This is a genomic window from Nocardia sp. NPDC041819, assembly GCF_055590505.1.
The window spans coordinates 1-57,381 of record NZ_JBVJAP010000024.1 but is presented as its reverse complement, the minus strand read 5'-3'; the positions used below and the strand labels follow the sequence as shown (position 1 = coordinate 57,381).

At 67.2% G+C, this 57,381-nt stretch carries 48 protein-coding genes and 1 tRNA gene (1 of these 49 only partly in view); 26 read left to right on the top strand and 23 right to left on the bottom strand.

The window, feature by feature from the left end; genetic code table 11:
• Window positions 1-467, bottom strand: the 5' portion of a protein-coding gene (locus ACZ6DL_RS35645) for a SixA phosphatase family protein (RefSeq protein ID WP_391472015.1). Its footprint begins 25 nt before the window's first position; only the first 467 of its 492 coding nucleotides appear in the window; it begins with the start codon at window positions 465-467; the stop codon falls past the left edge of the window.
• Between the two features lie 182 nt (window positions 468-649).
• On the opposite strand from ACZ6DL_RS35645, the gene ACZ6DL_RS35640 reads away from it, so the two are divergent.
• A complete protein-coding gene (locus ACZ6DL_RS35640; protein ID WP_466057863.1) occupies window positions 650-2,320 on the top strand; it encodes an FAD-dependent oxidoreductase in 1,671 nt (556 codons plus the stop codon).
• A 257-nt stretch (window positions 2,321-2,577) separates the two neighbouring features.
• Here the strand turns inward: ACZ6DL_RS35640 and ACZ6DL_RS35635 are convergent, their stop codons facing one another.
• From ACZ6DL_RS35635 to ACZ6DL_RS35625, 3 genes are all read right to left on the bottom strand, one after another.
• The gene (locus ACZ6DL_RS35635; protein ID WP_466057861.1) at window positions 2,578-3,372 is read right to left on the bottom strand and encodes an acyl-[acyl-carrier-protein] thioesterase; all 795 of its coding nucleotides are present in this window, start codon (window positions 3,370-3,372) and stop codon (window positions 2,578-2,580) included.
• Window positions 3,373-3,595: 223 nt separating this feature from the next.
• Window positions 3,596-4,729 carry a transglycosylase SLT domain-containing protein gene (locus ACZ6DL_RS35630; protein WP_466057859.1) on the bottom strand — a complete coding sequence of 378 codons (1,134 nt, stop codon included), beginning with the start codon at window positions 4,727-4,729 and terminating at the stop codon, window positions 3,596-3,598.
• Window positions 4,726-5,022: a type VII secretion target gene (locus ACZ6DL_RS35625; RefSeq protein WP_466057857.1), complete on the bottom strand. Its 297-nt coding sequence runs from the start codon at window positions 5,020-5,022 to the stop codon at window positions 4,726-4,728. The genes ACZ6DL_RS35630 and ACZ6DL_RS35625 overlap by 4 nt, the downstream gene beginning before the upstream one ends.
• Window positions 5,023-5,199: 177 nt before the next feature.
• Between ACZ6DL_RS35625 and ACZ6DL_RS35620 the strand changes: the two genes are divergently transcribed.
• Both ACZ6DL_RS35620 and ACZ6DL_RS35615 read left to right on the top strand, forming a co-directional pair.
• A complete protein-coding gene (locus ACZ6DL_RS35620; protein ID WP_466057855.1) occupies window positions 5,200-6,174 on the top strand; it encodes an NADPH:quinone oxidoreductase family protein in 975 nt (324 codons plus the stop codon).
• A 20-nt stretch (window positions 6,175-6,194) separates the two neighbouring features.
• On the top strand, window positions 6,195-7,307 hold the full coding sequence (locus tag ACZ6DL_RS35615; RefSeq protein ID WP_466057854.1) for a winged helix DNA-binding domain-containing protein: 1,113 nt from the start codon (window positions 6,195-6,197) through the stop codon (window positions 7,305-7,307).
• A 10-nt stretch (window positions 7,308-7,317) separates the two neighbouring features.
• On the opposite strand, the gene ACZ6DL_RS35610 is transcribed toward ACZ6DL_RS35615, so the two are convergent.
• The gene (locus ACZ6DL_RS35610; RefSeq protein ID WP_466057852.1) at window positions 7,318-7,842 is read right to left on the bottom strand and encodes an Lrp/AsnC family transcriptional regulator; all 525 of its coding nucleotides are present in this window, start codon (window positions 7,840-7,842) and stop codon (window positions 7,318-7,320) included.
• A 161-nt stretch (window positions 7,843-8,003) separates the two neighbouring features.
• On the opposite strand from ACZ6DL_RS35610, the gene hppD reads away from it, so the two are divergent.
• From hppD to tuf, 7 genes are all read left to right on the top strand, one after another.
• Window positions 8,004-9,206, top strand: a complete 1,203-nt coding sequence (hppD, locus tag ACZ6DL_RS35605; protein ID WP_466057851.1) for a 4-hydroxyphenylpyruvate dioxygenase — start codon at window positions 8,004-8,006, stop codon at window positions 9,204-9,206.
• A gap of 57 nt (window positions 9,207-9,263) precedes the next feature.
• Window positions 9,264-9,791, top strand: coding sequence for a DUF3558 domain-containing protein (locus ACZ6DL_RS35600; protein WP_466057849.1), 528 nt, complete (start codon window positions 9,264-9,266; stop codon window positions 9,789-9,791).
• 10 nt (window positions 9,792-9,801) lie between these two features.
• Window positions 9,802-10,359 (top strand): DUF3558 domain-containing protein, encoded by a 558-nt coding sequence (locus ACZ6DL_RS35595; protein ID WP_062975512.1) that lies wholly within the window; start codon window positions 9,802-9,804, stop codon window positions 10,357-10,359.
• A gap of 341 nt (window positions 10,360-10,700) precedes the next feature.
• Complete coding sequence (gene rpsL / locus ACZ6DL_RS35590; protein WP_039801925.1) at window positions 10,701-11,075, top strand: 30S ribosomal protein S12; 375 nt, start codon at window positions 10,701-10,703, stop codon at window positions 11,073-11,075.
• Window position 11,076: 1 nt separating this feature from the next.
• Window positions 11,077-11,547, top strand: a complete 471-nt coding sequence (gene rpsG, locus ACZ6DL_RS35585; RefSeq protein ID WP_014353063.1) for a 30S ribosomal protein S7 — start codon at window positions 11,077-11,079, stop codon at window positions 11,545-11,547.
• A gap of 137 nt (window positions 11,548-11,684) precedes the next feature.
• Window positions 11,685-13,787 (top strand): elongation factor G, encoded by a 2,103-nt coding sequence (gene fusA / locus ACZ6DL_RS35580; protein ID WP_393241538.1) that lies wholly within the window; start codon window positions 11,685-11,687, stop codon window positions 13,785-13,787.
• 99 nt (window positions 13,788-13,886) lie between these two features.
• Entirely contained in the window at window positions 13,887-15,077 is a 1,191-nt protein-coding gene (gene tuf, locus ACZ6DL_RS35575) for an elongation factor Tu (protein ID WP_043698828.1), read from the top strand.
• 120 nt (window positions 15,078-15,197) lie between these two features.
• On the opposite strand, the gene ACZ6DL_RS35570 is transcribed toward tuf, so the two are convergent.
• Both ACZ6DL_RS35570 and ACZ6DL_RS35565 read right to left on the bottom strand, forming a co-directional pair.
• On the bottom strand, window positions 15,198-15,839 hold the full coding sequence (locus ACZ6DL_RS35570; protein ID WP_466057845.1) for a hypothetical protein: 642 nt from the start codon (window positions 15,837-15,839) through the stop codon (window positions 15,198-15,200).
• Between the two features lie 86 nt (window positions 15,840-15,925).
• Window positions 15,926-17,647 (bottom strand): WXG100 family type VII secretion target, encoded by a 1,722-nt coding sequence (locus ACZ6DL_RS35565; protein WP_466057843.1) that lies wholly within the window; start codon window positions 17,645-17,647, stop codon window positions 15,926-15,928.
• A 332-nt stretch (window positions 17,648-17,979) separates the two neighbouring features.
• On the opposite strand from ACZ6DL_RS35565, the gene ACZ6DL_RS35560 reads away from it, so the two are divergent.
• The 3 genes from ACZ6DL_RS35560 to ACZ6DL_RS35550 all read left to right on the top strand — a co-directional run bounded on the left by ACZ6DL_RS35560 (window position 17,980) and on the right by ACZ6DL_RS35550 (window position 27,278).
• Window positions 17,980-21,348, top strand: a complete 3,369-nt coding sequence (locus tag ACZ6DL_RS35560) for a WXG100-like domain-containing protein (RefSeq protein WP_466057841.1) — start codon at window positions 17,980-17,982, stop codon at window positions 21,346-21,348.
• A gap of 249 nt (window positions 21,349-21,597) precedes the next feature.
• Window positions 21,598-22,662 (top strand): D-alanyl-D-alanine carboxypeptidase family protein, encoded by a 1,065-nt coding sequence (locus tag ACZ6DL_RS35555; RefSeq protein ID WP_466057839.1) that lies wholly within the window; start codon window positions 21,598-21,600, stop codon window positions 22,660-22,662.
• 401 nt (window positions 22,663-23,063) lie between these two features.
• Complete coding sequence (locus tag ACZ6DL_RS35550) at window positions 23,064-27,278, top strand: nSTAND1 domain-containing NTPase (RefSeq protein WP_466057886.1); 4,215 nt, start codon at window positions 23,064-23,066, stop codon at window positions 27,276-27,278.
• Window positions 27,279-27,281: 3 nt separating this feature from the next.
• On the opposite strand, the gene ACZ6DL_RS35545 is transcribed toward ACZ6DL_RS35550, so the two are convergent.
• Together ACZ6DL_RS35545 and ACZ6DL_RS35540 are read right to left on the bottom strand one after the other, a co-directional pair.
• The gene (locus tag ACZ6DL_RS35545) at window positions 27,282-27,956 is read right to left on the bottom strand and encodes an RNA polymerase sigma factor (protein ID WP_466057838.1); all 675 of its coding nucleotides are present in this window, start codon (window positions 27,954-27,956) and stop codon (window positions 27,282-27,284) included.
• Between the two features lie 31 nt (window positions 27,957-27,987).
• Window positions 27,988-28,485, bottom strand: a complete 498-nt coding sequence (locus tag ACZ6DL_RS35540) for a hypothetical protein (RefSeq protein WP_466057837.1) — start codon at window positions 28,483-28,485, stop codon at window positions 27,988-27,990.
• Between the two features lie 338 nt (window positions 28,486-28,823).
• Here ACZ6DL_RS35540 and ACZ6DL_RS35535 point away from each other — a divergent pair, with 338 nt between their 5' ends.
• Entirely contained in the window at window positions 28,824-30,047 is a 1,224-nt protein-coding gene (locus ACZ6DL_RS35535; RefSeq protein WP_466057835.1) for an FAD-dependent monooxygenase, read from the top strand.
• A gap of 122 nt (window positions 30,048-30,169) precedes the next feature.
• Here the strand turns inward: ACZ6DL_RS35535 and ACZ6DL_RS35530 are convergent, their stop codons facing one another.
• The 3 genes from ACZ6DL_RS35530 to ACZ6DL_RS35520 form a co-directional block, all read right to left on the bottom strand.
• Window positions 30,170-31,255, bottom strand: coding sequence for a fatty acid desaturase family protein (locus tag ACZ6DL_RS35530; protein ID WP_466057833.1), 1,086 nt, complete (start codon window positions 31,253-31,255; stop codon window positions 30,170-30,172).
• A 493-nt stretch (window positions 31,256-31,748) separates the two neighbouring features.
• Complete coding sequence (locus ACZ6DL_RS35525; RefSeq protein WP_466057831.1) at window positions 31,749-32,045, bottom strand: hypothetical protein; 297 nt, start codon at window positions 32,043-32,045, stop codon at window positions 31,749-31,751.
• 25 nt (window positions 32,046-32,070) lie between these two features.
• Window positions 32,071-32,973 (bottom strand): LysR family transcriptional regulator, encoded by a 903-nt coding sequence (locus ACZ6DL_RS35520; protein ID WP_466057829.1) that lies wholly within the window; start codon window positions 32,971-32,973, stop codon window positions 32,071-32,073.
• A gap of 187 nt (window positions 32,974-33,160) precedes the next feature.
• Between ACZ6DL_RS35520 and ACZ6DL_RS35515 the strand changes: the two genes are divergently transcribed.
• Complete coding sequence (locus tag ACZ6DL_RS35515; protein WP_357962516.1) at window positions 33,161-33,454, top strand: DUF1330 domain-containing protein; 294 nt, start codon at window positions 33,161-33,163, stop codon at window positions 33,452-33,454.
• 133 nt (window positions 33,455-33,587) lie between these two features.
• Here ACZ6DL_RS35515 and ACZ6DL_RS35510 read toward each other — a convergent pair whose 3' ends face one another.
• Window positions 33,588-34,316, bottom strand: a complete 729-nt coding sequence (locus ACZ6DL_RS35510; protein WP_466057827.1) for an alpha/beta hydrolase — start codon at window positions 34,314-34,316, stop codon at window positions 33,588-33,590.
• A gap of 151 nt (window positions 34,317-34,467) precedes the next feature.
• On the opposite strand from ACZ6DL_RS35510, the gene ACZ6DL_RS35505 reads away from it, so the two are divergent.
• The gene (locus ACZ6DL_RS35505) at window positions 34,468-34,857 is read left to right on the top strand and encodes a winged helix-turn-helix transcriptional regulator (protein ID WP_387297041.1); all 390 of its coding nucleotides are present in this window, start codon (window positions 34,468-34,470) and stop codon (window positions 34,855-34,857) included.
• A 540-nt stretch (window positions 34,858-35,397) separates the two neighbouring features.
• Here the strand turns inward: ACZ6DL_RS35505 and ACZ6DL_RS35500 are convergent.
• From ACZ6DL_RS35500 to ACZ6DL_RS35490, 3 genes are all read right to left on the bottom strand, one after another.
• Complete coding sequence (locus ACZ6DL_RS35500) at window positions 35,398-36,336, bottom strand: phosphotransferase (RefSeq protein WP_466057825.1); 939 nt, start codon at window positions 36,334-36,336, stop codon at window positions 35,398-35,400.
• 1,187 nt (window positions 36,337-37,523) lie between these two features.
• Window positions 37,524-37,934, bottom strand: coding sequence for a DUF4189 domain-containing protein (locus ACZ6DL_RS35495; RefSeq protein WP_357463323.1), 411 nt, complete (start codon window positions 37,932-37,934; stop codon window positions 37,524-37,526).
• Between the two features lie 322 nt (window positions 37,935-38,256).
• Entirely contained in the window at window positions 38,257-38,598 is a 342-nt protein-coding gene (locus tag ACZ6DL_RS35490; protein ID WP_466057823.1) for a hypothetical protein, read from the bottom strand.
• 431 nt (window positions 38,599-39,029) lie between these two features.
• Between ACZ6DL_RS35490 and ACZ6DL_RS35485 the strand changes: the two genes are divergently transcribed.
• The 4 genes from ACZ6DL_RS35485 to ACZ6DL_RS35470 are packed head-to-tail and all read left to right on the top strand — an operon-like array spanning window position 39,030 to window position 41,475.
• Window positions 39,030-39,374, top strand: a complete 345-nt coding sequence (locus ACZ6DL_RS35485; RefSeq protein WP_466057821.1) for a WXG100 family type VII secretion target — start codon at window positions 39,030-39,032, stop codon at window positions 39,372-39,374.
• Window positions 39,371-39,667, top strand: a complete 297-nt coding sequence (locus tag ACZ6DL_RS35480) for a WXG100 family type VII secretion target (protein ID WP_043732571.1) — start codon at window positions 39,371-39,373, stop codon at window positions 39,665-39,667. Before ACZ6DL_RS35485 ends, ACZ6DL_RS35480 begins: the two co-directional genes overlap by 4 nt.
• A 5-nt stretch (window positions 39,668-39,672) precedes the next feature.
• Window positions 39,673-41,100 carry an EndoU domain-containing protein gene (locus ACZ6DL_RS35475; protein WP_466057819.1) on the top strand — a complete coding sequence of 476 codons (1,428 nt, stop codon included), beginning with the start codon at window positions 39,673-39,675 and terminating at the stop codon, window positions 41,098-41,100.
• A gap of 12 nt (window positions 41,101-41,112) precedes the next feature.
• Window positions 41,113-41,475 carry a hypothetical protein gene (locus ACZ6DL_RS35470; RefSeq protein WP_466057817.1) on the top strand — a complete coding sequence of 121 codons (363 nt, stop codon included), beginning with the start codon at window positions 41,113-41,115 and terminating at the stop codon, window positions 41,473-41,475.
• Between the two features lie 242 nt (window positions 41,476-41,717).
• Here the strand turns inward: ACZ6DL_RS35470 and ACZ6DL_RS35465 are convergent.
• The 4 genes from ACZ6DL_RS35465 to ACZ6DL_RS35450 form a co-directional block, all read right to left on the bottom strand.
• A tRNA-Arg gene (locus ACZ6DL_RS35465) sits at window positions 41,718-41,793 on the bottom strand.
• 90 nt (window positions 41,794-41,883) lie between these two features.
• The gene (locus tag ACZ6DL_RS35460; protein ID WP_466057816.1) at window positions 41,884-42,657 is read right to left on the bottom strand and encodes a DUF1542 domain-containing protein; all 774 of its coding nucleotides are present in this window, start codon (window positions 42,655-42,657) and stop codon (window positions 41,884-41,886) included.
• Window positions 42,658-42,731: 74 nt separating this feature from the next.
• Window positions 42,732-44,198, bottom strand: coding sequence for a flavin-containing monooxygenase (locus tag ACZ6DL_RS35455; protein WP_466057814.1), 1,467 nt, complete (start codon window positions 44,196-44,198; stop codon window positions 42,732-42,734).
• A gap of 149 nt (window positions 44,199-44,347) precedes the next feature.
• On the bottom strand, window positions 44,348-45,490 hold the full coding sequence (locus ACZ6DL_RS35450; RefSeq protein ID WP_466057812.1) for an acyl-CoA dehydrogenase family protein: 1,143 nt from the start codon (window positions 45,488-45,490) through the stop codon (window positions 44,348-44,350).
• A 547-nt stretch (window positions 45,491-46,037) separates the two neighbouring features.
• Between ACZ6DL_RS35450 and ACZ6DL_RS35445 the strand changes: the two genes are divergently transcribed.
• The 3 genes from ACZ6DL_RS35445 (at window position 46,038) to ACZ6DL_RS35435 (ending at window position 49,943) form a co-directional block, all read left to right on the top strand.
• Entirely contained in the window at window positions 46,038-46,433 is a 396-nt protein-coding gene (locus ACZ6DL_RS35445; RefSeq protein WP_466057810.1) for an ArsR/SmtB family transcription factor, read from the top strand.
• Complete coding sequence (locus tag ACZ6DL_RS35440) at window positions 46,430-47,449, top strand: cation diffusion facilitator family transporter (protein ID WP_466057809.1); 1,020 nt, start codon at window positions 46,430-46,432, stop codon at window positions 47,447-47,449. The genes ACZ6DL_RS35445 and ACZ6DL_RS35440 overlap by 4 nt, the downstream gene beginning before the upstream one ends.
• Window positions 47,450-48,305: 856 nt before the next feature.
• The gene (locus tag ACZ6DL_RS35435; RefSeq protein ID WP_466057807.1) at window positions 48,306-49,943 is read left to right on the top strand and encodes a long-chain fatty acid--CoA ligase; all 1,638 of its coding nucleotides are present in this window, start codon (window positions 48,306-48,308) and stop codon (window positions 49,941-49,943) included.
• A gap of 15 nt (window positions 49,944-49,958) precedes the next feature.
• Here the strand turns inward: ACZ6DL_RS35435 and ACZ6DL_RS35430 are convergent, their stop codons facing one another.
• The 3 genes from ACZ6DL_RS35430 to ACZ6DL_RS35420 all read right to left on the bottom strand — a co-directional run bounded on the left by ACZ6DL_RS35430 (window position 49,959) and on the right by ACZ6DL_RS35420 (window position 52,149).
• Window positions 49,959-50,507: an HD domain-containing protein gene (locus ACZ6DL_RS35430; RefSeq protein ID WP_466057805.1), complete on the bottom strand. Its 549-nt coding sequence runs from the start codon at window positions 50,505-50,507 to the stop codon at window positions 49,959-49,961.
• A 125-nt stretch (window positions 50,508-50,632) separates the two neighbouring features.
• Window positions 50,633-51,025, bottom strand: coding sequence for an SCO5389 family protein (locus tag ACZ6DL_RS35425; protein ID WP_040871825.1), 393 nt, complete (start codon window positions 51,023-51,025; stop codon window positions 50,633-50,635).
• Between the two features lie 59 nt (window positions 51,026-51,084).
• A complete protein-coding gene (locus ACZ6DL_RS35420) occupies window positions 51,085-52,149 on the bottom strand; it encodes a nitronate monooxygenase (protein WP_466057803.1) in 1,065 nt (354 codons plus the stop codon).
• Between the two features lie 189 nt (window positions 52,150-52,338).
• Here ACZ6DL_RS35420 and ACZ6DL_RS35415 point away from each other — a divergent pair, with 189 nt between their 5' ends.
• From ACZ6DL_RS35415 to ACZ6DL_RS35405, 3 genes are all read left to right on the top strand, one after another.
• Complete coding sequence (locus tag ACZ6DL_RS35415; protein ID WP_466057801.1) at window positions 52,339-53,211, top strand: M23 family metallopeptidase; 873 nt, start codon at window positions 52,339-52,341, stop codon at window positions 53,209-53,211.
• 143 nt (window positions 53,212-53,354) lie between these two features.
• The gene (locus ACZ6DL_RS35410; RefSeq protein ID WP_466057800.1) at window positions 53,355-54,338 is read left to right on the top strand and encodes a DNA-binding response regulator; all 984 of its coding nucleotides are present in this window, start codon (window positions 53,355-53,357) and stop codon (window positions 54,336-54,338) included.
• A gap of 293 nt (window positions 54,339-54,631) precedes the next feature.
• A partial coding sequence (locus ACZ6DL_RS35405; protein ID WP_466057798.1) for an amino acid adenylation domain-containing protein occupies window positions 54,632-57,381 on the top strand: 2,750 nt, incomplete at its 3' end.

Genomic DNA, 57,381 nt, shown 5'->3' with positions numbered 1-57,381 from the left:
AGTTCGCCGGTCCCCGGATCGATGTCCGCCCACTCGCGGTCGAAGCGCAGCACCGCGAGTGCTGAAGTCGGGAACTTCCGGCTGAGCTCGACCGCAGGGGCGCTGTCGCGATTGCTCGCCAATTCCCAAGCCGTCCACGGCATGCCGGGCGCGTGCCCGACCACCAGCAGGGTCGCCACGTCGTCGTCGCTGAGGCGGACCAGTTCGATCAGCGTCTCCGGCGCGGCCTCGTAGATCCCGGGTTCGAAGACGGCCGGCGCGGTGATGCCGGTGGCCGACAGCGTCTCCCTGGTCCGTGTCGCGGTGGAGCAGCGCACGGCGTCGATCGGCGGTTGAGTAGCTCGCAACCACCGACCCGCCAGTCCCGCCTCGCGCCTGCCCCGCGGCGCCAACGGCCGTTCGTGATCGTCGACGCCCTCGGGATAGGCCGACTTACCGTGCCGCATGAGGATCAGAGTCCGCGCCATGGAGATACGGTAAGGCCTCCGGGCGAGAGGTCTCGACCACACTCGAGGCAAACTGAAAGCGGCATCACATCACGCCCTCCCGCGGGCGATCCCCGCGGCGGACGTGACGGACGCCGCTCATCTGTCCACCACAACCTCATGGGTGGCCACGGCCCACGTACTTCTTCGAGGATCAGCACAATATGGCCTACGTAATCACGCAGCGTTGTTGCAACGACGCCAGCTGCGTCTCCGAGTGCCCGGTCGACTGCATCCGTCCCACCCCGGACCAGCCGGAGTTCGCGACGACCGAGATGCTCTACATCGACCCCGACACCTGTATCGACTGCGGCGCCTGTGTCGACGCGTGCCCGGTGGAGGCCATCTTCTCCGAGGACGACCTGACCGCTTCGCTGGCGCGATTCCGCGACATCAACGCCGCCTACTTCCAACGGCATCCGCTGGAATCGAACTTCGATCCGATCGTCACCCCCGCGCGTCCGCCGAAGGAGCTGGGCACCCTGCGCGTCGCGATCGTCGGCGCCGGGCCCGCGGCCTGCTACGCCGCCGACGAACTGCTGCGCAGGGCCGACGTGGAAATCGAGATGTTCGACCGGCTGCCCACCCCGTGGGGCCTGGTCCGGGCAGGCGTCGCGCCCGACCATCCGGGCACCAAGACCGTCTCGGGCATGTTCGAGTCCGCCTTCCGCCGTGAGACGCTGCAGTACTACCTCAATGTCGAAGTGGGCACCCACATCTCGCACGAGGAGCTGCTGCGCCACCACCACGCGGTGATCTACGCCGTCGGCGCCTCCAGCGACCGGAAGATGGGCGTCCCGGGCGAGGACCTGCCGGGCAGCCACTCCGCCACCGAGTTCGTCGCCTGGTACAACGGCCACCCCGACTACGCCGACCGGACCTTCGACCTGTCCGGGGAGCGGGCGGTGATCGTCGGCAACGGCAACGTCGCGCTGGACGTGGCGCGCGTGCTGACCGTCGACCCGGACGAACTCGCCAAGACCGACATCGCCGACCACGCCCTGGACGCCCTGCGGCAGAGCAATATCCGCGAAGTGGTCGTGCTGGGCAGGCGCGGCCCGCTGCAAGCGGCCTATACCTCCCCGGAGTTCCTCGCCCTCGCGCACCTGAAGGGCGTCGACGTCATCGTCGAGGAGACCGACCTGGCACTGGATCACGCCAGCCAGGCGATCGTGGACGACCCGCAGGTCGAGCCGTCGCTGAAACTGAAGTACACCCTCGCCCAGGAGTACGCGGGCGGTCGCCGGGCCGAAGGCAACAAGCGGATCGTGTTCCGCTATCTCACCTCGCCCACCGCGCTCACCGGCACCGACCGGGTCGAGTCCATCGAGATCGTGCACAACGAGCTGTTCGAGGAAGGCGGTCAGCTCGTCGCACGGCCGACCGACCGCACCGAGAGCATCGGCACCTCGCTGGTCCTGCGGTCGATCGGGTACCGCGGCGAGCGGATCGGTGAACTGCCGTTCGACGAGCGGCGCGGCGTCGTGCCGAACGAGCACGGCCGGGTCATCGGCGACGACGGAACCATGCTCAGCGGCGTGTACGTCAGCGGGTGGATCAAGCGTGGCCCGCGCGGTGTGATCGGTTCGAACCGGATCGACTCCGAGGAGACGGTGGAGCTGCTGCTCGCCGACTTCACCGCGGGCAAGCTCGCCGCGCCGCAGGCCGACCGCGCCGCGCTGAGGGCCCTGCTCGCCGAGCGCCAGGCCGACTTGGTCGACCGGGCGGGCTGGCGAGCGATCGACCAAGCGGAGAAGACCGCGGGCAAGTCCGCGGGCCGCCCGCGCGTCAAATTCACCACCCGCGAAGACCTGCTCAAAGCCGCCCGCGGCTGACGAACCAGCCGGGCCGGTCGGAACGCCACGTTCCGACCGGCCCGGTCCCCGGCCCCGACCGAGCCGTGCGGCAAATCTCGTCGTCTGACCTCACGACTGCGCCAACGGGTCTCGCCGGAACCGGCCGACTGATTTCGCATGAACATGGGTAACTCACCGGGTACGCCCGAAAACCGAGCGGCACCCGACGCAGGACGTGCGCGGGAATCCCGCATCCCCGACTGGTGTGGCCTGAAAACCCGGAGAGGCGGGGGAGCCTAAAATCCCGGAGAGGCGGGAGCGCCGGGTAAGGGCATGATGCGGACCACGGTTGTGGTGGTCCCGCCAACCACGAACCACAGCCGGAGCACCGGTTGCCCGGTGCGATCCCCCGCCTCGTACCGGCTGCGCACGCTCACGTGCTGGCGGGCAAGTACCGGCGCCACGTATTCGATCACCGCGCGGTGCGGACCCGCGAGCAGCTTGGGATATTCGACCAGGAACTGTTCCACCGCTTGCCAGTAACAGGCGTTGTTGACGTGGTTGTACTGGTCGATGTCGGTGGCGCGCACCGGGAAGGGCAGGTCGGTGTCGGACTCCGGCGGCGTGGCGTCGGTCAGATAGGGCCGCCACCGCAGACGGTGCTCGCCGGAGGTGCGCGCGAGGTAGGCGAGGCCCTCGTCGCTGATCCGCGCGGGCATGCCGGTGGACTCGCTGATATTGATCCAGAAGCCCTCGGTCTCGATCAGGCCGCCGTTTCCGCTGGTGATCCGCACGCGCATGTTGGTCCAGCGGGTCGACATCGCCGAGCACCACCGCAGCAACTGCACCTCGTCCGGCCACACAATCGGCCGGATGACGTCGATGACCGTGCGCCGGATGATCCAGTTCGGGTCGGTCCGATGGAAGAACGTCTTATGCAGGTTTTCCCAGGCGATATCTTGCAAGTAGCGGGCGATGGCATCGAACCGCAACCGGTTGTAGGGATCCACATCACCAGCCCGGATGGGCCACGCCGAAGCAAAGCCCATGCCCTCCTCGGGAAGCGGGGCGAGTGGCTGATCGAGTGACACTTGTGCTCCTCGCGCTGCACGGTGTGCCGCGTTTCTTCATGCGGTGCTGTTGTGACGACTTTACGGGGCGTACGTCACACCCTCGCGTCGAGCCGTCCGTACCTCCTTAATAGTCCGTCAGCCGGGTCGTGGGCCAGCAAGAATGGGGTTCTCCGTGCGCGGCACCGGTACGAGATCACGCGCGCTCGGCAGCCGGTGGGTGCAGGCCATGGCCGTGAGCGGGTCAGTAGCCCTGGTACGCGCCGCCCGAGTTGACGGCGGCGACACCGGGGACGTTGCCGAGCGACCCATAGCGATCGATGGAGTAGCGCACTCCGGCGATGATGTTGTCGACCGGGTTCCAGACGTCGTCGTGGCCGGGCGCCTTGTAGGCGTTGAACGTGCTGTCGATGGTCTGCATGAGACCCTTCGACGGATGTCCGGCCACCCAGTTGCTGTCCCAGCGGTTCTCCGCGTAAGGATTGCCCGCGGATTCGTGCTCGATGATCAGCGCGATGGCTCGTTCATCGATGTCGGCCGGGTCGTACCCCATCGCGATGAGTTTCTGCTTCGCCTCGGCGATCCATCGCGCGACGTCACCGCTGGGCAGCGGGCCGGTCGGCGCGGACGAACTCGGCCCACCGTGATACGACGTTCCCGACGACGTGCCATGGGAGGTTCCCGAGTCGTTGTGCCCGGACATCAGCTGGCTCGACCGATCCGGCGAAGGCGCGGAGACCGGGGTTCCCGACGTGGCGACCGGTGTGGTGGCGGCGGGCGTGGTGGGGGCCGCGGGTACGTTCGCGCTCGGCTCACCGAGCCCGGCGAACGCCGCCTCCAATTTGCCTGCCGCGCCGTCGACCTGGGTCTCGGCTCGGTTCGCCACGTCTTCGGCGGTCTTCAAGGCGTTGGTCAGCTCCCACGTCCGCGAGGCCGCCTGGAGCGCTTCCTGGAAGACGAGCCCCTCGACGTCGGCCTTGTCCGCGTGCGCCCGGAGGTAGTCGATTCGCGTCTTCGCATCGACGGTGCCGTTGGGCGCGACATCGAAGGGCGGCGTCTGGTTCAGTGCGTCGTCGCGCAGGCTCAGTACCTTGGCTTTCGCCTCGGTGAGGTTCTGCACCTGGGTGGTGAGCGCGGTCTTCAACTCGAGCAGCGCGGCGCTCACCGCGGAGGCGCGCGTCTTCTCGGTCTGCATCCGGGCGTTCGCCGCGTCGCCGGCGGATCCGGACCACTGCTTCGTGTCGGCGAGCGCTTTCGTGTCGTCCGCACCCTTGCCGACCGCGTTGTCCAGCCCCTGCGACATCCGTTCGGCGAGCGCGCCCGCCGCCGAAAGCTGCTCCGGTTGCCAGTTCTCGACGTCTGGAATGGTGAGCGTCATGGCAGCTGGAGCCCTATGGCGCGCAGCTTCGCCGCGAAGTCGTCCTCGGCCAGGTCGTACTTGCCCGCCGCGTTGTGCAGGTTGTCGGCGATCGTGGTCAGGCGCGATCCGATCCGCTCCAGGCAGCGGTGCGCGGCGTCGTTCGCGCGCTGGGCCACCGGACCGAAATCGGTGCCGGGCAGCGCGCCCGCCGCGACGCCGAGACCCTCGCCTGCGCCGAGGTCGGTGACCGACGTGGCCTCCGTGCGCAGCGTCTGCGCGAAGGAGCGCAGCGCCGCTGGGTCGACCTGCATCGTCGCAGGTTGTGGCTGGTTTTGCTCGACCATGAATCCCCCTTCCCTCCCGACCGCGAGGTCGCGGCCAGCATAGCAAAATCGGGCGTCCGGACGGGCGTGCTCGGGGGCGCCGGTTATGTTGTCGGTGTGGCGCCGGCGCGGATCAGGCCGGTGCGAGGACAGAGAGGTCGGCACATGCGCGCAGCCCAGGTCAGCAAGCTGGAGGGACCGGAAGCGGTTCGGATCGTCGATATCCCGGAGCCCGCGGTCTTCCCGGGCGGCGTGGTGATCGACGTGCACGCGGCGGGCGTGGCCTTCCCGGATGTGCTGATGACGCGCGGCCTCTACCAGATGAAGCCCGAATTGCCGTTCGTCGTGGGCGGCGAGGTCGCGGGCATTGTCCGGGAGGCTCCCGAGGACGCGCACGTGCGGCCGGGTGACCGGGTGGTCGCGCTGACCATGCTCGGCAACGCGATGGCCGAGACGGCCGTCACGCCAACGCAGATGGTCTTCCGGCTCCCCGACAACGTCTCGCTGGAGGCGGGCGCCGGCATCCTGTTCAACGACCTGACCGTGCACTTCTGCCTGCGCACCAGGGGCAGGCTGGCGGAAGGGGAGACGGTGCTGGTGCACGGCGCCGCGGGCGGCATCGGCACCTCGACGCTGCGGCTGGCGGCCGCGCTCGGTGCGGGCCGGGTGATCGCCGTGGTGAGCACCGAGGAGAAGGCCGAGGTCGCGCGCGCCAACGGCGCCACCGATGTGGTGCTGACCGACGGCTGGCTGGCGGCGGTGAAGGAGCTGACCGGTGGTCGCGGCGTCGACATCGTGCTCGATCCGGTGGGCGGTGACCGTTTCACCGACAGCATCCGTTCGCTCGCCTCGGCGGGCCGGTTGCTGGTCGTCGGCTTCACCGCGGGGGAGATCCCGACCGTGAAGGTCAACCGGCTGCTGCTGAAGAACGTCGAGGTGACCGGCGCGGCGTGGGGCGAATGGGTGATGTCGCATCCCGGCTACCTGCAGGAGCAGTGGGGCGAGGTGGAGCCGCTGCTGGCCTCCGGCAAGATCGCGCCGCCGCAACCGGTGCTGTACCCGCTGGACAAGGCCGCGGAGGCGGTCGCCTCGCTGGACAACCGGACGGCCACCGGCAAGGTCGTGGTCACCCTGCGCTGACTCGCCCGGTCCGCCCCGTCATGAAACTGTCCAACCGGGTATTGAACCGGACCCTGCTGGCTCGCCAGCATCTGCTCGAGCGCTCGCCGCGGACGGCGCACGAGATGTGTGATCATCTCGTCGGATTGCAGGCGCAGGATTCGCCGCCGCCGTTCGTCGGATTGTGGAGCCGCATCGCGGCTTTCGATCCGGCGACGGTGTCGGACGCACTGGAGGACCGCTCGCTGGTCCGGATCACCTTGATGCGCGGCACCATTCATCTGGTCACGCCGCCCGACGCGCTGCGGATCGCGCCGCATGTGCAGCCGGAACTGGAGAAGGCGCCCTTCCGCAAGGGCTTCAACTACGGCGCCATGGTCGGACTCGACCCGGAGGAGGTGCGCGGGCAGGGCGAAGCGGTGCTCGGCGACGAGCCGATGTCGGCGGCGGAACTGCGCGCCCACGCCGCCGAGCGCTACCCCGACCGCGACCCGGGCGCGGTGGTGCAGACCTGGCTGTATCAGCTGCCGGTGTTGCAGACCCCGCCGCGCGGGAAGTGGAAGAACAGCAGCAGGCCGATCTGGTCGCGGGTCGAGTCCTGGTTGGGCGCGCCGCTGGACCCCACGTATCCGTTGGCGGAGCTGATCTTTCGCTACCTGCGTGCGTTCGGTCCGGCGAGCACCATGGACATGCAGACCTGGTCGAAGCTGCCCGGGATGAAGAATGCCGTCGCCGAACTCGGCGATCGCGTGCGCACCTACACCGACGAGCGCGGCCGCACGCTCTACGACGTCGCCGACGGCGCGTTGGCCGATCCGGACGTTCCCGCTCCGGTGCGGCTGCTCGGCTGGTACGACAACGTTCTGTTGTCGCACCAGGATCGGACGCGGATCGTGCCCGACGGCGCCGTTCCTCCGCTGCGCGCGTTCGCGGCTCAGGTCTCTCCGGTGCTGGTCGACGGCTTTCTCGCGGGCCTGTACAAGGTCTTCGCGGATGCGAAGTCCGCCCGGCTGCGCATCAGCCCGACCCGGAGCTGGACGCATGCGGAGCGCGCGGAGGTCGAGGCCGAGGCCGAGGCTCTGCTCGCCTTCTTGGAGGAGGGCAAGCGGGGAAGCGTGGAAATCCTCGACGTGCGCGCCGACCTGCGCCCCTGAGCCGGATCGGTTACGGCTCGCGGGCCGGACGATAGGCGGGCGCCTTGGTGGTCCCGGTCGGGCTCAGCGTGCGCAACAGCGGCAGCGCTCGCTGTTCGACCACGGTGGACAGCACGATGACGCTGTGCGAGCGCACCACCGAGGAGGTCCGGTCGATGCTCAGCAGCACCGCCTGCAACCCGGCGTGCGAGTCGGCGCCGATCCGGCACAGCACGTCGCCGGTGCCGGTGGTGGCGTAGGCCTCCAGCACGCCTGGGATGGCGTCGAGTTCGGCGGCCACCGCGTCCAGCGCGCCCTGGGCGATCTCCAGCGTGACGAACGCCTGCACGTCGAACCCCGCCGCGGTGACGTCGATCTGCGGGTCGTAGGAGGCGATCACGCCCGATTCCTCCATGCGCGCGATCCGGGACTGCACCGTGGCCCTGGCGACCCTGGTCCGGCGGGACAGTTCGAGAATGCCCGCTTTCTGGTACTCGTGCATCGCGGTGAGGATGGCGAGGTCGAGTTCGTCGAGCTTCGCCGATGTGCGCGCCATGGCGGCCTCCGTTCGAGCACCGGGCCGGGCTTGCTGCCCGTCCCATCGATGCTATTCAAATTGTCCAGCACCATGCGCTATTCGCTAGACGAATTCGCCACCCTGCCTATCCGGATCAGATGCTGTTGCCTATCCGGCCGACCCGGCGATTTCCTTGGTCCATGACCATCGAGCACTTGCCGGGCGCCCGGTCCGGCGCCGTCCCCAGCGACGGCGAGCTGCGCACGCTCGTGGGGTTGGTAGACCACGACGACAGCGGTGACCCGTTTCCGGTCATCGGGTGGGACGCCCTGGTCTGGGTGGTGGGCAACGCCACGCAGACCGCGCACTTCCTGGAATCCGCCTTCGGGATGCGGTTGGAGGCGTATTCGGGTCCGGAGACCGGCAATCGCGACCACAAGGCGTTCGTTCTGCGCAGCGGCGCGGCGCGCTTCGTGATCACCGGAGCGGTGCATGCGGACAGTCCGCTGGTCGCCCACCACGATCGGCACGGCGACGGCGTGGTCGACATCGCCCTCGAAGTGCCCGACGTCGACCGGTGCGTCGCGTGGGCGCGCGCACACGGCGCGAAAGTACTGGTCGAACCGCACGACGACACCGACGACTTCGGCACGGTCCGCTCGGCCGCGCTGGCCACCTATGGCGAGACCAGGCATACCTTGGTCGACCGTTCCCGCTACTACGGGCCCTACCTGCCCGGCTATGTCGCCCGCCGCTCCCACTATCAGCGGCGCGACGGCGCGCCCACCCGGCTGTTCCAGGCGATCGACCACGTCGTGGGCAACGTGGAACTCGGCCAGATGGACGAGTGGGTCGAGTTCTACCGGCGGGTCATGGGGTTCACGAACATGGCCGAATTCGTCGGCGACGACATCGCCACCGAGTACTCGGCGCTGATGAGCAAGGTCGTCGCCAACGGAAACCACCGGGTGAAGTTCCCCCTCAACGAGCCGGCCCTCGGCAAGAAGCGCTCGCAGATCGACGAGTATCTGGAGTTCTATCGCGGCCCCGGCGTCCAGCACATCGCGCTCGCCACCGGCGACATCCTGACCTGCGTGGACGCCTTGCGCCGGGAGGGCGTGGAATTCCTGGAGACACCCGCCGCCTATTACGAGGACCCGGAACTACGCGCCCGCATCGGCCGGGTCCGCGTCCCCGTCGAGGAACTCCAGCGCCGTGGCATCTTGGTCGACCGCGACGAGGACGGCTACCTGTTGCAGATCTTCACCAGGCCGCTCACCGACCGCCCCACGGTCTTCTTCGAACTGATCGAGCGCCACGGCTCCCTCGGCTTCGGCAAGGGCAATTTCAAAGCCCTGTTCCAGGCGATCGAACGCGAGCAGGAGGCCAGGGGAAATCTGTGATCGGGGCGGGCGATCTTGTCGAGCATCTTCGGCGAGTGCGTCGGTAGAGTTCTTTTCATGCGGATCAAGTCGGCAGTCGGCATCACGGCAGCCTTGGTGCTCGCACTGGCGGGTTGCGGTTCGGGGGAGGAGACCGAGGACTCGGGTCCGTCCCGTCCGGCGCCGAAAGTGGTGGCGCTCGGACCGTTCGTCGGGGAGTGTGGTCACGTGACCGACGACGAGGTGCGCACGCTCGGTGGTCTCGGCCGGATCTCCGGGGTGTTCCGCAACGCCGTCGGCTGCAACTGGCAGTCGGCCGGAATCGGTTCGCCGAGTATCACATTCGCTTCGTACCGGGGAAGCCCCATCGAACGGGAACGGGCTTGGGTTACGGTCAACGGCCGCGCGCCCGATCCGATAAAAGTGGGTGGCCGGGATGGCTTCGCCGCTTTGGATCCCACTGGCGTGATCTGCGATCTGGCGGTGCAGCTCGGCGACGATTTCTTCGAGTGGTCCACCAACATCGGCTCGTTCGGCGCGGTGTCCGGCAACCCGTGTGACCGGAGCCGCGCTCTGGCCGAGCTGACTCTGCAACGGATTCAGTGAGGGGTGACGAGTGAACGTCGGCCGAGACCTGTGCAGGCGCGGCGCTGCCGCTGCCGCCGCGGTTGCCCTCGCGTTGTTCGTGGGCGGGTGCGGCCAGGTGATCTCCGGAACCGCGCAGCCCGTGGGCGCGAGCCAGCCGGTCAACACCAGGCTGGATAAATTGCTGCGGGAATGCGAGATCCTCTCCCACGACCAGATCGGCGAGGCGATCGGTGAGAGCGTCCAGGTGAGCGACTCGTTCTTCGGCGCGGTCTGCATGTGGGACCTGATCGGCGCGCCCGGCGGTAACGGGATGGCCACGCTCAACTGGTACGAGAACGGGACGCTGAGCAACGAGAAGCAGACGAACAGCAAGCTCGGCTACGAAACCACCAACATCACTATCCAGAGTTCCCTGGCATTGCAGATCCGCAGGCCGAAGGACCCGGACTCCTGCGGTGTGACGGCGAGTGCGCCGGACAACGGCGTGATCGGCTGGTGGATCAACTACCGGCCCGGCTCGGGCCACCCCGATCCGTGCGACGCGGCGAAGAAGCTGATGGAAATGACCCTGAACCTGGCCAGGTAGACGATCCTCGAACCGACCCGCTTTGACCCTGTGTCCCGGCCACGGGTATCGTGGATCGCTGTGCCCGGAAGCTTGCGGGCAAGTTCGTGCGTGACCGTAGGCCAGCGAAAGCGGCCGACGACTCCAGCGTGCCCGGAATCAGGGCTCCGCGCCGCGCGCGACACGCCCGACCTCGGGACGCGAGAAACGTGGCCGGACGTGCGAGTGAAAGCTCGATGACAGCGGTGTGAACGACGGGCCCGAAGCGGAAGCTTGCCTCTGCGAAGGGCCCCGGGAGCGCCGCGAACTTAAAACAGACATGAAGTCCACACACCGCGTTAACTAATAAGGAAAGCCGGTCTATGCCAACCATCAACCAGCTGGTCCGCAAGGGTCGCCGCGACAAGGTCGCCAAGACGAAGACCGCGGCCCTGAAGGGGAGCCCGCAGCGTCGTGGCGTGTGCACCCGCGTGTACACCACGACCCCGAAGAAGCCGAACTCCGCGCTGCGCAAGGTCGCGCGTGTTCGCCTGACCAGCTCGGTCGAGGTCACGGCCTACATCCCGGGCGAGGGGCACAACCTGCAGGAGCACTCCATGGTGCTCGTGCGCGGCGGTCGTGTGAAGGACCTTCCCGGTGTCCGCTACAAGATCATCCGCGGCTCGCTCGACACTCAGGGTGTGAAGAACCGCAAGCAGGCCCGCAGCCGTTACGGCGCCAAGAAGGAGAAGAGCTGATATGCCACGCAAGGGCCCCGCACCCAAGCGTCCGCTGATCAACGACCCGGTCTACGGTTCGCCGCTGGTTACTCAGCTGGTCAACAAGATCCTGCTGGACGGTAAGAAGTCCACCGCCGAGCGCATCGTCTACGGTGCGCTGGAGCAGGCGCGGGAGAAGACCGGCACCGACCCGGTCGTCACCCTCAAGCGCGCGCTGGACAACGTCAAGCCGTCGCTGGAGGTGAAGCCCCGCCGCGTCGGTGGCGCCACCTACCAGGTTCCGGTCGAGGTCCGTCCGGGCCGCGCCAACACCCTGGCCCTGCGCTGGCTGGTCAACTTCTCGCGTGCGCGCCGGGAGAAGACCATGGTCGAGCGCCTGGCCAACGAACTGCTCGACGCCAGCAACGGCCTCGGCGCCTCGGTCAAGCGTCGCGAGGACACCCACAAGATGGCCGAGTCCAACCGGGCCTTCGCGCACTACCGCTGGTGACGTCTACCCGGCCCGCCGTCTGGGTCGGGAGGCACAGCCGGAACGCGGCACTCACCGGCCGCGTCCGGCGTTGACATAGAGGCGACCACAGGGTCGTCCCCGATAATCCCAACTAGCTACGAGCGGGGAAGATTTCCGTGGCACAGGACGTGCTCACCGACCTGAACAAGGTCCGCAACATCGGCATCATGGCCCACATCGATGCGGGCAAGACGACCACAACCGAACGCATCCTCTTCTACACCGGCATCACCTACAAGATCGGTGAGGTCCACGACGGCGCCGCCACGATGGACTGGATGGAGCAGGAGCAGGAGCGTGGTATCACCATCACCTCCGCGGCTACCACGTGCTTCTGGAAAGACAACCAGATCAACATCATCGACACCCCCGGGCACGTCGACTTCACCGTGGAGGTGGAGCGGTCGCTGCGCGTGCTCGACGGCGCCGTCGCGGTGTTCGACGGCAAGGAAGGCGTCGAGCCGCAGTCCGAGCAGGTGTGGCGTCAGGCGGACAAGTACGACGTGCCGCGGATCTGCTTCGTCAACAAGATGGACAAGCTCGGTGCGGACTTCTACTTCACCGTGCAGACCATCAAGGACCGCCTCGGCGCCAAGCCGCTGGTCATCCAGCTGCCGATCGGCGCGGAGGACACCTTCGAGGGCATCATCGACCTGGTCGAGAACAACGCGAAGGTCTGGCGCGGCGAGACCAAGCTCGGTGAGCAGTACGAGGTCGTCGAGATCCCGGACGACCTGAAGGAGAAGGCCGAGCAGTACCGCCAGGAGCTGCTCGAGACCGTCGCCGAGTCGGACGAGGCGCTGCTGGAGAAGTTCTTCGGCGGCGAAGAGCTGACCATCGAGGAGATCAAGGGCGCCATCCGCAAGCTGACGGTGACCTCCGAGCTCTACCCGGTGCTGTGCGGCTCCGCGTTCAAGAACAAGGGCGTGCAGCCCATGCTGGACGCGGTCATCGACTACCTGCCCTCGCCGCTGGACGTGGAGGCCACCACCGGCCACGTGCCCGGCAAGGAAGAGGAGCTGCTCACCCGCAAGCCGAGCGCCGACGAGCCGTTCGCGGCCCTGGCGTTCAAGATCGCGGTGCACCCGTTCTTCGGCAAGCTGACCTACGTCCGGGTGTACTCCGGCAAGGTCGACTCCGGCGCCCAGGTCATCAACTCGACCAAGGGCAAGAAGGAGCGTCTGGGCAAGCTGTTCCAGATGCACTCCAACAAGGAGAACCCGGTCGGCGCCGCCTCGGCGGGCCACATCTACGCGGTCATCGGCCTGAAGGACACCACCACCGGTGACACCCTGTGCGATCCGCAGAACCAGATCGTGCTCGAGTCCATGACCTTCCCGGACCCGGTCATCGAGGTCTCCATCGAGCCGAAGACCAAGTCCGACCAGGAGAAGCTGGGCACCGCGATCCAGCGCCTGTCCGAAGAGGACCCGACCTTCTCGGTCAAGCTCGACCAGGAGACCGGCCAGACCGTCATCGGCGGTATGGGCGAGCTCCACCTCGACATCCTGGTCGACCGGATGCGGCGCGAGTTCAAGGTCGAGGCGAACGTCGGTAAGCCGCAGGTGGCCTACCGCGAGACGATCACCAAGAAGGTCGAGAAGCTCGAGTTCACGCACAAGAAGCAGACCGGTGGTTCCGGCCAGTTCGCGAAGGTGATCATCGCGCTCGAGCCGTTCGTCGGCGAAGACGGCGCGCATTACGAATTCGAGAACAAGGTCACCGGTGGCCGTGTGCCGAAGGAATACATCCCTTCGGTGGACGCGGGCGCCCAGGACGCCATGCAGTACGGTGTGCTCGCCGGCTACCCGCTGGTGAACATGAAGGTCACGCTGCTCGACGGTGCCTACCACGACGTCGACTCGTCGGAAATGGCGTTCAAGATCGCAGGTGCGCAGGCGCTCAAGGAAGCGGCTCGCAAGGCCGGTCCGGTGATCCTCGAGCCGCTGATGGCGGTCGAGGTCACCACGCCCGAGGACTACATGGGCGATGTGATCGGCGACCTGAACTCCCGCCGTGGTCAGATCCAGGCCATGGAGGAACGCAGTGGTGCCCGTGTCGTCAAGGCGCTGGTTCCGCTCTCGGAGATGTTCGGTTACATCGGTGACCTGCGGTCGAAGACCCAGGGCCGGGCGAACTACTCCATGGTGTTCGACTCGTACGCGGAGGTTCCGGCCAACGTGTCGAAGGAGATCATCGCCAAGGCGACCGGCGAGTAAATGGCTCCCGGGCGTTTGTAATACCCCTTTCCCCGTGTCCGCGGGGATGACCCCGCACTGCTGCAACTGCACGCACCAACAAGTCCAGGAGGACAAACAGTGGCGAAGGCGAAGTTCGAGCGGACGAAGCCGCACGTCAACATCGGCACCATCGGTCACGTCGACCACGGCAAGACCACGCTGACCGCAGCGATCACCAAGGTGCTGGCTGACAAGTACCCGGATCTGAACGAGAGCTTCGCGTTCGATCAGATCGACAAGGCGCCGGAGGAGAAGGCTCGTGGTATCACGATCAACATCTCCCACGTCGAGTACCAGACGGAGAAGCGCCACTACGCGCACGTCGACGCGCCGGGTCACGCCGACTACATCAAGAACATGATCACCGGTGCGGCGCAGATGGACGGTGCCATCCTCGTGGTCGCCGCCACCGACGGCCCGATGCCGCAGACCCGTGAGCACGTGCTGCTCGCCCGTCAGGTCGGCGTGCCCTACATCCTGGTCGCGCTGAACAAGGCCGACATGGTCGACGACGAGGAGATCCTCGAGCTCGTCGAGATGGAGGTCCGCGAGCTGCTGGCCTCGCAGGAGTTCGACGAGGACGCGCCGGTCGTGCGGGTCTCCGGTCTGAAGGCGCTCGAGGGCGACCCGAAGTGGTCGGAGTCGGTGCTGGAGCTGATGGCCGCGGTGGACGAGTCCATCCCGGACCCGGTTCGTGAGACCGACAAGCCGTTCCTGATGCCGGTCGAGGACGTGTTCACGATCACCGGTCGTGGCACCGTCGTCACCGGTCGCGTCGAGCGTGGCGTGATCAACGTGAACGAGGAAGTCGAGATCGTCGGCATCCGTCCGGACAAGACCAAGACCACGGTCACCGGTATCGAGATGTTCCGCAAGCTGCTCGACCAGGGCCAGGCGGGCGACAACGTCGGCCTGCTGGTTCGTGGTATCAAGCGTGAGGACGTGGAGCGCGGCCAGGTCGTCGTGAAGCCGGGCACCACCACCCCGCACACCGAGTTCGAGGGCCAGGCGTACATCCTGTCGAAGGACGAGGGTGGCCGCCACACCCCGTTCTTCAACAACTACCGTCCGCAGTTCTACTTCCGTACGACTGACGTGACGGGCGTTGTGACCCTGCCCGAGGGCACCGAGATGGTCATGCCCGGTGACAACACCGAGATGCTCGTCAAGCTGATCCAGCCGGTCGCCATGGACGAGGGTCTGCGCTTCGCGATCCGCGAGGGTGGCCGCACCGTCGGCGCCGGTCGCGTCACGAAGATCATCAAGTGATTCACTGAATCGCTGGGAACGGCGCCGCTCCGAAAGGGGCGGCGCCGTTCGCGTTTTCGGGGGGTGAACGGCTGTGCAGATGCGCCGAGCGCCGATGCGGGGGATCTGGGGTGCTACAGCTCAGCAGGCGTAAGCGCGGCCGACAGCCGATTCGCGCTCCGCATCCGGTAGTTCGCGCAGGCAGCCGAGCGGAACGACGCCTTCACTGCTCAGTTGGACGCCACTGCCCGTAGTGGGGTTCACGCAGGTGAGGCCGGTCGTCGCGAGGCGGCAGAGGTATTCGCCGAAGGTGACGGTGCTGTCGTACGGCAACGTCGCGCCCTCGCCGTTGATGAAAAGTCCTGGATCACCACGGAACTGGCCCACGGTCAATCGCTGACCGGAGTAGGACACATACCCGCCGAACCACTGGCCGTAGCCCGCACCCGGCGCGGGGACCGGGTCGGTCAGGCTGACCATGCAGTCGAATCCGTCCATTTCCAGCGCGGTCCCGGTGATGCAACTGATCTTGCGGGTCGGGCTGACGAACGCGATGTCGTCCCGCAGGTCGGTCACCGGACCGCCGTCGATCCGAGCCGAGTGAAAGCCGGTGAGATCAACCGGTGTACCTTGCCGAACCCAGGCGATCCGCTCTCGCAGGTCCCCGGCCTTCTCCGGCGCACCCGACTGCGAGGCCCCCGCTACCGGATGCGGCCTTCCCGTCGTCGTGTGCGCGCAGCCACCCAGCAGCAGCACCAATCCCACCGCAACCATCCATCGCATGCTGCTCACAGTATCTCTGCGCTGCAGTCGAATTCGCCTTCGAGGTCGGGGGCGTCGCGCGCCCGGCATTTTCACAACCGCAGTGATCAACGGGGTGCGGGGGAGTTCGCGGTGGTGACCAGCAGGTGGTGCAGCACCTGCGCGGGCGGTGCGGCCTGTGTGGCGTTGAGGACGACGTCGGTGAATGCCTCGGCGAGCGCGGCGGCGGGCTGAAACCGCCCGCGGTCGAAGCTGTGGCCGCTCAACTGCGACCGCCATTCCCGGAAGCCGGACACCGTGCGATTCAGCGAGCTCTTGTCCTCCGGGTTCAGTTGCGCCAGATACGCCGTGAGCAGCGCACGCCGCGCGGCGTCGCGAGCACGGATGCGGCCTGCCCCGTCGAGCGCTCTGCCGAGTTCTCGCACGATCGACGAGTACACCGGTCGCCGTGCGCATCCCGGCGCGAGCAGTCCCGCGTTGTCGGCCGTGGTGACGGTTTGCTGCAATCGCTGGGGATCGGTGGCAGCACGCAGCGCCAGCACGATACGTGCGGTGTGCAGCGTTTCGGCTGCCCCCGGAAGGTGCTGATCGGGAGCGCCATCGGAGTCGCGCACTGCGTCCGGCGCGGTGACCGAATCCCATTCCAGCAGAGCCGTTTCGCCGTCGGTCAGTTCCTCGATTCCAATGGCGCGCAGGGCTATCTGCGGGTATCGCGGCAGTACGTCGTCCACTGCGGCGACGATCTCGGTGAGTACCTCTACCGCTACACCCGGAGTGTCGAAGCCGAAGGCTCGCACGCCGTGGCGCTCGGCCAGTTCTCTGGCCAGACGGGCCGCGACCGACTCGGCGGAGGCGTTCACCTTCCGGTCCCGTTTCTCGTCTTTCTGGTCCGGTCGTGCGGTGGGTCGGGCGGGCGTGCGCGGCGGAGAACCGGGTGTGCCCGCGTCCGGGGCGGACACTTTCGGCGGTCGACCTGCGGTGTTGGACCACGGCGTGCTCGACCCCGGCGTGCCGGATTGCTTCGCGGCGGATGGCGTGGCGGCGGCCTGCGAGGCAGCGGCCTGCGAGGCAGCGGCTTGCCTCGTTTCGGCGTTGGCCCTGGTCCACGGCGACGACGGCCGATTGTCCGGTGCGGGCCGGGTGAGCGCGGCATCCGCCCGATGAGCCGGGTTCACGCTCGGGCCGGGCAAGCCCGGCTGCTCGGTGCCGCGATGGTCGGCGCCGTTCGGATTCCCCTCGGCCCGGCCCGGCCGCTGACCGGAGGCGGGCTCGTGGCCGGGTGTGCCCGGGGTTCGAGCGGGCGGCGCAGACGAGAGCGGTGCCCGATCGGCCGGTGAGCCGGCGGCGGAAGCCGGTTGTCTCGGCACCGGCGCCGTGACGGCCGCAGTGGGCGCGGGAGATCCCGCGAACGGCTGCACGGCGGCGGTGGGTACGTCCGCAGTGCCGGGGTCGAGTCGATGGATGGGGCCGGCGCCGACGCGCACTGGAAGCGCGGCCGGATCGTTCCCGATTCCATTGGCGGCGTTGTGGATACGCTGCCCGATGGCCCGGTCCTGGTTCTCGAAGTTCTCCGCGAGGTGGCGCAGATCGGTGCCGGCCTGTTGGAGCGCCTCGACGAGGCTGTTCAAGTCGGTCATCGTCCGTTGGTATTCCGGAACGTAGGATTCGGCGAACGCGTGGCCGGCATCGTCTTTGCCCCAGGGTTCGCCTTCCCCCGCCAGGGCAGTGCGCAGCTTCCGCACGGTAGCCGCCACATCCGCCCCGATCTGGTCGAACCGCGGTGCGTGATCGCGCAACTTATCCGGGTCGACCGAAAACTTCTCGCCCACACCTTCTCCCTACGCACTGCGATCCATTGTCGCGCCGCCGCGGTCGCATTCTCGCCCACGGTGAGGCCGCTGCCGCACGGAGCGTTGGATCGCGGCCACCTCCCCGGGTCCCGAAAAGTATTGTCTGGCGAAATGCTGGGTTCGGAAATAAGGGTTCGAATCGCTGCCTCATGCAGTAGTTGCATTCTCAACAATTCGTCACCGCGTCGCGATGCCTGTCGGCTGGTATCTCCCCTGGTCGAGCATATCGCCAATGCTGGGAATAGTTAGCGCAGTCCGGTATGTCTAGATAGTCTCGCGGCGACTGTGAGGGTGCCGGGAGGCAAGCTGCGATGGATTCGAGCGGTTTGCTGGCCGAGGTGCCCTCGGCTGTGCGGGAATTGGTTCTCGGCCACTGGCCGGAGACCGACGTCGATGGAATGCGTCGTAACGGTGACGCGTACCTGGTGGCGTCCGGTGAATTGAACAACTCGGCAGACCGATACGAGACCGAGGCGGCGGGCACCGAGCAGGCCGTTGAGGGCGCCACGTCGACGGCGCTGACCGAACGCCACCGTGTGGTCGTGAAATCCATGCGTGATCAGGCGGCGGTGTGTCAGAGCCTGGGCAAGCAGTGCCACGACGTCGCCGATTCGGCTGTGCAGACGCAACATCTGTTGATCGCGATGGGAATCGCGCTGGCGGCTCAATTGGCCTACGACGCGCTGCTGTTCTTCCAAGGCGGTGGCGCGAAGGCGCTGATCGATCGGATCGAGGCCGAGCAGGCGATGGCCGCCGTGGCAGCGCGACTGGCCGCGGAGGTGGGCGAGCGGGCGGTCGCGGGCGCAGCGGAACGGGTAGCGCTGCACACCGCAGTCCACGCGGCGAAGATCGGCCTTCTGACCAGTGCCGCGATCAGTGGTGGCGCGCAGCTGTGGGACCTGAAGGACGGGGTGCGCGACAAGTTCGACGTGGGCGCCTTCTTGGAAATGCTTCTCGGTGGTGTGGTCGGCGGGGTGGCGGGTGCGGAGGTCGGCCGCAGGCTCGCGCCGCGTGTGCTCGGCTGGACGCGCGGCGGAGCGGTCAGTCCCTCCGGCCGGCTCGCCGCGCACTTGGGCGGCACGATGTTGCTCGGCGGCGCGGGCGGTCTCGCGGGTGGTCTGGCCGGTGCGGTGCCCTCGGTGTTGATCCACTTGGACGAGATCCACAGCCTCGGTGATCTTTTCAAGATGGTTCGCGAATCCGCGATCACCGGCTTCGGCAGCGGGTTCGTCGGCGCGGCGGGTAGTGCGATCCGAGTCCACACCGCGGGCCGCAACGCGGTGCGTTCCGAAAGCGACACACCTCGACTCGGTCTGCGCCACTGGGAATTCGCGTCACGCGTCAATGAGCTGTTGAGCTCGGGTGAACCACCGAGGGTGGAGGCGATCGAGCGCTTCAGCGCCGAGGGCAAGTCGGCGAAAGTGGTGGAGCGGCTCGTCTTCCACGACGGCACCGAGGTGATCCACAAGGTGGTCTCCGATCCGCAACACGCACACGCGGAATTCCTGAGCTCGTTGGTCGGCGACGCGGTGGGCGCACGGGTGCCCGCGGTGCATGTCATCGGCGACCACGTCTACATGGAGGTCGTGCCCGGCACGGTGGCGGCGGAGACGTATCCGCGAAGGATGTTCCCGCAGGAGGTCCTCAGCGGTCCTGCGGGAATGCGCCAGGGCGTCATGGACGTGCTGATACGCATACCCGATCGGAATGGCGACAACTGGATGGTCGATCCGGCCGAGAACGTGTGGGGAATAGACCACAGCCGCGCATTCGAGACCTTCGCCGACGCGCAGTATGTCGTGGGGCCCTTCGCGGAGAACTTCCTGCGTTACGGGGACGCTGACGAGATCTTGTGGAAAGACCACGCTCTCACTCGCCCGGAGTTGCAGGAGATCCGGCAGCGTGTCGAAGAGCTGAGCCCGGTCTTCCACGCGGCGGGCCGCCGGGACTGGTACGACGGCATGCTCCAGCGGATGACCGCGTTGGAGGAGCATGCCGCGGGTGGCGGTGACCTCCGTCGTGTCATCCCGCCTCACGTGGCTGCGCCGGCACCCGGTGGCGAACCTCCGGCCTCGGGCCCCCACGCTCGACGAGCGCCGGACAACGGCCCGGAAGGTCCCGGAATCTCCGTGCGGCCGCCCGCCGACCGGCCCGCTTGGATCCCGCAGCGTGACGGGAATGTCAACGATCAGGGCGAACCCGGCACACCCTATCGTTCGCCCGAGCAAGAAGGATTCGAACCACTCGACGGGGAACCGGTCGGCGACGGATGGGGTCGGTCAGTCGACGACGCCGAGATCGTTTCCGACGAATCCTGGAACCGGCCCGAGGACCTGTCGGACAGCGCCGACGTTCTCGAGGCGGGTGATCGGGGACTGGTAGAGGCTCTGAAGTATAGACGGCCCGTCGATTGGGGTGAGCTGATACGAGACAACCGAATCCTGCTGCTCGGCGAGGACCATTCCAACGTCGCCGCACGGCACTTCCTCCAGGAGCAGGCGGCAGCGTTACGCGCAGCCGGCGTAACGCACTATGGCATCGAGGCGCCACCCCATCCCGCCATCGACGCGATAAATGCCGGTCTGCGTCCGAACCTCACCGAGGTGCGGTTCGGACCTGGCTGGGAGACCTATCGAGAGGTAGTGGAAGCGATGGCCGCGGAAGGGATCAAGATCGTTCCCTTCGATGTCGCGCATCCCGCCTCGCCACACGGCTCGGCGCTGCGCGATGTCCGAGAATCCGCCATGGCCAAAAACATCACCGAAGTGATGGCGCCGGATCCGGACGCCAAGATGGTCGTCCTGGTGGGACGCCTCCACATCACGCGGGATCCTGCGGAGTGGGCGATGACGACCGGCGCATATGGGCATCCACTGGCGGCCCGGCTGACGGATGCGGGCTTGACGACCAAGTCCGTTGGCGTGTGGGGTGGGAACGACCCGCTCTCCGTCGTGGAACGGCTGCACGCGGCCGACGAGACCTTCATGGCCGACCTTCCCTCACATAGCGACGCCCATGGCCGCCCTCCGCACTGGGAAGCGGACGCCATCCTCCATTTACGCCAAGGTGAAGGCGCATTCGAGACAGAGGTGGGTGGCTCACGTCTTCCGCCGCCAGAGGGCCTCGCCGCGCCCCGGTCGGCGGCCGGCCCGGAACCGGAAGCGGTCGAGCGTGTGCATTACAGGGAGGTCGCAACGGACGATGCTGAGGCCGTCCTCGCGCGAGCGGCTGGCGACCTGCGCGCGGTGATGAGCGACTGGGGCAATCGTGACCACGCCATCTCCGCCTTGCATCTGGGGAATGCCATGCTCGGTGCGCAGGTCTACCTCACATCGGGAGGCGGTGATTTCCTCGCTACGAAAGTGGGTGAGTCCGGAGCGCGGGTTCTACGAGTCGAGGTCTCAACACCCCCCACTTCGGAACAGCCCCCCGGAGCCAGGACCGGAATACCGGTGATGGCGCGAGCGCTCCTCGAGCATCGACTCTGGGTATTCGCCCACCGATACGGCATGGGGGAAAGCCCAGACGGCGGGACAGTCCTCTGGTTCGAATTGGACGAAGCGGGACCGGATTTCAATGCTGCGGCACTCGACGCGGTACATGGTAGCTGGAGCGGAGAGGCCGCCACGGTCTCGCAATCCGACGCTGCCGGACAGGCGCCGGAGCAGTCGGGCCCATGACGTCCGATACGCAAAACCCGGCTTAGGACGACAGCGCTGTCAGCGGAAGCGAGAACGATCCAATTGGATCGAAGGAGCAACCTCCGAGTGCACGAGTTCCGCTCGATGAGCCGGATTCCGGCGATCAGTCGCCGGCGCCGCGAGACACCGATGACCGCGTTACGGAAGTTGGACGAGACATAACGACTCCCGGTCAGGAGTAGTCGCGCCCTCGGCGGGGCACGCGAAACGTCGGCAAGTCGCGTCGTCATGGGCAAGGGTTTGCGCTTCGCGATCCGCGAGGGTGGCCGCGCCGTTGCGTTCTCATCTAGATTAGCCATTTGGATGCTGAACCTCCGGATATGTGAATCGGTCGGGGAAATCCGGCTGGTTGAGGGTTTCAAGCGGCAGAATGTGGCGATGCGGACATTTGCCAGATTGTTGCAGGCTGTCGTTGCCGGGGTGCTGGTCGTGGTAGTCGGCCAAGGCATCGTGGCCGCCCCCGCTGTGAGCGACGCCCATATCCAGTTGCCGTGGCCGACGTCTGAGCTGGACGCGGTGCGGGCGTCGGGAGCAGCGCTGGCGGACGGAATCACCGGCACGGTGCTGTGGTCGCGACAGCCGAACATCTCGGTTCCGATAGCCAGCATCACGAAGGTGATGACGGCACTGGTCGTGATCAACGCAGGCGACCTCGACCGGGCGATCACCGTGCCGCGAGAAGTCATCGCCTACTGCACCGAGTACGACGGAAGCGACGCGGGCCTGGTCCCCGGCGAGGTGCTCACCGCGCGACAGCTCCTCTACGCGATGATGTTGCCCTCCGGCTGTGACGCCGCCTATGCCCTTGCCGAGGCCTACGGTCCCGGTCAAGACGGCTTCATCGCCGAAATGAACCACACCGCGCGTCACATGGGGCTGGCGGGAACATATTTCACCGACCCCAGCGGGCTGCCCGCCCCCACCGACCACTCCACCTACTCCACACCGGCAGACCTGGTGGCCCTCGGTCTGCGCGCGATGAGCCTGCCGGTGTTCCGTGAGATCGCCGGGGCGCAGAGCTATCACCTCCCCGCCGGGCCGGGCAACCGTGCTCACTCGTGGCAGACCACGAACCGGCTGCTGCGCGACTATCCCGGCACCATCGGCATCAAGACCGGATGGACCGACGCTGCGGGAACCTGCCTGCTGTTCGAGACGGTCAGGGCAGGGATACCGCTGATCGGTGTGGTCCTGCACAGCTCACCCGACAGCGACGTCGCCGCGAAGGACGACGCCGCGCGCATGTTGAACTGGGCCTACGGCCCGATACTGAGCGCGCTGCCGATCGGATAGCGACGAGTGCGCGGGCCTCCTGCGGATTTTCGTTGTGCACCAGACGATCTCCGACCACCGGACGACTGTGGCCGTTGCCCGTCCCGGGCTCGCTACAGCCGGCACGCCGAGGTCGATGAGCCGCCTCGTTCGAGGACACCCTCCCTCCCGAGTAGCAGCCGACGCCGGCTACGCCGACCAATCCCACCTCCACCGCGACATCCGCGAATTCACCGGCACAGTCCCCACCTCAGCAGCCACCGAACCCTGGCTCACCATCGACGACCGAGCCTGGCCGTCGACCACAGTGCCCTGCCCGGCCCGGCATTCGACTGCCCGTACTCGGCGACGATTCCTTCACATTATCGGCGGTTTTGCTACGCTTGCCGAACTTCCCCGGGAGGCTTCGACGCGTGCAAGGGATGGCGGAGACCTGTCGGCTCGGCGGGGCCTCAGTGCGGATTCTAACGCCCACCGGCGACGTGGTCGGCGCGGGATTTCTGGTGCGACCCACTCTGATTGCGACCTGCGCGCACGTCGTATCGGCCGCGCTGAATCGGGAAGCGACGGACGGCGAGGTGCCTGAAGAGCTCGTGGCCGTGAACTTTTCGTCGTCGGACGCCGCGGTTGCGATGCTCGCACGGATCCGGCACTGGTCTCCCATCCGCGAAGACGGCCGCGGCGATATCGCCATCCTGGAGCTGCTCGAGTCCGCACCGGACGCCATTGCGCCGCTGCCGTTCTGGCCTGCGGGCCAGCCCTGGGGTGGAGAGTTCCGGATGTTCGGATTTCCGGCCGAGATGCCCGGCGGTGTCTGGGTGTCCGGCGAGTTTCGAGCCCCGCAGAGCCAGGGCTGGGTGCAGTTGCAGGCAGCGACCGGTGGACAGCCCATCACCGAGGGGTTCAGCGGCGCCGCCGTTTGGGACACCGAGGCGCACGCCGTGACCGGAATGGCGGTCGCCGCCGACCGCCGCCGCTACACCCGTACCGCGTTCATGCTTCCCATCGATGAGGTGCTGCGGCTGAATCCGGCGCTGCTGTCTAGTCCGTATCGCGGTATGGCGCCGTTCGACGAGGAGCACGCGGAGTTCTTCTACGGGCGGGACGACGATATCGCCCGGGTGCGGGAGACGCTGCGGCAGAGTGGTTTCGCCGCGGTGGTCGGACGTTCCGGTACCGGGAAGTCCTCGTTGATCCGAGCCGGGGTGATACCGCGATTGCGGCAGCAGGGGTGGCAGGTCGCCGCATTCCGGCTCAGCGGCGACGCCACCACGGAATCCGGTGTGCGCGCCATCGGCTCCGGAAACGCCGCGGACGAGCCACTGTCGACCTGGTTGATCGAGCAGGCCGCGCCCGCGCCCGACGCCGTTGACGCGGCCGCACTGCTGCGACAGCTTCCGCCGCACGGCACGGTGTTGTTCGTCGACCAGTTCGAAGATCTGGCTGTGGCCTCCCCGCGGCAGGCCCGCGCGCTATTGCAGGCGTTGCTCGAGCTCGCTCGCGCCGACACCGAGGGACGCCTGGCGATCGTGCTGACGTTGCGCTGGGACGCGCTGGACGACCTACTCGACGCCGAGCTCGCCGAATTCCTCAGCAGCATCACGGTTGCGGTCGCTCCGCTGGGCCGTGCCCAACTGCGCGACGTGATCAGCCGTCCCGCCGCGCGAGCCGGAGTGACGCTGGACGAGGCGGTGGTGCAGCGGCTGATCGACGGTGTTTTCGACCAGCCCGGCGGATTGCCGTTGCTGGCGTCGGTGCTGTCGGATCTGTGGGTCCGGCATACCGGGGGCCGGATCACCCTCGCTGATTTCGAGAACGTCGGCAGCGTGGAGGTTTCCATCGCCCGGCGGGCCGAGCGGGTCATGGCGCAGTTCACCGATCCCGCCGAGCGGGCCGACGCGGAACGGCTCCTGAAGCTGCTCGCGGTGCCGGCCTCGAGCGGCGCCGGATTCCTCCGAGCGGTGCTGCCCATGCGGGAGTACCCCGAACTCCGCGGAGTGGCCGGGCGGCTGGCGCTCGACCGCCTGGTGGTCGTCGGCCGCGACAGGAGCGGCGCGGATACCGTCGAGCTCGCACACCAAGCGCTCATCGACAACTGGGAACGGCTGCACGACCTGCTGCAGTCCGACCGCGACTTCCGCGCCTGGCAGCAACACCTCGCGCAGGACCTGGACAACTGGGAACGGCGCGGCCGAGAGCACGACGCGTTGCTGCGCGGTACCGCTCTCGAGACCGCGAAGGACCAGCTCGAGGCTCGGAGAGCCGACGTGCCGCAGGCACATCAGGAGTTCATCGCGGCCAGCCGCCGGCTGCGCGGGCGGGAGGTGCGGCGCCTGCGGCTGGTGGCCGCGGCGCTCACCGTTCTGGTGGTCGTGGCCACGTCGATGGCGGTGCTCGCCTACCGGAGCAGTGCGGCTCGCGCGGCGCAGTTGCGGTTGCAGGCGGGGCGCAGCCTCGCGGCGGAATCCATGCGGGTGGCCGACTCCGACCTGGACAAGGCGCTGCAATTCGCGCAGGCCGCGGCGCGGTATGCGCCGGACGACGAGACGGTGCGGACGGCACTGCTGTATCAGCAGGTGCGGTTGTCGTCCGTCACGGATTACCGAACCGACCTGTGGCGCGATGCGACATTCGGGGCGGCAAGTGGCGACGGGTCCGAGGTCGCGGTCGCCGAGGGCCGCGACGTCACAGTCTGGGCCGGTCTGCTCGGCGATGAGCCGATGCCGTGGCGACTTCCACCGACCGCCGGGAAGGTCGCCTCGCTGAACCTGAGCCGGAACGGCGCCGCGCTCGCCGTGGTGACCGACGATGGTGCGGTCGCCGTCTGGGATGTCCGAAACCGCACCGGTCCCGCGGTGGTCCGTCCGCCGGAGCCCGCACCGCTGCTGCCCAATGGCGTGTCGACCGGCTGGGATCAGACCGGGCGCTGGCTCGCGGTGCGACTCAACCGAGCGCAGGTCCAGCGGGCGGAGCCGCAGCAGGCCCAGCACACCGACCTGCTGGAGGTGTACGACATGGCGAGTGGCGGTCCCGTGCTGGCTTCGTCCCCGCCTCCACTGGGAGATTTCGCCCAGTTTCCGGACTACGTCGACCCGACCGGCACCATGATCGCGATGCGCGAGTCGAAAATCGGGACCACGCGCAACGTCGTGCGCGACGCCAGGACTGGACAGCAGATTCGGGAATTGCCGGCCGGTAAGATCACCTCGACCGGTCTGATCGCCGGATGTTCCGACGACCAGCTGGTCGTCTCGGACGCGCTGACGGGCGCCGAACGTCTGCGGGCGCCGCGCGGCTCGGGCTCGACGACAGAGGACTGCAAGTGGGCCGTCGATAGCAGTGGACGGTACGCGTGGTCGACGAGCATCCTCGCCGGCGATACGCTCGGCCAGACTCACCTCATCGACCTGCGAACCGGCCGGGCCTTCGTCGTCCAAACAGCCAGCCCTCGGGATATGTCGGCCACGGTACTGGTCGTCCCCGCCGACGACGGCCCGCGGCTGGCACAGTTCACGCCGAGCGGCCTGCTCCGCTTCGCGCCTGCCGTGGCGATCTCGGATATGCACGTGTTCGCCGGACCGGCCACCGAACAGCGGATTGTCCAGTGGAGTCCCGACGGCTCGTTCGTTGTGGAAATCGCATGCGGCCCAGAAGATGCGAACGCGACGGTGCGCGTCGTCGAAATATCGCCCGCCATAAGGGAAGTCGCGCGTATCACGGTGACCCTCGCCGTGCCCGGGTCGATTCCGCCCGAATCTGCCTACCGGATCACTGCCGACGGGAAGCACTTCGTCGTGGCCGGTGCGACGGGTGGCTTCACCCTCTTCTCGCTGCCCGGACTCGCTGTCGAGCAACGTATTTCGTTGCCCGTCCCGCCCGAACTCGGACCTGGACTGCGGCGACCGACATCCATCATGCAGCCCGGCGACGACGAGTTGGCCTTCTTCCATGCGGGCTCGGTCACCCGGTGGCGGATCAGCGATGGGAAACAGCTCGGCCACACCGTGCGGACTTGGCGCGACATCGACGAACTGGTGTGGATGGTACGGGCCGGCGCGCAGGCGGCCCTCGTCCCGACGCACAACGACCAGTACTTCACCGAGAACATCGACGGCGATACCGTCCGCGCCCTTGATGACGGACGAGTACTCCGTTCGGTACCCGTCAAGCCGATCGATCGCGGCAAGAGGCAGGATGCCTTCGTCAGCCCTGTCGCTCCACAGATATACATCAGGTACGCGTCCGGGGAAGGCACCGTGGAGAACTTCGACAGCGGTGTGGAATCTCCTTCTGCACAACCATTTCCGTCGGGCAATGGGGTCGGCATGACCGACGATGGTCTGCTGGTGGTCGATCACCTCGGGACACTGGAGATCTGGGACTTCGATCGCAGCGCGAAGCTCTTCGATGTGAAGATCTCGGACCAGCGGTACGGGGATCTCTCCGGAGATGCCCTGTACGCGCTGAATCCCGGCAGGTACTCCGGCAGCGGAGGTGTCGGACGGTACTCGATCAATCTCGACCGCGATGACGTACTGGGACGGCTCTGCGCGATCAGTGACCGCGAGTACACCCGGGCCGAACGGGAGGAGCTACCGGTGGGCGCTGACGACACCCCACCCTGCCGCGGGATCTGACGATCAAGCGACCTGCTCTTCGAGGCGCTTTCGGACCCGCGACAGCCCGTCGTGGACGTATCCCTTGACGGTGCCCTCCGCCACGCCCATGACCCGAGCGGTCTCTTTATAGGTGTTTCCCTCGTAGGTGTAGATGATGACCGCCTGGCGTTCCCGCGGCGGCAGTGCGTCCAAGAGCCGGATCAGCATGTCCCGCAGGGCGATCATGTCGTCGAACGGCAGCCCGGCCTGGTCGGCGAGAGTCGAGAGGCGTTCGTGCCCATCGGAATCCAGCCGTTCCCGATCCTTCGCGGTCCGGACCATGGCATCCTTCGCCAGGTTTTCCGCCGTGGTCCACAGGTACTTCCGCAGCCCTTCGACGTCGGTGATGTGGTCCGGCCAGCGCGCGTACACCCGCATGAACGCGGTCTGCACTATATCGTCGGCATCGGCGCGGCTGCGCGTCGATTTGGTGATGCGGGCCAGCAGCATCTCGCTCGCCGACTCGTATGCCTCCACCAGCATTTCGGCGAATGCCTGCTCCCGCTGCTCACCACCGCGTGCGATCCGGATGACGGCCGGTTCGGTATCGGCGGTGAGCAGCGTGAGTGGAGCCTGCGCACATTCGTGCAACACCACACGCAGCAGGGCGGCAAAGGAAATATCACGGGCCTGGGCGGGATCGAGTGGCGCGTTCATGTGGTCTGGCCCCCTGTCGTCTCTCGGTATCCTATGCCCGATACTCGAGCCATCGCGTGGTCGATGTCGCCGAGGTCAGGGTGATCGTGGCGATCGGGAACACGGTTACGAGCAAGGCGAACAGCGGGCTGCCGATCACACCGTACTCATCGGAGGCTCCGGCAACGGCAAGCACGACCATTGCCTCGATGACGCAGTAGGCGATGTCGACCGCACAGCCGATGACGATCAGCCGACGGGCCGAGGCACGCTTGCGAAACATCTGGATGCCGCCGGCGAGCAACAGCGAACCGGCGAGTAAGAAGACCGGGATCGAGACCGCGAAAAGCAACCGCGGCGCATTGGTCTCGCCCTCCGAGTCGAGGTCGCTCAGCATCACTATCCCGGCGATGAGCACAAGAACGCTCAGCAGCCGGTGCGTACCGCCGAGGCAGGCGAGCACCCCGGCCGTGATGGCGGTCCCGCCGCTGGGCGGCGGCGTCGGGTGTGAATGGGCAAAGTCGTCAGCGGCGGTGGGGCTCTGCATCATGGCGGATTCCTTCCCTATCGAACCGGGTGTTCGTAGGGATCAACCGCCGTGGGTCACGAAACGTTGGGTCCGGACCCGAAGTTGCTTGCGTCGGCCGTGTGGCACCACGATGATCAGACTCCCTCAGGCCGAGTTGAGGGTGTTCGCAGGAGCGTGGACGCGATCTCGGCCGCACCGATGAATTCCGTGCGGATCCTCCGTCGATACCTCTGGATACACCGACAGCGGTGAGCCTGCGCCGGGACCGTCGAGCGCGGGCAGAAACACACGGAGGCAATGATGAGCGTCGACGACCCTGCACAGCGGCAAATGATCCGGACGGGTGAGCAGGTGGCGCGGTGAGCGGTGCCAGGGTGTTGGTGGCGGGGGCGAGCATCGCGGGGCCCGCGCTGGCCCACTGGCTGCGCCGGCGGGGGGCCGAGGTGACCGTGGTGGAGCGGGCCCCCGAGCTGCGGCCCGGTGGGCAGGCGGTGGATGCGCGCGGGGTGACCAAGGAGGTCATCCGGCGGATGGGGCTGGACGCGGCGGTGCGCGCGGCCCGCACCGAAACCGCCGGAGCGCACACCGTGGACGTGGACGGGAACGTGCTGGAAACCTTCCGCGCAGCCGACGACGGCGGCGACGGGTACATCGCGGAGATCGAGATCCTGCGCGGTGACCTGTCCCGGGTGCTCTACGACGACACCCGCGACGGTGTCGAGTACATCTTCGGCGACCGGATCGCCGAGCTCACCCAGGACGCCGACGGGGTCGACGTGGTCTTCGCGGGCGGCGTCCGGCGGCGCTTCGACCTGGTGGTCGGGGCGGACGGGTTGCACTCGGCGCTGCGCGCGATGGTCTTCGGGCCGCGCGAGCGATTCGTCCGCCACCTCGGTCTCGTGCTGGCCTTCTACAGCGTGCCCAACGAGTTCGGGCTGGACCGCTGGCTGATCGACTACCAGGAGTCCGGTCGCTCGGCCGGACTGCGGCCCATCCAGGACGCCACCCGGGCGATGGCCATGTTCTCCTTCCCCTCGGGGGACTTCGACGTCGACTACCGCGACGTCGCGGCCCAGAAGCACCTGCTGCGCGAGCGGATGGCCGGGATGGGTTGGCTGACCCCGCGCATCCTCGCGCACCTCGACGACACCCCGGACTTCTACCTCGACCAGGTCGCCCAGGTGGTGATGGACCGCTGGTCGAGCGGACGGGTCGGGCTGCTCGGGGACGCGGCGTTCAGCTCGTCGCCGATGTCCGGGCAGGGCACCGGGCTGGCCCTGGTCGGCGCCTACCTGCTGGCCGGAGAGCTGGCCGCCGCCGGGTGGGACCCGGAGGCCGGGTTCGCCGGATACGAGCGGCGGATGCGCTCGTTCGTCGAGGCCAACCAGGAGATCGGCCGGTTGCACGCGCGTAGCCTCGCCGTCCCCGGGCAGGACGCCGAGCCGAGCCCCGATTTCTCCGGCGAATGGTTCACCGAGCTGATCGAACGCGCACTCAACGGCGTCGAGCTGCCCGACTACGCGGGAGTGCCGGACTCCGGGGCCCCGGCCGGACCGCCGATCACCTCGTCGGCCGAGCCGTAGTCGTCACCTGACGTATCGAGAGGGGCGACGCTGCGGTAGGCCACCGCCGAACGACGTCCGGTCATGCCGCATACCGCGCGGATCTGCACTGGTCGGCTCAGCACCTGTTGCCCAGCTTTTGTTCAAGGATTGCCTTGTGGCACTTCGGTATCCGGGTGTCGATCGGGAGTGCGCAGTGGAGCGCCGACGTGGTGCAGGTGTCGCAGCGCCTCGCGGTAAGAGGAGATCAGCCCGGTTTCGTGGTAGGGCACCCCGATTTCGGTGCAGTAGTCGCGCACGATCACCTGCGCGTGACGCAGGTTCGGCGTCGGCATGCTCGGGAACAAATGGTGCTCGATCTGATAGTTGAGCCCGCCGAGGGCGAGGTCGGTCAACGCGCCACCTCGCACGTTGCGGGAGGTCAGCACCTGGCGGCGGAGGTAGTCGGGGCGGTCGTCGCCGGTCAAGGTCGGCATGCCCTTGTGGTTCGGGGCGAAGATGCAGCCCATGTACAGGCCGAAGAGGCCCTGGTGGACAGCGAGGAACGCGAAGGCCTTGTCGGCGGGCAAAACCGCGAACAGCGCGGCCAGGTAGGTGGCGAAGTGGACGAACAGCAGTGCGCCCTCCAATCCACGCTGTTTGATCGATCGATTTTTGAGCGCACGTACACCCGCCACATGGAGGTTCAGGCCCTCCAGCAGCAGGAACGGGAAGAAGAGGAACGCCTGCGCCCTCCCGATGAGACGAGGCAGACCGCGGCTGGACCGTGCTTGCTGTTGCGACCAGACCAGGAGGTCGGGCGCGACATCGGGGTCGAGTTCCTCGTGGTTCGGGTTGGCGTGATGCCGGGTGTGCTTGTCCTGCCACCAGCCGTAGCCCAGGCCGATGCCGGCGTTGCCGACGAGTCGTCCGACGAGCTCCGTCGGCCGCCGTAGCCGGAAGACTTGGCGGTGCGCGACATCGTGCATGACGAGGGCGATTTGAGCGAACGTCACGGCCATGAACCCCGCGACCAGCAGCGTCCACCACGAATCGCCGATGAGGACGAACGCCGCCCAGCCTGCCGCGAACGCGACCCCGACGAGGCTGAGCCGGACGGCGTAGTAGACGGGACGCCGGTTCATCAGCCCCGCCTCGGAGATCCGGCGCAACAGACGGGCGTAGTCACCGTCGGCGCCGCGCCGCGGTGACCGTGGAGATGACTCGGGGACCAAGGCAGATGTCGTCATAGATCTTCCTGAGAGTTGAGTCGCCAGACGCCACCCCCGTGCGTCGACGATGTCGACCGGTCGTCTCGGAGTGGGGGCGCCGATTTCGATACCTCGAAGCTATCGGCAGGATTCTCGTTACCCGTAACCCTCTGGTATGAGATGGAATCGGACTGCGGTGTGATATTCGAGGTCTACCGCGAACCCAGGCGGCTGGCCGGTTATCGGCGAACGCCGCCATCGCCTCGGCAATCAACTGCCTGCGCGGATTCTGCGCGTTCTCCGGCGGCCGAATCTGTTTCCCGCCGCACTCTTTCGACATTCGCCTCCTTACCCCGCGGCCGCGCACAGATCGTGCGACCGTGCGGTACCGGCACACATCCCTGGCCTGTGAGGGCCCAACGGTGCTCGGCCGATCGACCCGCCCGGGCGGACGGCCAGGGCGAGCGATCGCTGCCCGCTGAATCGGATTCGTACGCTGCATGCTCGCCCGAGATCTGACCGGTCGTACCCGTCAGTCGCCGACGAACAGGAGATATCCGTTGGCACGAAGCGCGATCGACGCCGCCCGCCTCAGCAGGTCGACAGCCTGCCGCTCGGCATCGGTCCGTACCTCGATCCCCTCGATCTGGTCAAGGATCAAGCCGAGCTGGTACCGGTTGAACATGGTGTCGCCGTATCGGTAGATACCTCGTACCAGACTGGTGACGGGCTGCACGGCGCACAGTTTGAACAGCGTTTCGTCCGCATCGTCACCGAAGCGGTGTATCACGGCATGGTTGATATCCTGCACGACGATGTCTAAAGCCATCTGATTCCGCTTGACCTCTTGCGCGTCAGTCCGGCAGCCAGTGCAGCTCCTGCGCCAGGGTTTTGGCGACGGCATGGATGCGGCGGTGTACTGGTGACTGCTCGCGCGGGAGGACCAGGTGGAGCGTCAGGCAGGGCGCGCCCCGCAGCGGTCGCCAGGTGAGGCCGACCGGTTGTGTCGTGACCGCGGCTTCTCCGGCCGGGGCGAGGGTGAGCCCGTCGCGTAGGTCGCGCTGAGACATGTCGAAAGAGACTGCGGGCGTGCGGAATCGGGGGGATGGTCGGGTGTCTCGGAACAGTGCGGACAGCTGATCGTGGATCGCGGGGTTGGCCGTACGGTCGGGGAGTCGCAGCGGATACGCGGCCGCGTCGGCGATCTCGATCTCCGGGTGTCCGGCCAGCGGATGGTGCTGCGCCAGCTGGACCCCGACGCGCTGACGCCGCAGCAGGAACCGGCGCACGCCACGACCCGGCTGTTCACCGCGGGTGATCCCCGCATCGATGCGGCCGTCGGCGACCGCGGGCGAGATCTCCGGTGTCGCCATCGGGACCGCGCCGACCTCGAGTCCCGGGCTGCTGCGAATGAGCCTGTCCACCAGGGCCGGTGCCGTCTCGGCCCCCGCGCTGAGGCTGTATCCGATGCGCAGCGTGCCCAGTTCACCAGCCGCCGCGTTGCGGGCGATGTCCCATGCCCGGTCCAGCGCCGCCAGCGCGGGCGGCGCGGACTCCGCCAAAGCCGCACCGGCCGTGGTCAACACGACGTTACGGGTGTCGCGGACCAGCAGGGCCGTACCGAGTTCCGCCTCCAATCGGCGCATCCGGGCACTGAGTGCGGGCTGTGCGATCCCGATCCGTGTGGCCGCGCGAGTGAAGTTCAACTCCTGCGCCAGCACCAGGAAGTACCGCAGGCTCACCGTATCCGGCGTCACGTGCCTCCCTGCCGATTGATAACGATCGGTTCTGAGTCTATCGCGTACCGGTCTTTCCCTCGACCGCGCATCAAGCCATAACCTGCGCATATGACGATTCAACTGACCGCAGTACCCGTCGCCGGGATCGATCGATCCGAGTGTCGATTCGAAGCCGGACGTGTCCGGCCGAACACAGGAGGTTTCCATGGCTAAGGGTTACTGGGTCAGTGTCTACCCCGCCATTTCCGACCCTGAGAGGCTGACTGCCTACAACAAGCTGGCCCGTCCGGCTGTCCAGGCTGGGGGCGGGCGCGTCCTGTCCCGCGGCGGTCGAGTCGTCGCCCACGAGGCCGGAATCACGCAACGAGTCGTTCTGATCGAGTTCGACAGCTTTGAACAGGCCGTCGCGGCATACGAGAGCGAGGCATACCAGAAGGCGCTGGTGGCCCTCCCCGACGGCATCGAGCGCGACTTCCGCATCATCGAAGGCATCGACTGACCGGCGGGCCCAGCCATCGCTGAGGTCAAGACCTCTTTGGAGGGGCTTCGATCTGCGGTTCTCGCACTGCACTGCATTGCGCTGCCGGTGACCGGATGCCAGCTCCGTCTTCCAGATCGCTGACGGCCGGTTGCTAAAGGCCGATTTTCAGCAGCAGTTCGCTGAGTTCGGCTGGCATGGTGATCATGCAGTCGTGGCCGGTCGGCAACTCCCACACCTGCGCAGCGGAACCGTTGGGCTGTATCGCGGGAATGGCTCGCCGGGTGATGCCCGCCGGAGTGGCACCGACGCAGTGGATGTGCGTGCGAGGGATCGCGTTCACGGCCGGATTGTCCAAGCGGACCGGTTGCTGCAGGCAACGCACCGGTTGATCCGAGAGCATCGTGCGCAGCCAGGCGATGTCCGCCGGGTCGGTGACTCCGAACAGGCCGAAAGGCGCCGGCTGCTCGGGCATCGGGGGAATACGCCAGCCGCTTCCCGACTGTGCGGCGAAGTCGATCAGGCGCTGGCTGATGGGCTGGACGTCGACCGCGGTCTCGCCGTCCTCCGGGACCATCGCGTCGAGGTACACCAGGTGCGCGATGCGGTCCGGAATCTCGTTGGCCGCCGAGGAGATGACCAATCCCGCGTAGCTGTGCCCCACGAGGACCACGTTCGTGAGGTCCTTGTCTTTGATCAGCTCGATGACGTCGGCGACGTGGGTGTCGAGCCCCGCGTCGGGGCCGAGAAGATGCGCCTTGTCGCCGTAGCCGGTCAGCGATGGCGCGTGCACCTGATGCCCGGCCGATTCCAGTAGCGGTACCACTCGCTGCCAGCAGCGGCCACTGTGCCAGGCGCCGTGGACCAGCAGAAAAATTGACACGATCGTTCCTTTTCGACGCGCGGTACTGCACCGACGCGGTTGGTTACTTTTCATACCTCGGTACACTTTGGGAACCACGATCAGTGTGGTGCGCTCGACATGGATCGGGCAATAAGGCACATTTCGGTGCCCCGGTTCCCTGGAGATAACCATGACCGCCACAGAGGGCAGGCCGCCGCAGAGCCACGGCGACGCGTGCCGGACACGAGAAGTGCTCGACATCGTCGGGGACAAGTGGTCACTGCTGGTCGTGCGACACCTCAGCCAGGGGCCACGCCGGTTCAGCGAACTCAAGCGCGGCATCGATGGCATAAGCCAGCGCATGCTCACCGTCACCCTGCGCGCGCTGGAACGCGACGGCATCCTGACCCGGACCGTGCGCAACGTCATGCCACCCCACGTCAGCTACGAACTCACCCCGATGGGCACGAGTCTGCGCGCAGCGGCCCTACCCCTGCTGGAGTGGAGCATCACGCACCTGGCGCACATCGACGCCGCCCGCGCCGAATACGACAAAAGCGCCGACGCCACGTCCACCTAGTGCGGAATCCGCCCCGAGTGTTCCGATGCCTGTGCTGACGGACAATTCGTCCACGTCACCGCAGGCCGAACATCCGCTATTGCCGCTGGGCGCGTGATCGGTGGCTCATGTCGGTCGGCTTGGTCGTCTGGCGCGGATGGTCGCATTTGCTCGGTGTGCGTTCCCATATTCGATGTGTCCTACAAGAGCCGCGCCTGACCTGGGGTTTCTCGATGCGGCTATTCCGGGATTGTCCGGAAAATCCTGTGGCCTGCGGAAACGCTGTCGGAGGTTGGTGCCCTCGGTAGGGGACGCGAAACATGGGCAACTGCAAAACACCTGGTCATAGTGGGTGCATATCCGGTCTGACGATTTGCGGTGCGTCCGCGCAGATCGGTTCACCGTTCCCATGTTCGTCGTGCCCATAGCGGGGCACATCGAACATGGGAACGGGGACGACCTGCGGTTTCGGATGGTCGGCTGGTGATCGAAGTCGACTACCAACTGTAGGCCGGACACAACCCGAATCAGAGAATCATCACCGATAAAGTCGTGTGGCGGCTACGGCCATGCAAGTCGTCGACGCAGCCATTCTCCCGACACTTGCGCCGAACATGCTTGGTGACGGCGCAGTTTCGGCGAATGTGGAGGCGGGGGCACCCGGCTGCTGTGCACCCAGTAGCCGACCAGTGCACAGAGAAAGGCATCGACGGCGGCGCAGTCGGTTGTGCGGGTCACCGGATGGGTAGCAAGGATCGGATCGGGGTCTATCCCGCTGGCGGCGATCGAGGGTGCCAGCGACACGAGGTCGAGCCAGGCGGCGCCGACGCAGGGCCAGGCCCAGTCGATCACCACGACTGTGCCGTCGGGACGAAGGAGCATGTTGTCCGGCCGCAGATCTGTGTGCAGCAGGGTTGTACCGTCGGTGGCTTCGGGCCAGGTCGATTCCAACTCGGCCAGCCGATCCAGATTGCGCAGTGACCAACTGTCCAAGTCGACGGGCGGCCCGTGCTCGGCGAAGTGCCGCCAGCAGTTCAGCTCCGGCCCGTAGCTGTCGGTCATCGCGGGCACATCGCGGATCGGGCTGGGCGTCAGCATGTTCGCCAACTGCTCCACCGCCGTGAGCACCGCATCCAGCTCGGCCGGCTTATCGAGACGCGGATGGCAGGCCGCTACGTCGTCGAACACCATGACGAACCACCCGGCGAGCTCGGCGGTGAACTGGACCGCCGGTGTCGGGACCGTGGGCGGTAGCCGCGCTGCGGTGCGTGCCTCGGTCTGGTACATCCCACACAGTTGGTCATCACAGTTGATCACCTTGGCGAAAGCTCTGCGGCCGTCGTTCAACAGCAGCCGCACGGCCGCGCCGTGGCTGTACCCGCCCGTCTGCGTGACCGCCGACCGCACCGGCGCGCCGAGGCGGGCCTCGATCCCGGTTCGTACTGGCTGCGGCAACTCATGCCACTCGATCCGACTCGCGGTGCCTTCACTACCGGACATTGCACGATCATCGGTCGGAGCGCCGCGGACCTCCAGTCATTTATTCGAGACAGGCGCCTGGACTATGTCCAGGGCCCGCCGGTTCGCGAGGGGCGCTCGCTCTGACCACCGGCAGAGGCAGCTTGGTCCCGACGGGCGACAATTGACTCGTGAGTACATGGGTAACTCCATGTACTCACATCGCACTGGCCTGCGATTGGCATCGTTGTCAAGAGCGGACCGCATTGGCGGTAGAGGGTTTCATTGGGTCGCTGAGCTGCGGATACTTCGATGACTTCATTCCGACGTGACATCGATTGCCAGCGTTGGCGAGTGCGAGCCTCGTTGGTTGACGTCAGCCACTAACGGGTTTGATGACCAGTAGCGACGGCTGACCAGCGACCACGCCAGGCACGTGCGATTCCCAGCTTTAGATCGCGGTTCCGGTCGGTGGATTGCGGTGATGGTGTCTCGGAATTTGTCGGGTAGTGGGTCCGCGGCTCAGCCGCACCGGCACGCATGCCTCAGACCGGAACTTCAAAGCGTCTCACCACTGGAACCGGCGGACGGCGATCCATGTGAATTGAGATTGAGCGAACACAAGAAGCAGAACGGGTAGCCATGAGGAAGCCCGAGCCGCCGAGCCGTGGAAACGCGATATGGCTACGCCGCCCGCCGTCGGCGCAATCATAGAGATCAAGCGATGGAAGCCGGTCGAGCCCCCGGCATGGGAACGGGTTCCCGATGTCCCCGAACGTGTCACTGTTGAGCGAACTTATGCCCACCGTACGGTTGGTGGCACTGCTGAGAGCGGCGCACAAGTGTTTCTGGCGCGCAACGAGGTTACCGGTGGTTGGTCCATAATCTGTGGTCAGCCGACATCGATGCGCTTGCCGTGCAGGAACGGCGTCGCCGGGGTGCAGTGTCGGACTCGCCATAAGGTAGGACTGCGTCTACGCGAGGACACGCCGTGGGATCGAAGCGTCGATTATGCATAGCGACGCGGGAACATGGAGACGAGAACCTACACCTGCGCTCCGCTGTCATACTGTCGTCTGCCAGCGTGAAGGGACCATCACGTTGCCAGTCGTGGGACCACCGGCAACAGGTGATGCTCGCGGGGAACATGTTCCAGATTTGCTGTGCGAGCCGAGCATGGCGACAGCAGCCGGACATCCTGTAATGCCGAGGACCGTACTGGAACTAGATCAAGGCTGGGTACAGGCATGTTCGCGATTGAACGAGCCGACGCTTCCGGTGCCGGTGGGGAGGTTGCGCGTGGCGTCTGCGTATGCCTCCCCCGGGGTCGCCCCTTTACCGAAGCCCACGATCGGGAACCCTGCGACGATCGCGAGCGGACTCGTCACGACTGCACCGCAGCCGTTCGCGAACGTCACCATCATCCGGCAGTCGATGATGCCTTGCCCCTTGCACGCTCGGTCGGCGGCTCGAATGGCGTCGGCTTCCGTCGGGTGGTTGACCGAAAACGCGTAGACGTTGCCCCACACGCTGAGGGAAACGGCGCCCCAGTTGACCGGGTCGGCAGCGGCAGGCGGTGCCGCAAGAACGGCAGCGGCGCTCACCGAGAGGGCGGCGGCCGCAAAGTATTTGTTGAACAAGTGGCGTGCTTCCTCTGCGCGCCGACCAGGGTGCGGCGATCGCATGGAAAATACCGCAGCGCATGGACTCGAGATAGCCCAAGTCTTGGGGGCACGGCAAAGACCATCACGAACTGCGGTGTTCGTGACAGATCTGCTGAAACCGATCTAGTCGCCCTTGGCTGCGGGAGCGCCCTCGTCAGGGGCCATCGCCTCGCGCAGCGACGGACGCGGTCAACTATGACGACGTGTGGCCCGGGCGAGAGTCGTGGCTGCGGCGGATTCGGTCCTCCCTCGACGAGGTCGCCTTGCCGAACACACTCTTCTGCCGCATACCGGTCGTTCAGTAACGCGGCGTCGACCGACCGACAGTGTGATAACCCGTTCCACTTCTGCGCTGTCGTCGGTGGTCCCACAACTGGCGGACGTGGCGGTCCCTCGGCGGTGGCAATCGACAGTCATACCTGATGAAACATTCGATCGCCGCCGAGGAGCCGTCGTCGAGGTGAAGTGTTGTTTCACCGCACGTGAATGCCCGCCGCCGCTCGGGCACGCCGCCTGGCATGAGTGGCGCATGCAGTGGCGTGAGGTCGCCCGCCAGTTCCCCGACGGTGTGGAACACGTCCGCAAGGCGGTGACCATCCGAGGAATCGCGGGCGGTGATGCACTCGTCGATGTTCGTCACCGAGCCCATCCTCATCGGACTCCTACGGATCGCACCACCGCGGCGCAGTCCCTACTGCGTGTCCCCGTACGGCTCCGTCGTCTTCCACCAGTGACCCAGCCCGGAAGCGTAGCGCTCCAGTGAAGACGACCGATCCCGGCCAGGGAATAGCGACGAGGAGAAGCGACATCGCTCAGCAGCTGCCCTCGATGAGTAGCAGGTAGGCCACCTCCGAATGCGCCACACGTTCAGCGAGAGTCGCCGGTACCGGCACTGGGCAGGACACGCGAAACATGGGCGACTAGGAAACGCTTGGTCATCGTGGGTACGTATCCATCTGAGGGACTTATCAGTACGACACCGTGTGGTTGAGCGAGCGGTGTCGGACGTGGTGTTGCGTTGCACGACGCAGCGGGATTGACACCCCTGGAGGTGATCGCTACGGTCCAGCCATGACTGATGGGGGAGCTTCAGCCTCCGGCGCAAGCATTTCGGTTGTGCCAGAGGAGGTTAGAGAGGTTGGGCAATACACCTACGAGCTAGCGGAATCCTTGCAGTCCGCCTTGCGGTCCGTAGCTCAGGACGTCGCGGCCTTGCTCGACGGGGGCTGGTCTGGCGGCGCAGCGACCGACTTCTCCGCAGGGTGGTCCGAGGTCCGCGATGGGGGAGGCCAGATCATCACGGCGTTGAGGGAGATGGCTGAAAAGCTTGGTGTTTCCGCGCAAACCTACGAAAGCCGCGACTGCACCAACGCATCAGCGTTGAACACCTCGGCATCCAGCCTGGAACTTCCGTGAGCGAGTTCACCGTCGATGTCGATCAACTGGACCAGATCGTCGCCAGGTTGTCCGGCCTGGCCGGATTCATCAGTGATCACCTCGACGACATCGACGACAAGGTAGCAGGACTCACCGGTACCGGGTGGGAAAGTGTCGCAGGCCGGGCCTATTTCGAAGCGCACACGAAATGGGTCACAGCCGCGCGGGAGTTCGCGGAGGGCGTCCGCGACATGAGCGACGCCGCCCGCAAGGCACACACGAAGTACATCAACGCTGCCGAGGTCAACAAGCAGATGCTCAACGGCGGATAACGCCCATGGGATGGACCATCGATTCCGGCATCTACTTCGATGCGGCCAAGAAATGCCAGCTGCTCGCCAGCGACATCTCTCTCGCGTTGGGTCCATTGCTGTTCAAGTTGGTCCACGAGTGCGGCGGAATGGCAGGCAACCACGAGAAGTCCGAGGCATGGATCACCGCCTACGACCAGTACGCCAGCGATATAGTCGAACTGACCGCGGCCCTGGCGAACGCACTGCAGCGATACGGCGATGTGCTTGCCGCCACCGGCTACAACTGGTGGCAGGCTAACCGCTCCACCACCAGCGGCACCGAACCGACACGTCCAACAGAGTCCCAACTGCTGTACGACACCGGGATGGACCTCCCCGCTACCGCTAAGGGGGACAACGGATCCGGAATCGACAGCCCGATCACGGGCCTACTGGAGAAGGTCGGCAAGATCCCCAACGGGGACGTCACCAAGTTGCACACTGCCGCAGAGGCGTGGAAAACGTTTTCCGAGCACGCGAACATCACCGGGGCCGCAGAGCGCATCAAGGGCATCAATGCCAAGTTCGCCGGCAGCACCGACCCGAACATCATCGCGATCGAAGAGAAACTGTCAACGCTGCAGAAAGCCGCGGAACTGTTGGCTCAGGCCGCGAAAGCGTTATACGGGCCGGTCCAGGGACACTACGAGGCTCTCGACAAAATGCGCTCCGACATCCAGAAGGCTGTCTCCGACGCCAACAAGGAGCTCGCCGCATCGATAGCTGTCACGATCGCGGTCGTCGGGGTCCTAGCCGTCGTAACTGGCGGTGTCGCCGCTGGGCCTGCCGCCGCTGGTGGCGCTGCGGTGACCACAGAAGTCGTCACGGCGGCAGCAGCGGTTATCCGCACTGCTGTTCATGCCAGTGACCTCATCCACATCTACGAGGCGGTCACCTCCGTTGGTTCTGCTGGCTCGGGCGTGTTCTCGGCTATCCCCGACCTCTCTCAGGGCGGCACCAAAGCAGCCCTCGACGGTATCGCGGCAATGACCGTCAAGCTGACCGATGGTGGCAGTAGCGGGAACCAGTGGGACAAGGTGGAGGGGGCGAAGCCCAACCCGGCGAACATTACTATTTCTCAGAAACGACGGATCCATATCCTCGACGGCGACGGGAGTGACGACATCAACGGTGGTGGGCACGCGCCCGGGACTGGAATGCCCAACAAGACCGAGTTCCCCGACACCGATGATTGGGAAGACGACAAAATCATCGACCGAATAGTCGACGTCGCGAAGAACCCGGACCAGCCGCCAGTCCTCCAGGACAACGGCAACTGGAAGGTCAACGGCACTCGCAACGGCGTCCAAATCGAAGTCATCGTTGCTCCCGACGGCTCAGTCGTGACCGGCTACCCCATCGGCGGCGAGGGCGTAGTCAGGAACGATGCGAATGGCGACCCGATCAAATAGGCTAGGAGAGCGATGAATCCGGACAGGGCGGCACGAGAAGCGCGAAAGCGTCAGCGAGACCCGCAAGCTATCGAAGCCCGTAACCGTCGGCTCAACAAGATGAGCAAGGACTCGCGAGACCTTCTCGAGAGCGTCGCCGACCGTCTGCCTTCTGACCTGGTCGAAAGCTACCGGACCTATAGCAACGTTGGTGAGTGGGCGATGCTTGTCGACGTGCTGTGCGCCAGTCTCATCAAGCGACAGATCCCGGTCACTGAAGCGGAACGCGATGCCGTAGCGAACGTGCTCGGCCAGTTCAATCCCCCAGTGGAGGGATACCGCTACCTCAACGACCCCCAAGGCGTGCTGTCTGAGCTCAACGTGGTCACTGCGTAAATCCGCGTGATCCGATCGGGGCAGACGGCCGAGTTGTCTCTGGCCGCGACGAGCCAGTAGTGGACACTGGAAACCAAGGCATCCCTGATCGGACGGTCAACCACACCTGAGGCAGTCCCATTCCCATCTTCGATGTGCCCTACAGGCACACAGGACGAACGCATCTGACCTGGGGATTTGATATCGGTCTTGTCGGGATAATCCGAGAAAACGCGTTGAACTGCGGAAACGCTGTCGGAGGTTGGTGCCCTCGGCAGGATTCGAACCTGCGACACCCGCTTTAGGAGAGCGGTGCTCTATCCCCTGAGCTACGAAGGCGTGGGTGGGCTGGGCCCGCCCGGGACGTTCGCAGTCTACCGGGTGAGGGGCTCGGAAGCCGCATCGCTGTCGCCGGGATATCTCGAGCGATCAGAAGCCTCCGTCGAAGCCTCCGCCTCCGTCGAAGCCTCCGCCGTAGTCGCCACCCGAGTCGTACCCCCCGTCGTAGTCGCCACCGGCGTCATAGTCCCCGTCCGCGGCCATCCCGTCTTGGAAACCTTCGCCGTAGCCGCTCTCGAAGCCGGACGCTCCGTAGCCCACTCCGGACATTCCGGCGAATAGGGATGTGAACAGCAGGGTGGAGCCGAGCCCCCACGCGCCGGCGATCAACGCGGGTTTCCACCAGGGCTCGGAGTACCACCCCGCGGGCACCGGCCGCCCGGCCACTCGGCCACCGGGGTAGTAGTTGGGCGTCGATGGCGAGGGAGCGGGGGCGGCCGCGATCTGCCTGCCTTCGTATTCGACTACGCGCTTCTCCGTGACCTGACCGGCGGTGTTCTGGCCGTCGAGGGCGGGGATCGCGGGGCCTGGGTCCATGTTCATCGCGGTCCGCGCGGCCCTGATGTAGTAGAGCCCTTCCAGGGCGGTCTGCTTCGCCAGTCGTGCTTGTGTGGGGGTGCGGGCCTGGTCGAGTTGTGCGCCTGCCGCGAGATGCCGTTCGGAGGCGTCGGCGAGTGCCTGAACGGCGGCGTCGTTGCCGCCGGAGAGGCTGTAGACCTGGCCGCCCAGTCGTTCGTTCACTTGCCGGGCGTCGGCGAGAGCGTCGGCGAGTTCAATGGCTTCGCGCTGTTTGCCCTGCTGTGTCTGCCATGCCAGGAAGGCGATCAGCGCTATCAGCACCAGAACGATCAGTAGCCACCACATGGCACCTCTTCCGCTGGACCTCGGACCAGTTCAGTTTACTGACCAATAGCTGAGGTCGGGCTCGGTGTGCAGGGTCAGCGGGCTGCCGCTTGCGCCTCGTCGTAGTCGGCGGGGTCGAAAGTGCGGGTCTTCCAGCGGTAGAGGACGGTGGCGCCGGGCCAGTTGTTGGTGATCCGGCCGGAGGTGTTGCGGTACCAGCTGGAGCAGAAGTTCCAAGGCGTGTCTTTCAGGCGGCGCTGTAGCCAGTCGTCCCAGTGCTGGTCGGCGGTGGGGCGGGCGGCGAGGTAGCGGCCGGGGCGGTCGGTGAGGTAGCGCACGACTTGGCGGATGTAGCGGGCTTGGGATTCGAGCATGTAGATGATGGAGCCCGCGCCGACGTTGGTGTTCGGGCCGTACATCAGGAACAGGTTGGGGAACTGCGGCACGGACAGGCCGAGGTAGGCGCGGGCGCCTTCGTCGCCCCAGACGTCGGCCAGTTTGCGGCCGCCGAGGCCGTAGATGTTCATCGGCGCCAGGAACTCGGTGCCCTTGAAGCCGGTGCCGAAGATGATGACGTCCACTTCGTGCTCGACGCCGTCGGCGGTGCGGATTCCGGTCGGCGTGATCGACTCGATGGCGGTGGTCTCGACGGTGACGTTCGGCTGCGCGAGCGCCGGGAAGTACTCGTTGGAGAACAGTCCGCGCTTGCATCCCGCCGCGTAGTCGGGCGTCAGTTTCGCGCGCAGTTCGGCGTCGGGAACCTGCTTTTCGCGGTGGCGGTCGGCCAGGGCGATCACGGGGGTCTTGATCGCCGGGATGTCGGTGAGTCCGAGGGCGAGCAGTTCGAAGACGGACCAGATGGCGAAGCGCTCGGCGAGACGGCTGGGTGGGAAGTACTTGAACAGCGCGTGGTGCAGGGCGCTGTACTCGACGTCGGCTTTCGGCAGCACCCAGGCCGCCGAGCGCTGGAACAGCGTGAGGTGGGCGGCGTTCGGCTGGATGCGCGGGATGTACTGGATCGCGCTGGCTCCGGTGCCGATGCAGGCGATGCGCTTGCCGGTCAGGTCGACGTCGTGGTCCCACTCGGCGGAGTGGAAGGCGGCGCCGGTGAAGGTGTCGATGCCGGGAATGTTCGGCAGGGCGGGACGCGAGAGCTGGCCGACCGCAGGGATGAGGATGTCGGCGGTCAGTTGCGCTCCGTCGGCCGTGCGGACGGTCCACCGGCCGGTGCGCTCGTCGAATTCCGCGGCGGTCACCTCGGTGCCGAAGCGGATGAAGCGCCGCAGGCCGTGCTTGTCGGCGACGCCCCGCATGTACGCGTGGATGTCGCGCTGTTCGGAGAAACGCCGTGGCCAATCGGATTTCGGCTCGTAGGACCAGGAGTACAGCGGGGAGGGCACGTCGCAGGCGGCGCCGGGGTAGGTGTTCTCCCGCCAGACGCCGCCGAGGTCGGTGGCGCGCTCCAGGATGGTGAAAGTGTCCAACCCGGCCCGCCGCAGTTCCAGTGCCATGCCGAGCCCGCCGAATCCGGCTCCGATGATGATGATGGACGGCGTCGTCATGTTTCGAGGGTACGAAACAGTATTCGCAGGTCCGAAGACATCCGCGGTCAATCAATCGGCATTTTCGGCCACGGGTGGTCGCGGTGCGGCGGTCGCCCGAACATGGACCGCTCGATCGTGCGCGATTTATTCGCGCGGGCGCCCCGGCATCAGTTGCCCGCGAGCTGGCGTGCGATGACCAAACGCTGAATCTGGTTGGTGCCCTCGAAGATCTGCATCACCTTGGCCTCGCGCATGTAGCGCTCGACGGGGAAGTCCTGGGTGTAGCCGTAGCCGCCGAACACCTGGACCGCGTCGGTGGTGACCTTCATGGCGGCGTCGGTGGCGACGAGTTTGGCCACGCTGGCCTGGCGCGAGTACGGCAGCCCCGCGTCCCGGCGGCGGGCGGCGTCGAGGTAGGTGGCGCGGGCGGAGTCCACCGCCGCGGCCATGTCGGCGAGTACGAAGCCGAGCCCCTGGTGGTCGATGATGTGGCGGCCGAACGCCTCGCGTTCCTTGGCGTAGGCGACGGCCTCGTCGAGGGCGCGCTGCGCCAGGCCGGTGGCGACAGCGGCGATGCCGAGGCGGCCGGAGTCCAAGGCGCTGAAGGCGATGGAGAGGCCCTGGCCCTCCGCGCCGACGCGGCGTTCGGCGGGCAGGAACGCGTCGTCGTAGGCCGCGGTGGTGGTGGGCACGGCGCGCAAGCCCATCTTCTCCTCGGGTTTGCCGAAACTCAGTCCCTCGGTATCGCCGGGGACGAGGAAGCAGGAGATACCGCGGGAGCCTTCGCCGGTGCGGGCGAACAGGGTGTAGAAGTCGGCGCGGCCACCGTTGGTGATCCAGGCTTTGGCACCGGTGATCCGGTAGCCGCCCTCGACCGGGGTGGCGCGGCAGCGCAGCGCGGCCGCGTCGGAACCGGCGTGCGGCTCGGAGAGGCTGTAGGCGCCGATGGTCTCGCCGGAAAGCATGCCGGCAAGCCAGCGCTGCTTCTGCTCCTCGGTGCCGAACGCGAACAGCGGATGGCAGCTGAGACTGTGCACACTGACGGCGACGGCGACCGCGGCCCAGCGGGCGGCGAGTTCCTCGAGCACCTGGAGGTACACCTCGTAGGGTTGCGCGCCGCCGCCGTATTCCTCCGGATACGGCAGGCTGAGCAGTCCGGCGGCGCCCAGCGCGGGGAAGGCGCCATCGGGGAAGATCCCGGTCTTCTCGCACTCGGCCACGCGCGGCTCGAGCACCTTGTCGGCGATGTCGCGGGTCAGTTCCAGCAGGTCCCTGGCTTCGGGGGTGGGCAGCATTCGGTCCACTGGCATGTCGTCTACTCCGCGGTCGCTCGATTCTCGTGATTCACAGTAACCGGGCGTCGGCGGGGATCGGTCCGCTCGTCCGGGGGCGGTGATCGGCAACCGTCGTCGCGGGTGGATGAAGCGGTGGGCGCGGGCGGAGATCACGGTATGGACAGGACTCGCGCGAGTACGCCCGGTTTCGGTGCAGAATGTCCGGATTGCCGGTGGCGCAGCCGGTGCGGCCGACGTGCCGGAACGCTCACGAGGCCGGTGCTGCACGTGCAGCTGTGCGCGCAGGTGCGCGTGCAGCTTTCGGTCGCCGCCGGATCATTCGTGCTGGTCATCGCCGTTTCATCGGGTGCGGTCCGAAATGGAGTGCGCAGCTGCGCGATTGGTTCGTCTCATTCGGGTGATATCCCTTCGACCGTCTGGCGCAGTGACGCCACACTCGACTAAGACAGAAAGCTGTTGGGATTCGGGGTCGACCGGTGCGTCGGCGGCAACGCAGGGGGTGCCGCCGCCGCATCGGCCCGGAGACCTGGCTCTGTGCCGCAATCCGTTTTAATATCTGCGTATGAATGCAGATAGCCAGGAATGGCGGCCGCGTCTCGCCGAGGATCAGGTCGGACTGGTTGTCGAGGTGTTCCGCATGCTCGCCGATCCGACGCGTGTGCAGGTGCTCTGGGCGCTGGTGGATCGCGAACTGTCGGTGAACGATCTGGCCGCGCGAGTCGGCAAGCCTGCGCCTTCGGTGTCGCAGCATCTGGCCAAGCTGCGGATGGCGCGGTTGGTGAGCCCCCGCCGATCGGGGACGACGATCTTCTACCGGCTGGAGAACGAGCACGTCCGGCAGTTGGTGGTGGACGCGGTGTACAACGCCGAGCATGCGGGGCCCGGTGTTCCCGCGCACCATCGCGGCGCGGGCGCGGTGCGCGACCTCCCCGGCCGCGACGAGGCGAGTGCGTCATGACCCATCGGCATCAGCATCATCACCACCATGCCGGGCATCAGCACCGCCATCGGTCGAGCGCGATCGGCGCGTTGCGGGAAGTCTTCGTCCCGCACAGCCACGACGCGGCCGACAGCATCGATGACGCGCTGGAGGCGAGCGCGGTCGGCATCCGGGCGGTCGCGATCAGCCTGGTCGTGCTCGGGTGCACCGCGGTGCTGCAACTGGTGATCGTCGTCGCGTCCGGCTCGGTGGCGCTGGCCGCGGACACCGTGCACAACTTCTCCGACGCGCTGACCGCGGTTCCCCTGTGGATCGCGTTCGCCCTCGGCCGCAAGGCCGCGACCAGGCGCTACACCTACGGCTTCGGCCGGGCCGAGGACCTGGCCGGGCTCTTCGTCGTCGCGATGATCGCCCTGTCCGCGCTGATCGCCGGCTACGAGGCGGTGCGCAGGCTGCTCGATCCGGTACCACTCGACCACTTGGGCTGGGTCGCCGCGGCCGGGTTGGTCGGATTCCTCGGCAACGAGACGGTGGCGCTGTACCGGATCCGGGTGGGGCGGCGAATCGGCTCGGCTGCACTGGTCGCCGACGGTCTGCACGCGCGCACCGACGGGTTCACCTCACTGGCGGTCCTGCTCGGGGCGGGGGGAGTGGCGCTGGGGTTTCCGCTCGCCGACCCGATCGTCGGCCTGCTCATCACCGTCGCGATTCTCGCGGTGCTGCGGACCGCGGCGCGCGACGTCCTGCGCCGGTTGATGGACGCCGTCGAGCCCGAGTTGGTCACCGCGGCCGAGCGGGCGTTGTCCGCGGAGCCGGGCGTGCAGGGCGTACGCAGCCTGCGGATGCGATGGATCGGCCATCGGCTGCACGCCGACGTCGAACTGGACGTCGCCCCGACGATCACGCTCGCGGACGCCCATCACCTCGCGCACGAGGCCCAGCACACCCTCACCCACGTGGTGCCCAAGCTGGACACGGCTGTGGTGCACGCCTATCCGGCGCATGCCGAGGTCGCGCTGCCGGGCACAGCGTGAAGCCGGGCGGTTGCTATCGGGGTTGCGGTGCCGGGTGCGGCCGGGGCCTGGCATCCGCTACCGAAGTCGCGGTCCCCGGAGGGGTAGGGAGCCGAGCATGTGCCCACCGAGGTCGAAGTGCCGAGCTGACCAGCGGAAACTGAGGGCGTATGCCATCGGATAGGGGCCGGTGGGAATGCCCCGTCGGCCTTGCCCGAGGCCGCCTACCGTTGGGTAGCATCGCCGGTGTGATGTGGCTCATGGTCGGTGCGTGCTGAACCATGCCGCCGCGTGTACCGACTTTTGCTGAGCTTCCCGACCTGGTCTTACGCAGCCGCATCCCGGAAAGTCCCGACGCCGCCGTGATCGGCGTGGCGGTGGGTTTCGCGGTACCGACTCCGAGTCCGAGGGCGTCACGGCACTCGTCGTGCACCTGCTCATCGAACACGGACAGCTCGGTGCCACACGTACCGATCGGCCCGCCGCATTCCCGGATCCGTTCATCACCAAGCGGGATTCAGGATGAGTGGACAGGTGCTCGCGCGTCGGTCCGGCGTGGTGACGTGCCCGGAAATCCTCGCTACAGCGCCGGCCCCGCGATCCCGGATCGAACCGGACCCGGCGTCGCTGGTGAATCGTGTCTTCGGTCGCGGCTCGATGCTCGTCGGCCGGGTGTTCAGCCTGTTCCGCCCCGATGCCCGCCCGCCTCGGCAGGACCGGCGATGCGGCGCTGTCGTATGCGGTGCTCACCCGCGGCGAACCGATTCCGTATCCCGGACAGATCCGCTGGGTCGGGTGCTCGCCGGGAGCGCGTCGCAGGTGGCCGCAATCGACTTGGCTTTCTGACGGGAAGTCACCGAAGAAAAAAGGAGTTCCGATGTTGAGCACCATGCAGGACGAGCCGTTGTCGCTGGCCACGTTGCTGCGCTACGCATCGACGTTCGCCGGCGATTCCACCGTGTCCACCTGGACCGGTACCGGCGTGCGCACCATGACCTACCGTGAGGTCGGCGCCGAATCGGCGCGGTTGGCGAACGCGCTGCGCTCGTTGGGCATCGGGGTCGGCGATCGGGTCGGCACGTTCATGTGGAACAACAACGAGCACCTGGTCGCCTACATCGCGGTGCCCGCGATGGGCGCGGTGCTGCACGCGCTGAACATCCGGTTGTTCCCCGACCAGGTCGTCTACGTGGCCAATCACGCCGAGGACCAGGTGGTGCTGGTGGACGGCACGCTGGTGCCGCTGTTCAGCCAGATCCTGCCGCACCTGACGACGGTCCGCCACGTCATCGTGGTCAACGGTGACGCGGCGACGCTCACCGCGCCCGAGGGCGTGCAGGTGCACTCCTACCCCGAGTTGCTCGGCGCGCAGCCGGACACCTACGACTTCCCGGTGATCGACGAGCGTTCCGCCGCGGCGATGTGCTACACCTCCGGCACCACGGGCGACCCGAAGGGCGTGGTGTATTCGCACCGCTCGAACTGGCTGCACGCCATGCAGGTGGCCGCGAACAACGGGATGGGCCTGTTCGAAACCGACACCATCCTGGCGATCGTCCCGCTGTTCCACGCGAACGCCTGGGGTCTGCCGTACGCGGCGCTGATGTCGGGGTCGAATCTGTTGATGCCGGACCGGTTCCTGCAGCCGGGCCCGTTGCTGGAGATGATGGCCGCGCAGAAGCCGTCGTTCGCCGCCGCGGTGCCGACGATCTGGGGTGGGGTGCTGGCGGCGCTGGCGGCGAATCCGCAGGACATCACGCACCTGCGCTCGGTGGTGGTGGGCGGCTCGGCGGTGCCGCCGTCGATGATGCGCACCTTCGAGGACTCCCACGGCGTGCGGGTGCTGCACGCGTGGGGCATGACCGAGACCTCGCCGCTGGGCAGCGTCGCGCATCCACCCGCCACCGCGGTCACCGACGAGGAGAAGTGGGCCTACCGGGTGACCCAGGGCCGCTTCCCGGCCGGTGTGCGCGCGCGTCTGGTCGGTGACGACGGCGTGGTGCCCAACGACGGTGTGTCGCTTGGCGAGCTGGAAGTGCGCGGGCCGTGGATCACCGGCTCGTACTATTCGCCGGACGGCGCGGTGGTCGATCCGGAGAAGTTCGACGAGGGCTGGCTGCGCACCGGCGATGTCGGCAAGATCAGCCCCGACGGCTACCTCACGCTGGTGGACCGATCCAAGGACGTGATCAAGTCCGGTGGCGAGTGGATCTCGTCGGTGGATCTGGAGAACGCCGTGATCGGCCATCCCGCGGTGGCCGAGGCCGCGGTGATCGGCGTGCCGGACGAGAAGTGGGACGAGCGCCCGCTGGTGGCGGTCGTCCTCGCCGAGGGCGCCGAGGTGAAACCCGAGGATCTGCGCGATTTCCTGGCCGACAAGTTCGCCAAGTGGCAGTTGCCGGAACGCTGGGCGTTCATCGCCGAGGTCCCCAAGACCAGTGTGGGCAAGTTCGACAAGAAGCGGCTGCGCAGCCAGTACGCCGACGGCGACCTGGAAGTCACCACGCTCGGCTGACCGCGCCGCCCCGCGTCACCACTTCAGCATCGGCAGTGGTGACGTGGGGTGGGTCCGCAGCCGCCGCGCGGCCAGCGAGACGAGCCTGCGGTGGAAACCGTGGTTCGGGTAGCGCTTCGCCAGGTCGCGGTAGGTTCCGCGGGAGATGCCGAACCGGCCGAGCAACCCCCGTTCGACGTCGATGGCGTCGGCGCGCCGGAAGATCTCGACCGGGTCGTGCGGCGGCCCCGCCGGGCGCAGCTTGTGATGCTGATCGATCATCGACACCACCAGCCCGGTCGAGTCGTCGCGGTCGATGCTGGCCAGCCACGCGCGTGCCTGGTCGCACGAGGGGGCGAGGTAGTCGAAGCTGCCCGCCGACCAGATGCCGATGTCGTGCAGGACGGCGGCGGTCAAGAACTCCTCGCGCGTGCTCGGTCGAGGTTGCTGGTCGGCGGCCAAGAGGTCGCACAGCGTCAGGACGCGCAGCACATGATTGGTGTAGGCGGCACGGTCCGACCCGAGCTGTTGCGCCCACGGCGCGAGCCGGGCTTCGACCTCATCGCGAAGATCGTTGCTGCTCATGGCGGTTGACCTTACGCGCAACCGACCGCCGTCGACGGCGGCGACGCGCGGGCGCAGCGCCGGATGGACGTAAAACACCCGGCGCGGGCGAATCAGTTTGCCGCGCCGGGTGTTCAGCTCGTGGATCAGCAGTTGCGCAGTTCCGGGCTCTGGTTGAGCAACTGGGCCCGGGTGCTGATGAACGTGCTGTAGGTATCGCCGCCGACCGCCGCGAGCGGGAAGGCGGCGACCCGGTGGCAGTTCTGGAAGGCGAGCTTCACGCCGAAGTGCCGCTCCAGTCCACCGCGAATCGCGTCGGAAGCCATGGCGCGCAGCAGTTGTCCGCGTGCCACGTCGTCGGGCGGCGCGATCGTGTTGTCGGCGTATTCCTCCGTGCCGGAACGCAGGTCGGCGGCCACGCGACTGACCACTTCCCAGGCGTACGGCAGCGAGTTGCGGACGACCTCGACGAAGTCGGCGTCGTCGACCTCGCCGCGCTCGGCGCGTTCCAGTATTGCGGTGGGGACATCAAGGGACATGGCGCTCTCCTCCAGTGCTGGACGTCGATGCGATGCCCGAGTCTAATCGAAAGTCGTTGTCAATAATGCTGGATTCGGCGTGAAAGAGCTTTTTCCAGTGCGGCTTTCGTGTCGGCTGCCAGGTGGGCGACCAGTTCTCCCGCGGGTAGCTCGGGGGTCAGCGTATGGGTTTGACCGGCCCAGAGATTGACCTCGTCCGGGTTGCCCGCCGCGCGCGCTGCGGCCCGCAGCGGGGCGGTGGCGTAGTGGATCTCCGGGTATCCCACCGGCGCGGTCGCGCTGTGCCGCAGCAGGAATCGGTTGCGCAACCCGCGTGCCCTGCGTCCGGTGAACGCTCGCGTGAGCATCGTCGGGGTGTCGGCGGTCAAGGCGGCGCGATGCACCTGGTTGGTGCCTGCTTCGGGGCAGCGCAGGAATACCGTGCCCAGCTGCGCGGCCACCGCGCCCGCCGCGAGGGCGGCGGCGATGCCCGCGCCGGTCGCGAGGCCGCCGGTGGCCACCAAGGGCCGGTCCGTGGCGGCGGTGAGCAGTTGCAAGAGCGCCAGCAGTCCGAGCGGGTCGGCGGTGTCGTCCGCGGGGCGGTCCACGAAGGTCGCGCGGTGCCCGCCCGCCTCCGCGCCCTGGGCGATGAGCACGTCGGCGCCCGCCTCGACCGCGACGCGCGCCTCGTCGACCGAGGTGACGGTCACCCAGATTTCGGAACCGGCGGCGTGCAGCCGCTCTATCTCCGCGGCGCTCGGGCAGCCGAAAGTGAACGACACGGCGGCGACCGGGTCGGCGACGAGCAGGTCGAGCTTGGCGTCCCAGTCGTCGGTGTCGTAGCGCGGATCCCCGAGAGTGTGGTCGGCGCCGAGTTCGGCGAGATAGTCGGCCAGGTCCGCGGCGGGGGTCGGTGGGCCGGGTACGAAGAGGTTCACGCCGAACGGCTTGCCGGTGGCCGCGCGCGTCGCCGCGATCCGCGCCGCGGTGTCGGCCGCGCTCAGATAGCCGGCGGCAAGCTGAGCGAACCCGCCCGCCTCGGCCACCGCGGCGGTCAGCTCGGGAGTGGATGGGCCGCCCGCCATCGGGGCCAGCACGATCGGAACGTCCGCCTGGTCGAGGATCACGCTCCGATTGTCGCGCATCTGGACATGTGACCCGGGCCTCACCAGCGATTTTCCGCTGGAAGGTTGCGGAATGGTCACGACGCGGTAGAGTTCCCGTCACGACGGATGCCAAACCGTTATCCGCTCGGCTTCACCGGATCGTTATCGAACCCGGTTCGGCTCGGGCTCCGGCATCCCGGACCCTGTTCTACGACCGAGGACTCAGCTTTGTCGCAGCACCGTGTAGGCCCCAGTTCCATTACCGTCCAGAGCCTCCTCGGCGACGGCGGCGAAACGGGCCGGCCGACGCGGCACCGCGCCGAGCCGTCCGCCACCGAGCGCGTGAAGGCCGCCGCGACCGCAGCGGTCGCCGCGGGCGCTTTGATCGGCGCCGCCAGCCAAGTCGCTCCCGCGATCGCCTACGCGTCGCCGTTGCTGCCCGGCTCCCACGATGCCGACGAGGAGACCCACGCCGCGCCTTCCACCGTGAAGGGTACGAGCATCCTGCCGATCGCCGAGGCGAAGGTCGCCGAGCCGGTCGCGCAGGCCGCGCCGGAGCCCGCCGCGGTCGCCGGGCAGATCGCGGCTCCGGTCGCCGCTCCGTTCGGCATTCCCAATCTTCCCCCGGAGATCGCGGCCCCCTTGGCTCAGGCCGAAGAGGTCCTCAAGGGCGTGCAGCAGCAGGTCGCTCCGGCGCCCGCGGTGCGCCCCGTGGCCGGTGAGATCAGCTCCGGCTTCGGCAGCCGCTGGGGCGCCATGCACTACGGCCTCGACTTCGCCGACGCGCTGGGCGCGCCGATCCACTCGGTCAGCAACGGCACCGTGATCGAGGCGGGACCGGCTTCCGGTTTCGGCCTGTGGGTGCGCGTGCTGCAGGACGACGGCACCACCGCGGTCTACGGCCACGTGAACGAGATGTTCGTGCACGCCGGGCAGCGCGTGAACGCGGGCGACGTGATCGCCACCGTCGGTAACCGGGGGCAGTCCACCGGTCCGCACCTGCACCTGGAGATCTGGGACCAGTCGGGCACCAAGATCGACCCGATGCCGTACCTGGCAGCCAAGGGCGTGCCGTTGCAGTGGGGCCCGTCCGCGCACTGACTTCTCCTGTCCAGCTTGATATTCCGGTCGGCGCACGGTTGCGCGCAGCGGAGCTTCCCGCGACGAGGTAATGCGGGAAGCGGTTGGCGCGCGGGTCTTTCAGAGCCGCCCCATGGGCACCGGTCGGTCGCTAGGCTCGGGCCGTGATCGAGCTGGGCGACATCTTCGAGCCTGGGTCACCGCACGGCCGCGTCTACGCCGTGCTGGTGCACCATCCGCGGTCGAGTCTCTCCGATATCGCGCAGTACCTGGGCGTTTCGGAAGACCTCGCCGCGGACTCGTTGGATGTGTTGTGTGAATTGCGCGCCGCGGTCCGCGTCGAGTCGCCCGAGGGCGAACCGCTGTGGGACGCGCACGCACCGGAATCGTTGTCCGAAGCCGAGGCGCGGCGCAGACAGCAGGAGATCAACCAGATGCACGCGGCCGCGGCGCGCTTGAGCGAGACGTTCCGTTCGGTGCGCCGCTCGCCCCGCGGCAACGGCGCGGTGGTGCCGGTGTACGAGCGGCTGGAGATGCTGGCGGATTTCGAGGAGATGCAGACCGGCGCGCGCAGCTGCGTCAAGCTGGTCGAGCGCGGCCCCTATCTCAGCGATCCGGAACGCGAACGCCAGCTGTTCGAGCTGAAGCGGACCAGGCTCGGCGAAGGAATCCGTTATCAGACCTTGTATCAGGACACCGTCTACCAGGATCCGGAGCGCTTGCGGCACGCGCTGTCCACCAACGCCAGCGGCGCACAGGCCAGAACGCTGCCGGAGCCGCCGTTCAAGCTGATCATCAGCGACGACGAGCGCGCCAGCCTGGTGCTGCACGCCGACGAACGCAGGCCCGATCCGATGGGTCTGCGCATCACGGGGTCCCCCACGCTCGAGCTGTTGGTCAAGACCTTCGACGTACTGTGGACGATGGCCGCGCCCATATCGGTGAATCCTGCCGCCGAGGCGCTGGACGAACGTGACCGGGCGATCCTGACCTTGATGGGACTGGGCGCCACCGACGACACCATCGCGCGCAGGCTCGGGATGTCCCGGCGCACGGTGGTCCGCCGGACCGCCCGGCTGCTGGAGCGTCTCGGCGCGAGCACGAGATTCCAGGCGGGGGTGCAGGCAACCCGGCGCGGGTGGCTGTGAGCAAGCTCACCGATCGAACGAGTCCTGCAACATGAGGGACTCGGCGCCGATATAACGGCAGGCATCACGCAAGACACCGATTCCATGGGGGAGTGGGCGGCGCTCGACGAGAGGACAGCACCGAAAGGGGGACGCGGACCGCCACCGACGGCAGCCGCGGCAATCCGATACAGCGCGCGGGTTGGGCAGTCAAGCCCCTATATGATTGCTCGGTCCGCGCTGGCCCCGGATAACGAACCCTGCGCAGGGTACGGCCCGGGTCCTGGCTCGATGCGAGAGGTGAATGCACTCGAATGGAAACCGCCCGTCGCTCTGCTCGCGGTAGCCGTCGCCGCAGGTCGGGCAGTCCGCTGTTCGCGCAGCTGCTCACCGCCGCCGTCGAGTCCGCCGCTACCGAGGTCGCGATCCGGTTCAACCCCACGGGAGATCCGGCCGACGATCGGGAACTCACCTACGCCGAGCTGGACGCGGCCTCCTCGCGGCTGGCCAGGGAGCTGATCGAGCGCGGTGTGGGGCCGGGCGACGTGGTCGCCATCGGAATCTCGCGCAGCGTGGAGTCGGTGCTCGCCGTCTGGGCCATCGCCAAGACCGGCGCGGCGTACGTGCCGGTGGATCCGACGTACCCCACCGATCGCATCAACCACATCCTCGCCGACTCCGGCGCCACGGTCGGCCTGACCACCTCGGCGCACCGCCCGGTGCTGGGCACCGGCGTGTACTGGATCGAGCTGGACGACCCTGTGCAGGCCGCGCGCATCGCCGCGCGCCCGGAGCACCCCATCTCCTACACCGACCGGGTCCGTCCGCTGGACGAGCGGCACCCGGCCTATGTCATCTACACCTCCGGGTCCACCGGCAAGCCCAAGGGCGTCGTGGTCTCGCACAGTGGTCTCGCGGGACTCGTGACCGCGGAGCGCGAGCACTACGGTGTGACGGAGGATTCGCGCGTTCTGCACGTCTGCTCGCCGAACTTCGACGTCTCGGTGCTCGAACTGCTGCTGGCCTTCTCCACCGGCGCGACGCTGGTGATCGCGCCGCCGTCGGTGTTCGGCGGTTTCGAGTTGGCGGATCTGCTGCGGCGCGAGCACGTCACGCACATGCTCATCACGCCGGGGGCCCTGGAATCGGTGGATCCGGCGGGGCTGGACGATTTGCAGGCCGTCGTGGTGGCCGGCGACAAGTTCGGACCCGAACTGGTCGCTCGCTGGGCGGCCGAGCGCGAGTTCTACAACGGCTACGGGCCCACCGAGGCGACGATCCTGGCCACCAGTACGCCACCGATGACGCCGGGCGAACCCATCACGATCGGCACGGCCATCCCTGGAGTCGGGGCGTTCGTGCTGGACTCGCGGCTGCGGCCGGTGCCCGCCGGGGTGGTCGGCGAGCTGTATCTGACCGGTCCCGCGCTGGCGCAGGGCTATCTCAACCGGCCGGGCCTGACCGCGGAGCGATTCGTCGCCAGTCCGTTCGGCGCCGACACCGGCAACCCCGGAGCGCGGCTCTACCGCACCGGCGACTTGGTGCGCCGCACCGAATCCGCGGGCCAGGACGGCGTCATCGAATACCTGGGCCGCTCGGACTTCCAGGTGAAGATCCGCGGCTTCCGCATCGAACTCGGCGAGATCGACAACGCGCTCACCGGCCACCCGGACATCGACTTCGCGGCCACTCTCGGCAAGACGCTGCCCTCCGGCGCGACCGCGCTGGTTTCCTATGTGCTGCCGCGGCCCGGGGCCGACGTGGACACCGGCGCGCTCGCCGAGTTCATCGGTGAGTCGTTGCCCGCCTACATGATTCCGGCGTCGATCATGGTGTTGGAAGAGATTCCGTTGACGCCGGTGGGGAAGTTGGATCGGGCGGCGTTGCCGGAGCCGGTGTTCGCCGCGCGGGCGTTCCGTGCGCCGTCGACGCCGGTGGAGGAGATCGTCGCGGGGGTGTTCGCGGCGTTGCTGGTGCCCGAGGAGGACGGGCGCGTGGGTGCGGACGACGATTTCTTCGAGTTGGGTGGTAATTCGCTGCTGGCAGCGCAGGCGGCCGCGCGGATCGGTTCCGCGCTGGATGTGCGGGTGCCGGTGCAGTTGTTGTTCGAGGCGACGACGGTGGCGGGTTTGGCGGCGCGGGTCGAGCAGCATGCGGGGTCGGTGGCGGGGCAGGCGTTGCGGGCGTGGCCGCGTCCGGAGCGGGTGCCGTTGTCGTATGCCCAGCAACGGATGTGGTTTTTGAACCGGTTCGATCCCGCGAGCGGGGTGAACAATATCCCGGTCGCGGTGCGGTTGTCGGGACGGTTGGATGTGGCGGCGTTGCGGGCGGCGGTGGGGGATCTGGCCGAGCGGCACGAGGTGCTGCGCACGGTGTATCCGGATGTGGATGGTGAGGGTTTCCAGTTGGTGTTGCCGGTGGGGGATGCGCGGGCGGTGCCGGATGTGCTGGTGCGGCGGGCGCATGAGTCGGAGGTGGCGGCGTTGGTGGCCGCGGCGGTGGGTGAGGGGTTCGATGTGACCGCCGCGCCGCCGGTGCGGGTGCGGTTGATCGAGTTGAGCGACACCGAGCATGTGCTGGTGTGCGTGGTGCATCACATCGCGGGGGACGGGTTCTCGATGGGGCCGTTGACGCGGGATCTGATGAGCGCGTATGTGCAGCGTTCGCGGGGTGGGGCGCCGCAGTGGCCGGCGTTGGAGGTGCAGTACGCCGATTACGCGTTGTGGCAGCGGGAGATCCTGGGGACCGAGGATGATCCGGAGTCGTTGCTGGCCGCGCAGATCGGGTTCTGGCGCGAGCGGTTGGCGGCGCTTCCCGATCAGTTGGAGTTGCCTGCCGATCGGGCGCGTCCGGCGGTGGCGTCGCATCGCGGCGCCACGCTGGGTTTCGAGATCGACGCCGAGGTGCACGCGGGGTTGAGCCGGGTGGCCGCGCAGCACAACGCGACGTTGTTCATGGTGGTGCACGCGGCGTTGGCGGTGTTGCTGGCGCGGTTGTCGAATACGCGCGATATCGCGATCGGTACGCCGGTGGCCGGTCGTGGTGAGGCGGCGCTGGATGATCT

What these genes read in the sequence shown, in the direction of transcription:
- ACZ6DL_RS35640 (WP_466057863.1), top strand. Translation starts at nt 650, where the DNA reads ATGGCCTACGTAATCACGCAGCGTTGTTGCAACGACGCCAGCTGCGTC.
- ACZ6DL_RS35630 (WP_466057859.1), bottom strand. Translation starts at nt 4,729, where the DNA reads ATGACGCTCACCATTCCAGACGTCGAGAACTGGCAACCGGAGCAGCTT.
- ACZ6DL_RS35625 (WP_466057857.1), bottom strand. Translation starts at nt 5,022, where the DNA reads ATGCAGGTCGACCCAGCGGCGCTGCGCTCCTTCGCGCAGACGCTGCGC.
- ACZ6DL_RS35620 (WP_466057855.1), top strand. Translation starts at nt 5,200, where the DNA reads ATGCGCGCAGCCCAGGTCAGCAAGCTGGAGGGACCGGAAGCGGTTCGG.
- ACZ6DL_RS35615 (WP_466057854.1), top strand. Translation starts at nt 6,195, where the DNA reads ATGAAACTGTCCAACCGGGTATTGAACCGGACCCTGCTGGCTCGCCAG.
- ACZ6DL_RS35610 (WP_466057852.1), bottom strand. Translation starts at nt 7,842, where the DNA reads ATGGCGCGCACATCGGCGAAGCTCGACGAACTCGACCTCGCCATCCTC.
- hppD (WP_466057851.1), top strand. Translation starts at nt 8,004, where the DNA reads ATGACCATCGAGCACTTGCCGGGCGCCCGGTCCGGCGCCGTCCCCAGC.
- ACZ6DL_RS35600 (WP_466057849.1), top strand. Translation starts at nt 9,264, where the DNA reads ATGCGGATCAAGTCGGCAGTCGGCATCACGGCAGCCTTGGTGCTCGCA.
- rpsL (WP_039801925.1), top strand. Translation starts at nt 10,701, where the DNA reads ATGCCAACCATCAACCAGCTGGTCCGCAAGGGTCGCCGCGACAAGGTC.
- rpsG (WP_014353063.1), top strand. Translation starts at nt 11,077, where the DNA reads ATGCCACGCAAGGGCCCCGCACCCAAGCGTCCGCTGATCAACGACCCG.
- ACZ6DL_RS35570 (WP_466057845.1), bottom strand. Translation starts at nt 15,839, where the DNA reads ATGCGATGGATGGTTGCGGTGGGATTGGTGCTGCTGCTGGGTGGCTGC.
- ACZ6DL_RS35560 (WP_466057841.1), top strand. Translation starts at nt 17,980, where the DNA reads ATGGATTCGAGCGGTTTGCTGGCCGAGGTGCCCTCGGCTGTGCGGGAA.
- ACZ6DL_RS35555 (WP_466057839.1), top strand. Translation starts at nt 21,598, where the DNA reads ATGGGCAAGGGTTTGCGCTTCGCGATCCGCGAGGGTGGCCGCGCCGTT.
- ACZ6DL_RS35550 (WP_466057886.1), top strand. Translation starts at nt 23,064, where the DNA reads ATGGCGGAGACCTGTCGGCTCGGCGGGGCCTCAGTGCGGATTCTAACG.
- ACZ6DL_RS35545 (WP_466057838.1), bottom strand. Translation starts at nt 27,956, where the DNA reads ATGAACGCGCCACTCGATCCCGCCCAGGCCCGTGATATTTCCTTTGCC.
- ACZ6DL_RS35540 (WP_466057837.1), bottom strand. Translation starts at nt 28,485, where the DNA reads ATGATGCAGAGCCCCACCGCCGCTGACGACTTTGCCCATTCACACCCG.
- ACZ6DL_RS35530 (WP_466057833.1), bottom strand. Translation starts at nt 31,255, where the DNA reads ATGACGACATCTGCCTTGGTCCCCGAGTCATCTCCACGGTCACCGCGG.
- ACZ6DL_RS35525 (WP_466057831.1), bottom strand. Translation starts at nt 32,045, where the DNA reads ATGGCTTTAGACATCGTCGTGCAGGATATCAACCATGCCGTGATACAC.
- ACZ6DL_RS35515 (WP_357962516.1), top strand. Translation starts at nt 33,161, where the DNA reads ATGGCTAAGGGTTACTGGGTCAGTGTCTACCCCGCCATTTCCGACCCT.
- ACZ6DL_RS35505 (WP_387297041.1), top strand. Translation starts at nt 34,468, where the DNA reads ATGACCGCCACAGAGGGCAGGCCGCCGCAGAGCCACGGCGACGCGTGC.
- ACZ6DL_RS35500 (WP_466057825.1), bottom strand. Translation starts at nt 36,336, where the DNA reads ATGTCCGGTAGTGAAGGCACCGCGAGTCGGATCGAGTGGCATGAGTTG.
- ACZ6DL_RS35485 (WP_466057821.1), top strand. Translation starts at nt 39,030, where the DNA reads ATGACTGATGGGGGAGCTTCAGCCTCCGGCGCAAGCATTTCGGTTGTG.
- ACZ6DL_RS35475 (WP_466057819.1), top strand. Translation starts at nt 39,673, where the DNA reads ATGGGATGGACCATCGATTCCGGCATCTACTTCGATGCGGCCAAGAAA.
- ACZ6DL_RS35470 (WP_466057817.1), top strand. Translation starts at nt 41,113, where the DNA reads ATGAATCCGGACAGGGCGGCACGAGAAGCGCGAAAGCGTCAGCGAGAC.
- ACZ6DL_RS35460 (WP_466057816.1), bottom strand. Translation starts at nt 42,657, where the DNA reads ATGTGGTGGCTACTGATCGTTCTGGTGCTGATAGCGCTGATCGCCTTC.
- ACZ6DL_RS35455 (WP_466057814.1), bottom strand. Translation starts at nt 44,198, where the DNA reads ATGACGACGCCGTCCATCATCATCATCGGAGCCGGATTCGGCGGGCTC.
- ACZ6DL_RS35450 (WP_466057812.1), bottom strand. Translation starts at nt 45,490, where the DNA reads ATGCCAGTGGACCGAATGCTGCCCACCCCCGAAGCCAGGGACCTGCTG.
- ACZ6DL_RS35445 (WP_466057810.1), top strand. Translation starts at nt 46,038, where the DNA reads ATGAATGCAGATAGCCAGGAATGGCGGCCGCGTCTCGCCGAGGATCAG.
- ACZ6DL_RS35440 (WP_466057809.1), top strand. Translation starts at nt 46,430, where the DNA reads ATGACCCATCGGCATCAGCATCATCACCACCATGCCGGGCATCAGCAC.
- ACZ6DL_RS35435 (WP_466057807.1), top strand. Translation starts at nt 48,306, where the DNA reads ATGTTGAGCACCATGCAGGACGAGCCGTTGTCGCTGGCCACGTTGCTG.
- ACZ6DL_RS35430 (WP_466057805.1), bottom strand. Translation starts at nt 50,507, where the DNA reads ATGAGCAGCAACGATCTTCGCGATGAGGTCGAAGCCCGGCTCGCGCCG.
- ACZ6DL_RS35425 (WP_040871825.1), bottom strand. Translation starts at nt 51,025, where the DNA reads ATGTCCCTTGATGTCCCCACCGCAATACTGGAACGCGCCGAGCGCGGC.
- ACZ6DL_RS35420 (WP_466057803.1), bottom strand. Translation starts at nt 52,149, where the DNA reads ATGCGCGACAATCGGAGCGTGATCCTCGACCAGGCGGACGTTCCGATC.